Origin of the sequence: Nocardia panacis (assembly GCF_003598715.1) — a bacterium.
Taxonomy (GTDB): Bacteria; Actinomycetota; Actinomycetes; order Mycobacteriales; family Mycobacteriaceae; genus Nocardia; species Nocardia panacis.
This window is the reverse complement of record NZ_QZFU01000019.1, coordinates 113,680-169,260: the sequence shown is the minus strand read 5'-3', so window position 1 is coordinate 169,260 and position 55,581 is coordinate 113,680. Positions and strand designations below refer to the sequence as shown.

The window sequence follows — 55,581 nt, the reverse complement described above, 5'->3', positions numbered from 1 at the left end:
TGGGCCGCTGCGGCGCAGTTCGCGCAGCCATTCGGGGGGATCGGCGCGCAATTGCTCGAGTTGGGCGCGGGAAATGGGGGCGGCGCGGAACTCGGGTGGGGTGGCGGGGAGGTAGATGCCGAGCTTATTCGCCGCCGTCAGCGGCTTCATGGTCTGCGGGTTCTGCTCCTGGCTCACTGGATAAGCCTAACGGGCGCTGTCGGCGAAGCCGCCCCCAGACCCCCGCGATTGTCGGAGCGAAGGCGCAGGCACGCCCAACGTGCCCGTCGGCGAAGCTGTCCGTAGGCCCGCGCATGGCCGGAGCGAGGGGCCGGTCCGCGCCGAAGTCGGCACCCGCCGTGCCATACGCTTCGAGGAATGAATGGGTTGGACTCGATCGAAGTGGTGCGCCTGCGCTGGTTCGTAGCGGTGGCGGAGGAACTGCATTTCGCGCGGGCGGCGCGCGAGCTCGGCATCTCCCGTCAGCGGTTGAGCCGGTCGGTTCTGGATATGGAGGACGAACTCGGCGTCAAGCTGTTCGTCCCCGGCGCGCAACCGACCGAGCTGACTCAGCAGGGGCGCGAAGCCCTCTCGGCGGCAAGGGATCTCGTCGCCGCGGCGGCGACCGAACCGGAGCCGACCGAGCCGGGGGCGCTGCGGGTGGGTTACGTGCCGGGTGTGACGGTCGCCAAATGGACCCGGATCTGGTCCGAGCGCTACCCGGATTCGCCGCTGGAGTTGGTGCAGCTCGCCCAGGCGGCGCAGGAGACGGCGCTGCGCACCGGCGAGGTCGACATGTGCTTCGTCCGCCTCCCGATGGACCGCGACGGCATGAGCGCCATCCCCCTCTATCGGGAGCGTCCGGTCGCCGTGGTCCGCAAGGATCACCCGGTCTCGCTGTTCGACGAGATCACTCTCGCGGACCTGTCCGACGAATTCCGTCAGGACGCCACCGATCTGGACGCCGCCGCGGGCGCCCTCGAATTGGTGGCCGCCGCAGGTGGTTTCGCCATCGTCCCGCACTCGATCGCCCGCCTGCACCACCGCCGCGACCTGGTCTATCGCATCCTCACCGATGTCACCGACACCGAGATCGCCCTGGCTTGGCCCGCCGCCCACACCACCGGACCGGTCGAACAATTCGTCGGAGTCGTTCGAGGCCGTTCCGAGCAGAGTTCCCGCACCCCCCAGCCCGCCCGCTCGAAATCCAAGCCCACGAAGACCGCGGCGAAACCGGCCCGCTCCGGCGGCCGCGATCAGCGCAAGAAACCCCGCCGCCGCTGAGTCGATCGCCGCGGCCCTCCGCGCGTCGCACGCGGAGGGCCGTCGAACGATCAGGCCTTGCAGTTGGACTTGAACGTGCCGAATGCCTGATCCAGCGCACCCGCGTTGGGGTCGTTGACCACGCCGACGAAGGCGTCGATGGCCTCCTTCTCGGCGCCCTCGGCGTAGATGGACTGGAGTTTGGTGCTCAGCGCCTGCTGGGCCTCCCGGTCGAGTTTGTGATCCGGCGCGGCGATGAACGCCGAATTGATCACGTCACTGGCCATACCGCACGCCGGGGTCTGCGCCTGCGCGGGTGCGGCGGGCAGCAGCAACAGCGCGCCGATGGCGGCTGTCGGCAGGGCGGTGGTCAGGAGTTTGCGCATTGATATCCCTCGAATCGTGGGCCGGGTTTGTCATAGCGCACCCTACGGCACGTCACAAGACGAAAATGCCTGGGGCCGAGCCGGTTTGACAGACGCGCCGATTCAGTGCGTGCAGGCGGCGTTGAAGGCGTCGGTGGTGTCGGTCATATCGAGGCTCAGATCCTCGTCGACCAGTGCCAACGCGTAGGTCTCGATGGTCGCGCGGTCGGGTCCGACCGCGTCGATGGCGAACAATTTGGCCGAAAGCTCCGCGCCCACTTCGGGTGTGAGCCGCGCGCCCGCCGCCGCGACCGCGGCATTGATCTCCTCGATGGCCCGTCCGCACGCCGCCGACTGCGCCTGCGCCGGGGCGACCGGCAGCAGGGTGACGGTGGCGAACGCGACCGCGGTCAAGATGGCGGCGGACAGAGACTTGCGCATGATCCCCTCACAGCTGGTGCTTGTTTGCGCGAAGCACTTTACCGACCACCACCCCGACACGGAAAACGCCTCGGCCGGAACCGTTTTCACGGTTCCGGCCGAGGCGAAAAGCGAGTGGGACTAGCGCGGCTTGCGGCGCAGCAGCGAATCGCGAACCAGGATGGCGACGATGGCCGCGGCGAAGCCGATGAGGAACAGATCCTCGACCTTGCCCTTGTGGTTGCCGACGAGCATGCACAGCAGGATGACCGCGACCACCCAGCCCGCGATGCGGAAGGTCTTGCGGGATTCGCCGCTCCAACCCCATGCGGCGGAGGGGACCTCGGCGGTGTCCACGTGCGTGAGGATCGCGCGCTCTTTCTTGGCGTGTTCGATATCCGTGGCGGCCACGATCGCTCCTTCAACTGAATCGGATTCGGGCAACTGCTGTGCCGGTCATCGATCATCGTGACATACGACCGCCCGTCGTAGCCAGCAGGGGCCGACGGGCGTGCGCCGCGTCGGCGGCAGTGGGCTGTGTCCCATCGTTTGGGCGGTAGTGGATGTCGACATCGTGGGCGGTGGGGTTGCTGTCCACGTCGTGGGCGGTGGGGCAGATGTCCACGTCGTGGACAATGGGGCCGGTGTCCGACATCGTGAGAGTCCTGCTGCTGGGCAGCACCGGATCCATTGGAACCCAGGCGCTCGAGGTGATCGCCGCGAACCCGGATCGATTCCGGGTGGTCGGCCTGGCCGCCCGCGGCGGCGATACCGAGTTGCTGGCCGCTCAGATGGCCGCTACCGGGACCACCAACGTCGCCGTCGCCGACCCGGCCGCGGCGACCCGGCTTGGTCTGGCATTGAGCGGTCCCGACGCGGCGACCGAACTGGTGCGCCGCACCGAAGCCGATGTGGTGCTCAACGCGCTGGTCGGTTCGTTGGGTCTGGAGCCGACGCTGGCCACCCTCCGATCGGGCACCCGCCTCGCCTTGGCGAACAAGGAGTCTTTGGTCGCGGGCGGCTCCCTGGTCACGCGCGCCGCCGCGCCCGGACAGATCGTTCCCGTCGATTCCGAACATTCCGCCTTGGCCCAGTGCCTGCGCGGCGGTCGCGCCGAGGAGGTGGCCCGCCTGGTGCTCACCGCTTCGGGCGGCCCGTTCCGGGGCTGGACCGCCGAAATGCTGGAATCGGTGAATCCCGCCGAGGCCAAAACCCATCCGACCTGGTCCATGGGTCCGATGAATACGCTGAACTCGGCCTCGCTGGTCAACAAGGGGCTCGAACTGATCGAGACCCACCTGCTGTTCGGCATTCCCTACGACCGCATCGATGTCACGGTGCACCCGCAGTCGATCGTGCACTCGATGGTCACCTTCGTCGACGGTTCGACGCTGGCTCAGGCCAGCCCGCCGGATATGCGGCTGCCGATCGCGCTGGCCCTCGGCTGGCCGGATCGGGTGCCGGGCGCGGCGGCGGCCTGCGATTTCGGCACGGCCGCCACCTGGGAGTTCGAACCGGTGGACAATGCCGTCTTCCCGGCCATCGAGGTCGCGCGGGCCGCGGGGGAATCGGGCGGCAGCGTGACGGCGGTATACAACGCGGCGAACGAGGTTGCGGTGCAGGCATTCCTGGACGGTGCGATCCGATTCCCCGATATCGTGCGCACCGTCGCGGCGGCCGTCGAGGCGGCCGATCGTTGGTGTGTGGAACCCGAGTCGCTGGCAGAGGTCCTGGCCGCCGACGCCTGGGCGCGCGAATACGCCCGCGCCCGCGTGCGACGCTGACCGACGCGGCGACCTGCCAGACTGGAGGTACCGCGCGACCGCACCCGCTAGTGTGGTCCGAGTGCCTTCGGCCGGGCGGGTTCGGACCCGCGACGGCGCAGGTTTCGAACGAGGCACGGCTCGCGCCGTGCCGCAGGTCTGACAGCACGGCCCCGGCTCGTGCCGCAAGTGGACGCAGTACGGCCCCGTGCCGTGCCGTAAGTGGGACACAGCAGGAGGGCTGTAGAGCTAATGGTGTTCGCGTTGGGGTTCGTGTTGTTCGCCCTCGGGATCACGGCATCGATCGCGCTGCACGAATGCGGGCACATGTGGGCGGCTCAGGCCACGGGGATGAAGGTCCGTCGCTACTTCATCGGATTCGGGCCTCGACTGTGGTCGTTCCGGCGCGGTGAGACCGAGTACGGCATCAAGGCGCTCCCCTTCGGGGGATTCTGCGATATCGCCGGGATGACGGCGCTGGACGAGTTGGCCCCGGAAGAGATCGAGCGGGCCATGTATCGCCAGAAGACCTGGAAGCGCCTGGTCGTCATGGCGGGCGGTATCGCGATGAACTTCCTGCTCGGCTACCTGCTCGTGGTGCTGCTCGCGGTGGGTTGGGGTCTGCCGCCGCTCAATCAGCCGGCGGAGACCACCATCGGCGAAATGAGTTGCGCCGCATCGCAGAAGGCCGACGGCACCACCGAGCCGTGCACCGGGCCGGGACCGGCGCAGCGGGCGGGCCTGCAACGCGGTGACCTGGTCAAGGCCGTTGCCGGCGTCTCGGTGTCCACCTGGGACGAATTCACCAAGCAGACGCAGAAGCAGGACAAACCCTTCAACTACACCGTCGAGCGCGACGGGAAGACCCTCGATATCCAGGTCACCCCGGATCGGGTGGTCCGCTACACCAAGGACGGCACGCGCTACGAGGCGGGCGCGATCGGCGTGCGGCAGGAGTTCTACGACTGGAAGCCTGCCTATTCGCTGCCGAGCGCGATCCCGGCGGCGGTCGGTTTCACCGGTCAGATGGCGGTGCGGACCGTGCAGTCGCTGGCACAACTGCCGCAGAAGGTCTCGGCGCTGGTGCACGCGGTCGCGGGCGGTGAGCGCGATCCGAATACCCCGGTCAGCGTGTACGGCGCGAGCAAGATCGGCGGCGAGACCGCCGAGCACGGCCGCTGGGAGCTGTTCATCCTGGTGCTGGCCAGCCTGAATTTCTTCCTGGGCGCGTTCAATATCCTGCCGCTGCTGCCGCTGGACGGCGGTCACATCGCGGTGGTGCTCTTCGAGAAGGTGCGCGATTGGGTGCGCGGCTGGCGCGGACTGGCACCGGGCAAGCCGGTGGACTACCTGAAGTTGCTGCCGGTCACCTATGTCGCGGTGGTGATAGGCGGCGCGTACATGGTGTTGACGCTGGTGGCCGATGTGGTGAATCCGATCCAACTGTGGGGGAAGTAGCGCACCGCGCCGGTTCCCAGCGTCGGGGGTAATCTGGCGCGGGCATTTCGGGGACAGTCCGGTGCCTTGGGATGTCATGGCGGTCACAGGGTGGCCGCCGCACACCCGCGACTAAGCTCGAACGGGTATGCGGCCCCACACGAGTCCCCGCACCACGTACGAAAGTAGGCAGCCGAAAGTGACCAGCACAATCGGGTTGGGGATGCCGACCGCGCCCGCGGCCGTGCTCGCTCCCCGCCGTCGGACCCGCCAATTGCGGGTCGGCGCGGTCGGGGTCGGTAGCGAGCATCCGATCTCGGTGCAGTCCATGACCACCACCAAGACCCACGATGTCAACGCAACGCTGCAGCAGATCGCGGAACTGACGGCGTCGGGCTGCGATATCGTCCGCGTGGCCTGTCCCCGCCAGGAGGACGCCGACGCGCTGTCCACCATCGCGCGCAAATCGCAGATCCCGGTGATCGCCGATATCCACTTCCAGCCGCGCTACATCTTCGCCGCGATCGATGCGGGTTGCGCGGCGGTGCGGGTGAATCCGGGCAATATCAAGGAATTCGACGGCCGCGTGAAAGAGGTCGCGAAAGCGGCGGGCGCGGCGGGTATTCCGATCCGCATCGGGGTGAACGCGGGTTCGCTCGACAAGCGGATGCTGGAGAAGTACGGCAAGGCCACCCCCGAGGCGCTGGTGGAGTCGGCGCTGTGGGAGGCGGGCCTGTTCGAGGAGCACGGATTCGGTGATATCAAGATCTCGGTCAAGCACAACGATCCGGTGATCATGGTGGAGGCGTACCGGCAGTTGGCGGCCCGCTGCGACTATCCGCTGCATTTGGGCGTCACCGAGGCCGGACCCGCGTTCCAGGGCACCATCAAGTCGGCGGTGGCCTTCGGTGCGCTGCTGGCGGAGGGGATCGGCGACACCATCCGGGTCTCGCTGTCCGCGCCCCCCGCAGAAGAGGTGAAGGTCGGCAGCCAGATTCTGCAATCGCTGAATCTGCGCCCGCGCAAGCTGGAGATCGTGTCCTGTCCGTCCTGCGGTCGCGCCCAGGTCGATGTCTACACCCTCGCCAATGAGGTGACCGCGGGCCTCGAGGGGATGGAGGTGCCGCTGCGGGTCGCGGTGATGGGTTGCGTGGTGAATGGTCCCGGCGAGGCGCGTGAGGCCGATCTCGGTGTCGCCTCGGGCAATGGCAAGGGGCAGATCTTCGTGAAGGGGCAGGTCATCAAGACGGTGCCGGAACATCAGATCGTGCAGACCTTGATCGAGGAGGCCATGCGGATCGCCGAGGAGATCGGCGATGCCGAGGGCGCGGGTCAGCCCGTCGTCACCGTCGGCTGACCGGAAGGTAACGGTGCGCCACCCTGTCCTCGGATTTCGGCGGCGGGGTGGCATTCGTCATGCGCTTTCCACATCGGCGCTTTTCGTGGCAGGCTGTGCGTGTGCGGAGTCTGCTCGAGCCGGCGCGTCGGGGTAGGTACGCCCCCGCGCGTCAACTCGCGCATCGGGACCTGGCCAGGGTCCTGCGGGTATTGGATTCCGATCCGGTCGCTTCCTGCATGGTGGCGGCGCGGCTGCAGGAGTATGGGCTCGACGCGCGCGGCGGCAGCAGTGGTGAGCTGTGGAGCCGGGGCGATCCCGCCGATTCGCTGTGCTTCTCCGGTGCGAATCTGGTTCCGCTGCGCGGGGATCGGGCCGCGTTGCGCGCCTTCGCCGATCGGGCCGCGCGCTGGCCGCGCGTCTGCTCCTCGGTGGTGGGTCGCCGCGAATTGGCGCTGCCGCTGTGGGAGATGCTGGCCGATCGCTGGGGTCCCGAGCGCGAGGTGCGCGCGGAGCAGCCGCTGCTGGCATTGGCGGAGCCGCCGCTGGCCGCGCCGGATCCGCAGGTGCGTCGGGTGCGTTCGGAGGAGCTCGAACGCTATCTCACCGCGGCCATCGCCATGTTCATCGAGGAGGTCGGTGTCGACCCGCGCGCGGGCGACGGTGGGCGCGGCTATCGCAGGCGTATCTCGGGATTGATCGAATCCGGCCGGGCCTGGGCGCGTTTCGAGGACGGCGAGGTGGTGTACAAGGCCGAGGTGGGTTCGCTGTCGCGGCGCACCGGGCAGATCCAGGGCGTGTGGGTGCATCCGGAAGTGCGCGGACTCGGCTACGGCACCGGCGGCACCGCCGCGGTGGCCAATGCCGTTGTCGCGTCGGGACGTACGGCCAGCCTGTACGTCAACGACTACAACACCATCGCCCGACGCGCGTACGGGCGGGTGGGATTTCGGCAGATCGCGACCTTCGCCACGGTGCTGCTGGACTGAACTCCGGTGTGCCACCGGCATTTGCCGGAGGGTGACTACTACCATCGCTGAGGATGTCGACGAAATCTCCGCGCACCACCGCCGGGCGCCGGGCCGCGCCCCTGCTCGTCGCGTGCGCGGTCCTGGCCGCGATGGTCACCGCGTGTTCGAGCGCCCCGCAGGGGCCGGCGCCCGCCGCCGACGCCTTCCTCGCGGCGTTCGCGGGTCGTGCCGTCGCGGGTGCGGCGCGGCTCACCAATCAACCCGAGAAGGCAAGCGCCGCACTGCGTTCGGCGTGGGACCAGCTCCAGGCCGAGGGGTTGACGGCGCGGTCGGGCGCGGCCAGGGTCAGCGGTGACACCGCCACCGTGGACTATTCATACGACTGGAAGCTGCCCAAGGGCCGGGACTGGCGCTATTCGGGTCAGTTGCAGATGGCCCGCGCCGAAGGCCGCTGGGTGGTGCGCTGGACCTCCTCGAATATCCACCCCAAACTGGGCGACACCCAGACCATGGCATTGCGCACCGAACAGGCGCCGAGGGCGCGGGTCAACGAGCAGTCCGGCAGCGATGTGCTGGTGCCGGGCAAGGTGACCAGGGTGGCCTTCACCGCCGCAGAGGCGACCGATCCGGGGGCGGTCGCCAATTCGCTGGCGGCGCAGTTGCATCCGATCGATGCCGCCGTCACCGCGGACTCGATCCTGGCGGGCGCGCGCGACGCGGGCGCCACGTTTACCGTCGCGCTGCTCAATGAGGTCGAAGCCAACCAGGTCACCACGCGTCTCATCGGATTGCCCGGTGTTCGGCTGACCCAGCAGTGGGATCTGGTCGCCACCGATCGGGAATTCGCGCCGGATCTGCTGGCCCAGGTGCGCAAGACGGTCATCGACGAGGTGGACGGCAAAGCGGGTTGGAGCGTGGTCAGCCTGAACGCCAACGGCGTCGACACCGATGTGCTCACCGAGGTGGCCGCCCAGCCCGCGCCCTCGTTCGCGCTCAGTGTGGACCGCTACGTGCAGATGGCCGCGCAGCGGGCGGTCGACGCGCCCACCGAGCAGACCATGATGGTGGTGCTGCGCCCGTCGACGGGGGCGGTGCTCGCGGTGGCGCAGAACAAGGCGGCCGATCGGGATGGCCCCGTGGCCACCATCGGCCGCTATCCGCCCGGATCGATCTTCAAGACGGTGACGGCGGCCGCCGCTATGGCCGCGGGGCTGGCGACCCCGGACACCGTGGTGCCGTGTCCGAGCCGGATTGTCATCGGGGAGCGCACGATTCCCAACTACAACGATTTCGCCGTCGGCGATGTGCCCATGGCCACCGCCTACGAGCGGTCCTGCAATACCGCCTTCGCCAAGCTGGCCAGTGAGCTCGCACCCGACGCCCTGCCCGAGGCGGCGGCGAGACTCGGTGTGGTGCAGAACTATTCGATCGACGGCCTGCCCACCGCGAGCGGTTCGGTGCCGCAGGCCGCCGAATTGACCCAGCGCACCGAGGACGGTATCGGGCAGGGCCGGGTGCTGGTCAGTCCGTTCGGGATGGCGCTGATGGCGGCGACTGTCGCACGCGGCGCGACGCCGGTGCCGTATCTGATCGCCGGTCGGCCGACCACCGTGGACGGCGCGCGCCCCGAACTCGCGCCGCAGGTGGTCGCGGGTCTGCGCGCGATGATGCGCAAGGTGGTCACCGGTGGCACGGCCGAGCGGATCGCCGATCAGGGCGAGGTATTCGGCAAAACCGGTGAGGCCGAGGTGGACGGCGGTTCGCATTCGTGGTTCGTCGGCTATCGGGGCGATCTGGCCTTCGCCGCGCTACTGGTGAAGGGCGGCAGTTCCGATCGTGCCGTCGCGGTCACCCGTGACATGCTCGCCGCCCTGCCTTCGGGTTACTGACGCGCCTGCGGTCAGGCGCGTTTGAGACTGGCCTCGAGGTGGTGGGTGAGCGGTTGGCCCACCGCGGCCATGCGCAGCGTGTAGTCGATGGTGTCGCCCTGCTGGCGGATCGAGCGGCCCAGTGCGGTGACGAGTTTGGCGGTGCTGCTGCGGCCGATGCTGGTCGAGGAGAATTCCATCCGCAGTTCGCCTGCGGCGAATGTCAATGCGCCTTCACAGATTTCGGTGATTCCGGTGGGGTGGGCCAGGATCAGTTCCACCCGGTCGGGGCGCGGGCAGCGCAGGTATCCGGTCTCGGCGTGCAGTGGGCGGCCGTCGTCGGCGGCGCGGGTGCGCTGGCGGTAGGTGAGAAACGGGCGGCCCAGGTGCCCGAACTTGATTTCCTCGAGATAGCCGAATGACTCGATGGTCGGGTATTCGCCGTGTCCATTGCCGCGCCAACTGCCCAGCAGCGGCGCGAGTGGGGCGATATCGGGATGGGGGGCTATCGGAGGTTGGGGTTCGACCACGGCGCACAGCATAGTGGTCGGCTCGGGCGCGATCTCGCCCAATGCGCAGTTGGTGTCGAGTGTGGCGGATCCGGACATTCACTGGGCGTTCCGAAACCCGCGATCGAGAGAGGTTAAGGTTAGCGTCACCTAATTATCGTCCGCCGGGCAGGTGGCGGGTGGTCGGAAAGGAATTCCGGAATTGAACAGCAGTGGAATGCGCCGCACGGCGCTGCGATTCGCGCTGGCGGGTGCGTCGGTGCTGCTCGCGGCGGCGTGCTCGGAGAGCAAATCGGCGGGCGAGGAGGTGCGGGCACTCGATGGCAATCGGTATGTCCAGACCAACCTCGCGGCGAACAGGGACGAATACCACGCGCAATTCACCTTTCCCGAGATGGTCAATGCCTGGGGTATCGCCGACCGGCCGAAAGGGGCGGGTGGGCACTTCTGGGTCGGCGCGGGCGGCAAGTCGTTCCAGTTCGTCGGCGATGTGACGAAATCGGCGGATCCCAAGTATCAGAAGCTTTTCCAGGATCCGCTGAAGATCGTCACCATTCCCGGCGCGGACGCCGACACCTCGGACAAGAGCGCGGGCAAGACCACCGGCGTGGTCTTCAATCCGGCCCCCATCACCTCGGATCTGTTCGCGGTGCGCGATCAGCCGGTGCTGGTGGACGGTAAGGAGCAAAAGCTCGCGGGTTCGTCCCGTTTCATCTTCGCCACCGATTCGGGCAAGATCTCGGCCTGGACCGAACAGGGCGGGGACGGGTCCATCGTGCGGCACGACGGTCCGGCCAACCTGGTATTCGACGGCGCCGCACAGGGTATGAAGTTCAAGGGCATCGCGCTCACCCCGGCGGGGGACACACTGCTCGCGGCCGATTTCGGCGCGGATCCGCAGGTGCGCACCTTCGACAAGAACTGGCGGCTCGTCCCCACCGCCGGCTTCGCCAATCCCTTCGCCACCGGGGCGCCGGTCGATCCGGCCGCGCCCGAAAAGGGGAAGCGGGCCAAGGTCGGCGATCCGGCGCCGTTCAATGTGACCACCCTGGGCAATCGGATTTTCGTCGCCTACGCCGCGACCAAGCCGAGCGAGACCGATCCCCACGCGTTCGACTCCGGCGAAGAGGACAAACTCGACAAGGACAGGGAAAGCGCGGCCAAGGGTAAGCCGGACAAGGGCCGGGTGGCCGAATTCGACGCCACCGGAAAGCTGGTCCGCACCCTGGACGGCGACGGCCGGTTCAACGCGCCGTGGGCGGTGGCGCAGGCCCCCGCCGATTTCGGTGCGCTGAGCGGCAAACTGCTCGTCGGCAATTTCGGCGGCGCGGGCAAGATCCTCGCCTTCGACGACGCCACCGGGAAGTTCGTCGACTTCCTGCGCGACAAGGCGGCCAAGCCCATCGAAATCGATGGTCTGTGGGCGCTGATGTTCGGCAATGGCGAGAGTCTCGGCGATGCCGACTCGCTGTATTTCACGGCGGGTCCCGAGGATGAGAAAGAGGGTCTGTTCGGCAAGCTCCGGCTGCAGTAGGTTGAGCCCTTCGAAAGGCGGTTTCCCTTGCGGGAAGCCGCCTTTCGCGTTCGTTGCCGCCGACGGCGCGGACTCACCTGGTTGAGCTGTCCGGCCACTTGGTCGACCACTGGGTGAGGTGGTCCAGCACCCGCCCGAGATCCTTTCCGGCGGTGGTCAATTCCCAGGCCTTGTCGGGGCGCTTGGCCACGATGTCGTTGGCCTGCAACTGCTGTAGGCGCGCCGAAAGCATGCTGGAGGAGCAATTGTCCATGCGGCGGCGCAATTCCAGGAAGCCGAGCGGACCCGGCCGCAGTTCCCACAGGATGCGCAGCATCCAGCGCTGCCCGAGCAATTCCAAGGTGTCCAGTGCCGGATCGCGCCGGGCCGGTCGACTTGCGCTTCTCATTTCGAACCAGGATAGTAGTTCTGAATTAGAAGCGAACCGGAGGGTGGTATGACACAGCGGCGGCGAATCACGGTGGTGACCGGTGCGTCTCGCGGTATCGGCGCCGAAACCGCGCGGCAGCTCGCGGCGGCCGGCGACCACGTGATCGTCAACTATCGGGAGAAGCGCAGACGCGCCGAAACCGTGGTGGCCGAGATCGCGGCGGCGGGCGGCAGCGGCGAGACGCTCGGCGCGGATATCGCGGACCCGGCCGCGGTGGCGGCCATGATCGCGACCATCGGCGCCCGGCACGGCCGCTTGGATACCTTGGTGCTCAACGCTTCCGGTGGACTCGAGCGCGGTGCGGCCGTCGACTACGCGATGACGCTCAACCGCGACGCCCAGGTCCATCTGGTGCGCACGGCCCTGCCGCTGCTGGGGGACGGGACGCGCATTATCTTCATCACCAGCCATCAGGCGCATTTCCACGGTCGCAAACCGGTGCCCGCCGACTACGAACCCATTGCCCGCAGCAAGCGCGCGGGCGAGGACGCGCTGCGCGCCATGATCCCGGAACTGTCCGCGCGCGGCATCGCGCTGCGCATCGTCTCCGGCGACATGATCGACGGCACCATCATCGTGCGACTGCTCGAGCGCCGGGATCCGGACGCGGTGGCGGTGCGCCGGGGACAGGCCGCGCTGCCGACCATCGCCGAATTCGCCGCCGAGGTCGTGGCCGCCTGCCGCACCGACACCGAATCCGGCCACACCACCTATGTCGGGGGACCGGACTATCTGCGCGGCTCCGTGCCCCGCGAAGCGGACACCGGTGCGGCGAGCGTGTCCGGTTGACCCTCGGGCAAATTCGGGTGGCTCCCGTAATCGGCCACAACGGTTGTGGCAACCTCTTGGCTATTGAGGACACTGCGGCGTCCGCCGATGCGGCCGATATTCCCCTCGGCGCGTCGCCGAGTCGGTGGCATACTGCGGACAACGAGGAAAACAGGTGGTCAAGGCCAGGGCGGGGGAGTGAACTCCAATGACCTATCCCGAAACAACCCATCGCGCGAACGACCGCATCTTGCCCCGCAAGGAGTTGCTGCTCCTCGCCTGCCGCGGCCTACCGCACGACGATCACCCCATGTTGGAGGCGGCGGGCGAGCTGGCGCAGTTGCACGAGATCCGCGAGCGCACCCCGGCCGGCCAAATGGACAAACTGGAGCGGCGCCGCGGCCAGTTGATTCGCAGCATCGATCTGTGGGTCACGGTCGCGACCCCCGCGCCGGTGTACGGCGCGCGGGCGCACACCGAGACGGTCGGTCAATTGGTCGACCGGCTCGCGCGGCTCACCGCGCAAGCGTTCATCCCGCTGGCCTGTGCGCCCGACCCCGTCTTCTACGACGCCTGGGTCTGTCTGGCCGAACAGGCCGACGCGTACCAGGATCTGGTGGACGATCTGCGCTGCGGTGCGCGCAAGCTACCGGTGCGCTCGAGACACTGGTAGGTCGTCGATGGTTCAGCGTCGCCCGAAGGGCCACCACGAGCGCCGCCTACGGCGCGGCAGCGTCGCGTAGACCATGGTCATATCCGCGAAGACCTCCGCGTCGCGCTCCTGATCCGGCCGAAACTCCCGGTGGCCCAAGACATGTCGGATCGACTGCGCGGAGATGGTCGGCAGGGCCGCCGCCAGGCGGGCGGGCAGGCGCTCGACCGAGGCTGAACGGTCGAGCGCGGCCGAGCCGAGACCCTGGGCGTGGGCCTCGGCCGGGCCGTGGCCCAGCAGCAGATGCCCTATCCCGTGCAGGACGACGTGCTCGGTGGCGCGGCCGCCCGCCGAATCGTCGTAGACGATGATGTCGTCGTGGCCGCGGGCGAGCCAGAGCGCGCCGACACGGCAGGCTGTCTCATCGAGCACCGCCGCCGGGACGGGGCGCAGTGCGATCGGGCGTCCTCGGTGCGCGGCCACCGCGGCGAGGTAGGCGTTCAGGTCCCACGGATTGGGCAGGGGCACCGTTCGAGCCGCGTCACCGGAACGGGCTTCCATGCTGGTCATCGGCGCATACCTTACCCAGATCGGCGGCGGTCGTCACCCGAGCGCTCTCCGACGGTTGTAAATCTCTGCCATACAGGGTGTTTCGCGAGATTCTCCGCCTCTGCGGCACCCGATTCGGCGCGCGGGCCGGGCGCACCGGTGCGCGAGGTGCGGGGCGCGACATGCGGCGCGGAGCGGGAAGGGCCGGTCGCGGCGGGGGAGAGCGCGCACCATGGAGGGATGTCGAGCGACAAAACGGCAGCGACACGGGCGCGGAGGCTGGTCGACGCGCCCGGTCCGCGCACCGCGCCGCTCGCGCAGTGGTGGGTCTTGGCGCGCAGGCTGATTCGGCCCTCACTGCGCAATGGCGAAGTGATCATGGCGCTGCTCGCGCCGACCGTGTTCACCGTCGGCTTCTATGTACCGCTGAATCTGGTCATGACGGTCTTCGGGCACGGTCTGAGCAGCTACGCGCAATTCCTCATGCCGATGATCGTCATGCAGGCCGTGGCATTCTGCGCCATCTCCGCCTCCTTCCGCGCCGCCGTCGATGCCCGCGACGGGCTCAATCAGCGGTTCGGCTCCATGCCGATGGCCGCGGTCATCCCGCTCGGCGCGCGGATCACCGCGGCGCTCTACCGCGCCGGGATCGCGTTGGCGGCGGCGGTGGTGTGCGGGCGGGTCATTGGCTTCCGTTTCTACGGAAGTAATTGGGACACGATGGGATTCATAGGCTACGCGCTGCTGATCGGGCTGGCCCTGTGCCTGGGGGCCGATCTGCTCGGGACGGTCTCGCGCAGTCCGGAGGCCACCACACAGGCGCTGATCCTGCCGCAGCTCATCCTCGGCATGGTGTCGGCCGGATTCGCGCCCGCCGAGCAATTCCCCACCTGGATACAGGGTTTCGCGCGCAATCAACCCATCTCGCAGTTCATCTACGGGCTGCGGGCGCTGGCCGGGGATTCGACGGGCAACGCGGGCGCGGTGGATTGGCCGATCATGGGTCCCGCGTTGGCCTGGCCGCTGGGTATGGTGCTGGTCTTCGGCGCGGCCTCGGCGGTCGTCGCGGTGCGGCGGGCGCGATGACGGCCGCGCTCCCGGTGGTCGCGAGGCAGACCGAGAACATTCGTATGTTTCTGCCGCAGACCATGATTCAAACAAAGCGGCTGTTGCTGCGGTGGTGGCGCGATCCGCTGACCATGGTGCAGTCGCTGCTGTTTCCCGCGCTGCTGCTGATCATGTTGAATATCGTGCTGGGCCGCCAGATCTCGGCCTTCTCCGGGGCGAGCGCGCTCTACGGCTCGGTGCCGATGGTCTCGCTGGTGGGTGTCATGTCGGGCTCGCTGGCCGGGGCGATCACCCTCGGGCGCGAGCGGGATGCCGGTCTGCTGGCCCGCTTCTGGGTGCTGCCGGTGCACCGCGCCTCGGGGCTGGCCGCGCGCATCCTGGCCGAGGCGGTGCGCATCCTGCTGTGCACCATGGTGCTGTTCGCGGTCGGCGTGGCGCTCGGCTTCCGATTCCAGCGCGGGGTTCTGGCGGGTGTCGCGCTGTTCGGGGTGCCGCTGCTGTTCGGGCTCGGCTTCGCCACCGTCGTGACCGCGCTGGCGGTATTCAGCGCGAAAGCCGCTCTGGTCGAGGCGGTTTCGCTGGGGTCGTCGATTCTGATGTTCTTCAGCAGCGGATTCGTGCCACTGGTCGCCTATCCGGCATGGGCGCGCCCGATCGTGCGGCATCAGCCGATGAGCTACGCCATCGACGCCATGCGCGGCTTGGCGCTCGGTGGTCCGGTGCGCGGGCCGCTACTGATCACCATCGCGTATTCGGCTGGGGCGATAGTGGTTTTCGCGATTCCGGCGGCCGTGGGGTATCGGCGGGCCAGTCGTAGCTAACGCCCACCGAGAGCCAGCGCGGCTTCGGCGATCATGGCGGTGGAATCGCGCGGGCTGAGCGCCATGGCCCGCAGTTGATCGAAGATGACGCCGAAGCGGCGGATCTCGGGATGACCCTCGATGAGTTCGTCGCCCGCGATCCCCTCCACGTAGACCAGTTCCGGATCGGCGGGATCGTGGAAGTCGAGCAGGGTGAACGAGCCGGCCATCCCCGGATGCGCACCCGCTTCGAACGGCAGGATCTGCAGGATGACATTCTTGCGCTTGATGTCCTGTAGCAGCCGGTCCAGTTGGCCGCGCATCACGGCCTGCCCGCCGACCACCCGGCGGATGGCCGCCTCGTCCATTACCACCCATAGCTCCAGCGCGTCGTCTTTGGTGAGCACCGAGGCGCGATCCATTCTGGCGCGCGCCCGATGCTCGAGGACCGGACCCTCCAATTTGGGCATGGCGGTATCTATGACGGCCATGGCGTACTGCTCGGTCTGCAAAAGGCCCGGAATATACGAGGTTTGGTAGTGCCGGGCCGAGAGCGCCTCGGATTCGAAATTGATGTAGGCGGCGTAGACCTCCGACAGGCTCGCCTCGTAGGGCCGCGACATGCCGGGGCGCAGCGCGTCGGCCAGCAACTGGATCGCGTCGGCTCGCTGCTGCTCGGTGACGCCGTACAGGTCGAGCATGGCCGTGAGGGTGCGTCGCTGCGGTCTGGCCTGGGCGGTCTCGATCCGGTACAGCGTGGTGACATTGATACCCGTCCGCCCGCTGACATCCTCCTTGCTGAGCCCGGCATGCTCGCGCATCTCGAACAGTTGCGCGGCCAGCCGCCGCAGTCGGACGGTGAGGACGGTGCGCTTGCCTGCCATGACTTCCTTTCGGCCCGCGCACTGCCCCGAACGCACTGTGCGGTACTCGGATCGGCGAACGCCCGCGATCGCGGGGTCGACGAGGGGGTGGGTACCTCAGAGATTACCGCCGGGGCATCCCGAAAAACGTGCGGATTCACGGGCAACTACAAGTATCAGCGTGCGGTGACGAAGCCTCGCTCGACCATCCAGTCGCGCGCCACGTCGGCGGGTTCGCGTCCGTCCACATCCACCTGCCGATTGAGTTCGGTGACGGTGTCATTGGTGAGCAGCGCCGAGATCGGGGCCAGCAGCGCGGCCACCTGCGGGTGGGCGTCGGCGAAGGGTTTCCGAATAACCAGGGCCGCATTGTATTTGGGGAAGAAGCCGCGATCGTCGACCAGAAGTCGCAGGCCCAACGCGCGAATGCGGCCGTCGGTGGCGGCCACCGAGCCGAAGCGGCAGTCCCGCGCGTCGGCCACCGCCTGGTAGACCAGCGCGTCCTGCATGATCCGCAGCCGGTCCGCAGTTGGGTCGATCCCGTACTTGCGTGCCATGCCAGGAAAACCGTCTTGGCGCACACTGAATTCGGTCCCGACACAGGTGGTGGCCGCGCCCGGATCGGACGCGACGAGCCGGGTGTAATCGGACAGCGTCGTCACACCCGGTTGCTGCCCGGAGGTGACCAGGGCGTAGGTGTTGTTCATCGGGGCCATATCCGCCCAGACGATGCCGTTCGCGAGATCCGCCTGCCGCACGGCGGCGAACTGGTCCGCCTCCTGCGGGATCGGGACCTCGTTGCCCAGGTAGTTGATCCAGCCGGTGCCGGTGTAGTCGTAGGCGATATCGATCTGACCGTGCAGTTGCGCGTCGCGAACGCTATTGGAGCCATGGATGTTCGTCAGATCCCGCACCCGCGCGCCCGCGGCGGTGAGCGCGAATTCGATGAGGTAGCCGAGGATGTTCTGTTCGGTGAAATCCTTCGAGCCCACGGTCACCTCGACTCCCGCGAGTTCGGGATCCGGTCCGATACTGCCCGGTCCGACCCGCAGCGGCACCGCGCCACCGGAATGCAATCCGCAGCCGCCGCACAGGAGAATAGCGGCGGCGCAGGCGATTACGCGCCGGATCAACGCAGGCCCCTCGGCCCGAACCAACGTTGCGCCAGCGCGCCGAGCCAGTCGACGAGCAGTGCCAGCGCCATCACCAGCACCGCGCCCACCACGAGGGTGACATGATCGCGCAGCTTGTATCCGGTATCGATGAGTATGCCGAGCCCGCCCGCGCTCACCAGGAACGACAGCGTCGCCGACCCGACCGCCAACACCAGCGTGGTGCGCAGCCCGGCCAGAATGAACGGCACCGCGAGCGGGAATTCGATGCGGCGCAGCACCATTGCCGCTGACATGCCCTGCCCGCGCCCGGCGTCGATCAGCATCGGATCCACGGCGCGGTAGCCGAGAATGGTGTTGCCGAGCACCGGCAGCAGCGAGGCGAACGCGATGGGCGCGACACCGACCCAGAAGCCGGTGGTGCGGGTCAGCAAGTAGGTCAGCACGATGAGTCCGATGGCGGGCGCGGCGGCGCCGAGATTGGCCACCGCGACGAAAACCGGTGCCAGGCGGCGGAATCCGGGCCGGGTGAGCAGGGTGCCGAGCGGGACCGCGACGACGAGTACGAGCAGGGTGACGGTGGCGCTGATCCGTACGTGCTGCCAAGTCGCGGCCGCGACGCTCACCGCGTTCAGGCTGGTGCGCTGTGTGACGGTGAGATCGCGGGCGAAGGCCCACACCAGTACACCGGCCGTCAGTGCGAGCACGAGCACGGGCTGGGCGAACAGTCGCACGCGCTCGGCGCGCTGGGAAACGATTCGCACACTTCTCATGCGGACCCCAACCGTGCGACCAGCGCGGCCGCCGTGACGACGCCCGTGTACGCGCCGTCCGGCCCGACGACCGCTGCCGCCGCCGAGCTCTGGGACAGCAATGCGGCCAGTGCCTCTTGAAGGGTGGCCTGTACGGTGACCGTCGCGCCGAGCGGGGATCCGCGCTCGCGCAGCGAATCCGCTCCCTGCAGATGTTCGGAGCAGACCCAGCGCAGCGGCCGTCGCCGGTCGTCGAGCACCAGCCCCCACCCGCCGCTCGCGAGTGCGGCGCGCAGCGGTTCGACTGGATCATCCTGCACGGCAATCGGATACGTACCGAGTGCGAGTTCGCCGACTCGGATGAGGGTGAGCCGCCTCAGCGCCGCGTCCGCGCCGAGAAGGCCGGCCACCGCGTCGTCGGCGGGCGCGGCGAGAATGGCGGACGGGGTGTCGTACTGGAGGATGCGGGAGCGGTCGCCGAGCACGGCGATGCGGTCGCCGAGCCGGATCGCCTCACCGATATCGTGGGTGACGAAGACGATCGTCTTGCCCAATTCGCTTTGCAGTCGTAGTAATTCGCTCTGTAGCTGACCTCGGGTGATCGCGTCGACCGCGCCGAAGGGTTCGTCCATCAGCAGTACCGGTGGATCGGCCGCCAGTGCCCGTGCCACGCCGACCCGCTGCTGCTGACCGCCGGAGAGTTGCCGCGGATAGCGGTCGCCGAAGACGGCCGGATCGAGTCCGACCAGGGTGAGCATCTCCTCCACCCGCGCGGCTGTTCGCGACCGCCGCCATCCGAGCAGTTCCGGCACGGTCGCCACATTCCGCGCGACGGTCATATGCGGGAACAGCCCGCCTTGCTGAATGGAATAGCCGATACCCCTGCGCAATTCGTTCGGGTCGAGTCCGGTGACGGCGCGGCCGTCGATGGTGAGGACCCCGGAGGTGGGTTCGATCAGCCGGTTGATCATGCGCAGCGTGGTGGTCTTGCCGCAGCCGGACGGTCCGACCAGGACCACGATCTCGCCCGCCGCGATGGTGAGGGTGACGGCGTCGACGGCCGGATCGGGTTGTCCGGGATAGCGTTTGGTGACGTTGTCGAGTTGGATCGTCGCGCCGGAGGTCATCGGATTCCCTTCGCCGTGGTGGCGCGGCCGAGCAGGACCAGCAGCGCATCGAGCAGCAGCGCCAGCCCCACGATCAGCACGGTTCCGATCAGCGCCTGCGGCACCGCGTTCGGGCTGCCGAGCCGCGCCAGTCCGGACAGGATGAGATTGCCCAGGCCCGGCCCCTTGGCGTAGGCGGCGATGGCGAGTATGCCCATGAGTAGTTGGACGCTGATTCGGACGCCGGTCAGGATCGACGGCCAGGCGAGCGGGAATTCGATGCGCGCCAACACTTTCGCGCGGCCCATGCCCACGCCGCGCGCCGCGTCGAGCACCGCGGGATCCACCGCCGCCAGGCCGACCAGGGTATTGCGCAGGATCGGCAGGATCGCGTACAGCACCATCGCGGTGAGGGTCGGCGCGACCCCGAGTCCGAGCACCGGAATAAGCAGACCGAGCAGGGCGAAGGACGGGACGGTGAGTATCGCGCCCGCCGCCGCCGTGGCCAGCGCCGACCCGAGCGGACTGCGATACACCAGCACCCCGAGCGCCACCGCGATCAGCGCGGCCAGTAGCACCGACTGCACGACCGCCGAGACATGCAGGTACGCATCGGTCAGCAACTGATGGCGTCGGCTGAGGACGAAGTTCCACAGGGTTTCCAGGGCCGCACCTTCCCGCTGGCCGGTACCCGTCGCAGGCTAGCGCAGTTGGTCGGTGGCAGTGCCGGATTCGGCGTGGTGAGTCGGAAATGCCCGAGTGCGCGGAGCACCGGTCCTTCGGTCGCGCAGGGTGTCGAAGGCCCAGATGGCGGTCGCCGCGAGGCTCAGCGCGGCGCCGAGCAGGCAGACGGCCGTCCAGCCGCCCGAACTGTAGACTGCGGTCGCGGCGTAGGCCCCGCCGCCGAACCCGAGGGAGTAGTACACCATGTAGCTGCCGATCAGGACGCTGCTCGCCGCCGGGTCGATGCGGACGATCAAATCCTGGTTGATCACGTGCAGCGCCTGCCCGGCCAGGTCGAGGACGACGATGCCGATCGTCAGCAGGACCAGTATGCTCGGCAGTTGCCCGATCAGCAGCCACGACGCGGTCAGCAGCACTACCGACGCGCCGGTGATTCGACCGCCCCAGCCGCGATCGGCCAGCGCGCCCGCCCGCGCCGCGCCCAAAGCGCCTGCCGCGCCCGCGATTCCGAACAGTCCGATCTGCCCGATGCTCAGGTGCCACGGTCCGTCGGACAGCGGTAGCGCCATCGATCCCCACAGCGCGCCGAATGCCGCGAACATGAAAAGTCCGAGCAGACTGCGGGTCCGGAAGACGGGTTCGCGGACGGTGAGGGTGAACAGGGAGCCGATCAGTTGGCCGTAGGGGCGGCGTTCGGTGGGAAGCGGATCGGCGGGTAGGGCACGGCGCAGCGCGCCCGCGAGCACGAGCATGACGGCGGCCGAGGCGAAATACACCGAACGCCAACCCAGTACGTCGGCGAGTGCGCCGGATATCGTGCGCGCCAGCAGGATTCCCAACACCACACCGCTGGTGATCACGCCGACGGCGCGGCCGCGCTGTTCGGGCGCGCTGACCGTCGCGCCGTAGGCGGTGATCAACTGTGCCACGCTCGCCACCACCCCGACGATGGCGTTGGCGAGGAAGAACACCCAGGTGGCTGTCGCCATCGCGATGGCGGCCAGTCCCACCGCGGCCGCGAGCGTCTGCCACACGATGAGCGTGCGCTTGCGGTATCGGTCGCCGAGCGGGACCAGCAGTATCAGCCCGGTGAGCAGACCCGCCTGGGTCAGCGCGGTGACCAGTCCGAGGTCGGACTCGGCGACGCCCATATCCCGGCCGATCCAGGTCAGCATGGGTTGGGCGTAGTAGATATTGGCGACGAGCAGACCTGCCGCCACGGCGAGCAGGGTTGTCGATCCGGTGCGCAGACCGGGTGGGGTGCGGGTGATTTCGGGCGCGCAGGAGTGACTCACGATGCTCCAGACAGGTAACGGGTATGCGACGGACTCGGCCGCGTCCCGGAAGGTGGTAGTAGATTGAAACCAGATCGAGAATAGAGCAGATCAGTTTCGATTTGCAACCTAACTGGTTTCAACCAGCAACCGAGGAGGTTTCGTGGCCCGACTATCCGCGACGTCCACATCCTGTCCGGTGGTCCGCACCGTCGATCTGATCGGCGACCGCTGGACCCTGCTCATCCTGCGCGACGCCTTCGACGGCCTGCGCCGGTTCAACCAATTCCAGCGCAGCCTCGGCATTGCCAAGAATGTGCTCAGCGACCGGCTCTCGGCACTGGTCGCGGCGGACATCATGGTCACCGAACCCGCCGCCGACGGCACCAACTATCGCGAGTACGTCCTCACCGACAAGGGCGCCGAACTCTTCGACCTGATGGTCGGGCTGCGGCAATGGGGCGAACGCCATGCCGTCGCGCCGGGCGAGGAGTACCGTCCGCTGATCGATCGCACCACCGGCGAGCCCCTCGAACGCGTCATCTATACGCGGCCCGACGGTACCCCGGTGCGCCACGAGCAGACTCGACTCGGCGAACTGCGCGGTCGGTAGCGCGCTTCGGTCGCGGGGTCAGCGAGGCACCGATGAGCGCGCGATCTCCCGCGACCTGCCCGCGGCGCCGCGCCGATCGATCGCGGGCGGATCGCAGATGACGAGCATCGCCGCCTGATAGGGGCTGAGCAGCAGCGGCGCGTGTCCGGCGCGGACCCGGATTCGATTGCCCGGCGCGGGAGCCAGTTCCACCTGTGCGCCGGGCAGGATCCCGGCGGCCCGCAGGCCGCGCAGGAATTCGACATCGTCCTGGATGCGCTCGCTGATCCGATACAGGCGCGCCGCGGTGCGACCGGCGCGCACGGCGGCGGGCATGGCCTGGAGTCCCGGCACCGGCGGGGGCGCGGGCACGCCGGTGACGCCGAGTTCGGCGAGACCGGGAATGGGTGCGCCGTACGGGCAGTAGCGCGGGCGCTCGCAGATCTCGAAGACGCGGCGTCCGACCTTCGCCGACAGTACGTGCTCCCAGCGGCATGCCTCGGTATGCAGTTGCGCCCAATCCAATCCGATCACCCGGTGCAGGAGCACCTCGGCGAGCCGATGTTTGCACATGACCCGCACCGCCAGCCGCCGCCCCGCCGCCGACAGTTCCAGATGTCGATCGTCCCCGATCGCCAGCAGACCGTCGCGCTGCATCCGCGCCACGGTCTGGCTCACCGTCGGCGCGCGATGGCCGAGTCGCTCGGCGATGCGGGCGCGTAGCGCGACGATGCCGTCCTCTTCCAGTTCGTAGGCCGCTTTGAGATACATCTCGGTGGTGTCGACAAGGCCATGGACGGTCATGGCGCCGAGTCTGGCTGCTCAACCCGAGTCGAGGTCAAGGGTGGGTGGGGATGGTGTTGTCGTCGATGCGATATCCATTGCGTCGGGTGCGATGGCTCGGAATGTGAAGTGGCGCAGCTTCTGTCGGACCGTAGAGTCTGTTTCATGGGGGAGGATCGCCCGGATCGGGTTCGCTCGCATCGGATTCCGGGGTGGATCCGGCCGTGGCGGCACCCCTATCGGAGTCGGCGGGATGATCAAGTTACCGAGGATTCCCGCCGGTACGCGCGATGTCACGTGGCGCGGGCGCGGTGTGCTCGCATCTCGAAGATGTTGCGGCGCGGTCGCTCTCGGGTTGCGTGGCGGCGTGTCCGCCGTTAACGAATCGTTAGGAAACCGGGGCGCGGCAGTGCGGACGCAATCTTGCGTTCTTGCATCTGTAAGAGCATGATCCAGCTAACGTAGTTGAGAACGACCGATCCAATGACCGGGAAAACCGAATCGAGAGCCACTCATGTTGGTACAAAGAGCGTTGGTGTCGGGGGAATTCGGGATGTGGGGCGAATGCGAGGCGCGGCGATGAGCGCGCCGACCATGGGCGTCCTGCCCACCGCACCGCAATTGCTTTGCGCATTTCAGGGGCGACGTTTCCAGGACAGGGAATTGCTCCGCTCGGCCCACGCGCTGGCCGAATTGCACGCCCGCCGCGCGCAGATCCGCGACGCGGACCTGGTGGCCGAGATCGACTGCAGGCGCGGTGAACTCGTCGACGATATCAACGACTGGATCGCCCAGGAGGTCCCCCAGCACCGCAACGGCGCCTCGCTGCACACCGAGAGTCTCGGCGCGGTGGTCGACCGGATGGCGCGCAGTTGGGTCGACGCCAATACCGCCATCGATGCGGACGGGGTCGGCAGCGACAATACCCATAAACACTGGTATCACCTGGCGGAACTCGTCGATGGGTACACTGATCTGGTCACCGATGTGGCCGGTGGCCGACGTCGTCTACCTGAGCAGTGAATCCCCCGAGCAGTGACTCCTCCCGAGAGCTGACTCGTCGCACTGCGTCGCGGGTGGCACTACGCGCGCAGTCATCCGACCAGTGGCTTCGCGCCGGGGAATATCCGCCCGCACAGTGACGGCGGGCGCAACGGGGCGCCCCGCCCGGCGTGCCGCGTGGTCGACTGGCGCGGCACGCCCGCCCCGCTTCGCACGGGGCGAATTCTCTCGGTCGCGCGTTCCTCTTGCTTTCCGCTGTTGAACACCGAATTCCGATGTCGGGATGGGAAACGCGAATCGCCGGTATGCGCCGGTGTGGTGCAGCCCCCTTGAATTCCGAGCGTCGATCCGGTCTCGGCGAATGTGCGGGATATTTCCGACGCATTGTGTTTTCGCGATCCCGGTGTCGCCAAACCCCATATCATCCCATCAAGATTGAAATATCTTCGTTCCAAATTTGCGGCGGTAAATCGTTCCGCGGCGGATGGTCTGCGCATCAAGGCCGGTAGCGTCGGGTTCCGCCGTCTCGGGAGGCGGTGTCGCGCAGCACGATCGAAGGTTGCCATAAGGAAGCTGACTCGGCTCACCGGACCGCCGCGCGTCCGCGAATCCGGCCGAGCAGAACCAGCGCCAGCAGTGTCACGAGTACCAGCAGAGTGGTTGCGGCCGCCGCCGCGTGCACGTCGCCGCGGTCGGTCTCGCCGAAGATGGCCACCGGCAGCGTGCGCCACGTCGCCGGATACACCATGATCGTCGCGCCCAACTCGCCCATCGACAGTGCCACCGACAGGCCCGCCGCCGCGCCGAGGGCGGGCAGCAGCAGTGGCAGGGTCACCTGGCACAGCACCCGCACCGGGCCTGCACCGAGCGACTCCGCGGCCTGCCGATACGCCGGATCCAGCCGGTCGAGCGCCGCCGACACCGCGCTGAACGCGTACGCCAGCACCAATACCGAATGTGCCACGATGACAATCCATTTGGTCCCGCCGAGCAGCATCGGACGCTCATTGAACGCGATCAGCACCCCGAGCCCGATGGCCACCGACGGCACCGCGACCGGCAGGTGGAACACCGCGTCGGCCAGCCTGCGACACCAGCCGGGCGCCTCCCGCGCGGCCAGCGCCGCCCAGGCGCCCAGCACCAGCGCGAGCGTGCCCGCCAACAGCGCGGTCTGGAGACTGACCGACAGACTGGCCGCGTCCTCGCCCGACAGTGCGGTGCGAAAATTGACCAGGCCCAACCGGGATGGCAGCGGACCCGTCCAGCGTCCGGCGAAACCCGCCGCGACCACCGTGGCGATCGGCGCGCCGAACACCAGCAGCACCACCAGCCCGAACACCGTGAGCAGCACGGACTTTCCGGTACGCGTCCAGACCAGCACGCTCAGCGTCCCTTCCCGAAGCGGGCGAAGACCACCCGATAGCAGCCGTACAGGGTCAGCGACAGCGCCACCTGCACCGAGGCCAGCACCGCCGCGCCGGGCAGGTCGAAGGTGACGATGCCTCGGGTGTAGATCATGGCGGGCAATGTCAGCACGCCCTTGGCCCCGGTGAACAGGACGATGCCGAATTCGTTGAGTGTCAGCAGCAATACGAGACTGCCGCCCGCCGCCAATGCGGGCCACGCCTCGGGCAGCACCACCTGCCGCAGCACCCGCCACGGAGAGGCGCCCAAACTCGCCGCCACATCGAGTTGTTCCCGCGGCAGTTGGGCGAAGGCGGCCAGCAGTGGGCGCACCACGAACGGTGTGAAGAAGGTGGTCTCCGCCGCGATGACCCCCCACGGTGTGGTGAGGAAGTCGAGCAGCGGCGTTGTGCGGCCGGTGATCTGGGTGATGAGCACGTTGACCGCGCCCGCCGTGCCGTAGAGGAAGGTGAAGGCCAGCGTCACGAGGAAGGACGGCAGCGTGAGCACACTGTCGATGAGGCGACCGAGCACCGTCGAGCCCGGAAAGGGCACGAAAGCCAGCACCACCGCAAGGAAGCCGCCGAGGGCCAGGCAGCCCGCCGTCGACGCGACGGCGATCATGACGGTGTGCCACAGGGCATCGCGGAACGACTCGGCGGCGAGCGTGGTCGACCAGACGCCCAGACCGCGGCCGGTCGGGGTGACGGTGGATTCGGCGAGTACCCGCGCGATCGGGTAGCCGGCGATCAGCGCTACGACCAGCAGCGGCGGCATGGTCCACAGAACCGGACGCCAAGTGCGCAAGGGTTGCGTGGGAGTCGGGATCTCGGTGTGTTCCAGCAATTCGGTCATCGGCGTATCCGATCGAGCCGCGCGCTCCGGAAGCGCGGGCCCCTCATGCCCGCGTTTCCGGCGCACGGACCGCGTGGGTCGCGGTCAGGGAGGAAGATTCGGCGCCGACCGAGGGTGCGATGAGCACACCGGCCGGATCCGGGAACAGCACGCCGACGGGGGAGTGGACCGAAACCGTCGCGTGGCCGGGCACATCGATGATGAGTTCGTCCGCCAGTCCGTCCACCGCGACGGTCAGCCTGGTGGACGCGCCGCGCCATACGCTCGCGATGACGGCGCCGCGCAATGCCTCCCGTTCGCCGATCGCCCCGATTCGGATGGTGTGCGGGCGCACACACAGCAGCGCCGCACCGTTGGGCGTCCAGTCCAACTGCCCCACACCGGGTTTGGGCGCTTCGGCGCGTAGCGTGTGCGCGCCTGCGGTGACCAGCGCCGCCCCGCCCGCCACCCGATTCACCGTGCAGCTCAGCAGGTTCGCCCCGCCGAGGAAGGCGGCGGTGAATCCGGAAGGTGGCCGCTGCCACAGGTTCTCGGCGGTATCGATATCCACCAGCCTGGTCTCGCGCATCACCGCGATCCGGTCCGCAAGCGCCAGCGCCTCGGCTTGATCATGGGTGACATACAGCATCGCGGTATCCGGCAGCGCCGTGCGCAACTGCTGCAACTCGCCCAGCATGGACTGGCGCAACTGCGCGTCCAGCGCGGCCAGCGGCTCGTCGAGCAGCAGCACCTTCGGTCGGATCGCCAACGCGCGGGCGATCGCCACCCGCTGCTGCTGACCACCCGACAGCTCGCGCGGCAGGCGCTCGACGTAGTCGACCATGCCGACCATGTTCAATGCCTCCCGCACCCGCCCGGCGAGCTCGCGGCGCGGCACCCGATGTGATCTCAGGCCGAAGGCCACATTCCCGAAGACGGTCATATGCGGGAACAGCGCGTAGGACTGCACCACCACGCCGATGCCGCGCTCGGCAGGGGACAGGTGGGTGACATCGCGCCCCGCCAGTCGGACCGCGCCCGAGGTGGGCCGGACGAATCCGGCCAGCGCCTTGAGCGCGGTCGACTTGCCGGAGCCGCTCGGGCCGAGCAGCGCCACCGTCTCGCCCGCGGCCACGCGCAATGTGAAATCGGCCAGCGCCACGGTGGCGCCATAGCGGACGCCGACCCGGTCGAACACGATGGCGGGCTTGTCGGATCCGGCCGAAATTCTCTGTGCCGCAGCCGGTTCGGTGCCTGTCTCGACCCGTGCCACCTCAGCCCCCGATGGCCTTGTTGTAGGCGTCCACGTCGGCGGTGAGGTCGGCGAGCACCTTGGTCCAATCCGGGTGCACGATGTCCACACCCTTGATCGCGGCGGTGGGTCCGCTCGCCGCCGCCGAATCGCGCAGGTCGGTGCGGGCCGAGACGGCGAAGGCGTCGGGGCCGAGCGTGGCCTGCACCTGCTTGCCCAGCAGATAGGCCATCAGCTTCTTGGCGGCATCGGCATGCGGCGCGCCCTTGGCCAGACCCATCACGTAGGGAACGGCGATGGTCGAACGCTTGCCGTCCGCGCCCGCCGGGAAGAAGATAGTGAATTTCGAACCCTTGCTGATGGATTCGGAATTCATCTGGACATCGCCATTGGCGACGAGCAGTTCGCCCTTGTCCACCTTGGGCTGCAACTTGCCGGTCGAGGAGGACGGGCCGACATTGTTGGCCTGCAACTGCTTCAGATAATCGAGTGCGGCCTGCTTGCCGCGCAACTGTTGCAGCAACACCAGTACGGCGGTGCCGTCACCGGCCTGGCCGGGCGTCGAATACTGGATCTTGCCTTTGTATTCCGGCTTCAACAGGTCGTCCCAGGAGACCTTGCCCGCGTCCACCGAGGATCCCGCGATGAAGTTCAGGTAGTTGTCGGCCAGCGTGACGTAGTGGCCCTTGGCATCCTTCGCCGCGTCGGGGAAGGCGGCGGTGTCCACACCGATCGGCTGCAAAAGCCCTGCGGCGTCGGCCTTCTGGATGAACGGGGGCAGCGTCACCACCACATCCGCCTGCGGGTTGGACTGCTCCTTGTCCACCCGGTTGACGACCTCGCCCGAACCGGCGGCGACGACATTCACCGCGATACCGGTCTCGGCCTTGAACTTGTCGAACTGGGACTTGTACCAGCTGTCCAATCCATCGGCGGAGTAGACGGTGACGGTCTGCGCGCCCGAAGCGCCGCCGCTGCCGGTGCCGCCGCAGGCCGCGGTGAACGAGGCCGCGGTGGCGGCGACCGCCAGCAGCAGTGCCGATTTGACGAGGACACGGGGACGGCGCGTGAAGGAAGTACGCACGTTGCTGCAACTTTCGGTTGGTCTAGCGGATCGGTGGGCAGGCGGGTTCACGACAGTACGAGGGGGACGAAATCGACAATGGAGTCGACGAGGTGGGTCGCGCCCGCGGCGCGCAGTCGATCGGCGTCGTGCGCGCCGGTCAGCGTGCCCGCGACGATGCCCGCGCCCGCGGCCACGCCACTGGCCACATCGCTGGCGGTGTCGCCCAGGACGGCGATGCGCGACACCGCGTCGGCGCGCAGGCGCAGCAGCGCGGTGAGGATCAGGTCCGGATACGGTCGGCCGCGCCCGGCCTCGGCGGGGGACAGGGTCAGGTCGGCGATCTCGTGCCAGCCCAGGGCGCTCAGCAGGCGGTCCTGAGTGCCCCGGCTGAATCCGGTGGTCAGCGCCACCTTGACCCCGGCCGCGCGCAGCGCGCCGATGGCCTCGGCCGCGCCGGGAATCGGGGTCACCCCCACCTCCTCGACCAGATCGTCGTAGGCGTGTTCGAAGGCCCGATTCGCTTGCTGGGCAAGTTCTTCGGATTCGAACAGCGCGCGGAAGACGGTGATCTTGGACTGGCCCATGGTGTCGAGCACGTACTGCCGGGCCGAATCGCGCGCCTGCCCTTCGGAGGCCATGCCCGCGGCGGTGGCCGCGATGTCGAAGGCGCGTCGGACCAGTCCGTCGTCGGCGACGGTGGTGCCCGCCATATCGAGCACGGCGAGTTGAATGGCGTTGTCGCTCAAAGGAGATACCTCACAGGTTCAGCAGGTCGGCGGTTTGCGCGCCGAGCGCGGGACCCAGGGTCATACCCCGGCCGCCCGGCCCGGTGATCACCCAGATGTGTTCGGAGGCGGGCGCTCTGGTGACGATCGCCGCGGGATCGACGCTCTGGCTGTAGACGCCCGCCCAGCGCCGCACCACCGGCGGCAGTGCACGGCCGAGCAGTGTCTCGGTGACAGCCCTCAAGTGGTCATAGGGCGCTTCGTCCACGTCGAAGGCGAAGGGTTCGGTGTATTCGTGGGTGTCGCCGATGGTTAGGCCGCCGTGCAGGCGCTGCACGCACAGCAACTGCATGCGGTGTTCGGCGGCGGTCGCCGCCTGCGACTGCTCGCGATTGAGCGCGTCCACCTCCGCGCCCGCGAAGCCGGGGTAGTAGCGGAAGCTGTCGCCATCGGCGATGGCGGTGGTGAGCGGTTCGTCGAGCGGCGCGGTCTGCATCATCTGGAGCCGGACCCGGCGCACCGGGATCTGCCCGACGAGTTCGCGGGTCAGACCGGAGTGCGCCGCGCCGGGGCAGTGCAACACCAGGTCGGCCGCGTGGCGGCGATCCTGGTCGTCGGTGACCACCGCGCCCGATCCGGTGTCGGCGACCGAACGCGCCTCGGTGCCCGCGTGGAAGGTGTAGCGGCCGGTGGCCGCCATGTGCGCGCGCAGCGCGGGCAGCGCCCGGCGGGATTCGACGGCCGCATCGCGCGAACAGTGCAGCCCGGCAAGGAATTCGCCACGCAGTGCGGGATTGAGTGCGCGCACCGCATCCGGTTCGAGCAGTTGCAAGCCGCGGGCGGCGGCGGTGTCCGAGCGTGCGGCCGATTCGGCGACGGCGAGTTCGGCGGCGGTGCGCACCAGCGTGATCGATCCGGTCGGTCGGAAGCCGACGCCTGCGACCCGGCCGCCGATCTCCTCCCACAGTTCCCGCGAGCGCAGCGTCAAGTCGAGTTCGCCCGGCGCGCGGCCCGAGACCCACACCAGGCCGAAGTTGCGCACCGTGGCGCCGCGCGCCTCCGGCTCCCGTTCGAGTTGGACGACCTCGTGTCCCCTGTCGATGGCGGCGAGCGCGTGCGCGGTGCCGAGAATGCCTCCGCCGATGATGACCAAACGCATGTCGGCCATGGTGGTCAATGGTCTAGACCAACGGGTGTTTCGGCACTGAACGCCCGGTGAACAATTGGTATAGACCATTTGCCGGTAGGCTGACCGCATGGAGGCGACGGATCTGGCGAGTGCGGGAAGGCTGCCGAAGTCCTATGTGGTGCGCACCGAACTCGAGCGCATCCTGGCCGAGTTGGCGGAGGGCGATCCGGTGCCCTCGGAGCGCGACCTGGCCGTCCGCTTCGCGGTGGCCCGCGAGACGGTGCGTCAGGCACTGCGAGATCTGTTGGTGGAAGGGCGGATTCGCCGCCAGGGCCGGGGCACCGTGGTCTCCCGACCCAAACTCGTGCAGCCGCTGTCGCTGCGTTCCTATACCCAGAACGCGCTCAGTTACGGGCTGCTGCCCGGCCGCATACTGGTCGGCTGGGACGACGTCCCCGCCGACGCCGACACCGCCCGCGACCTCGAGGTCCCCGTCGGCACGCCCGTCATGCATCTGGAGCGCGTCCTGCTGGCCGACGGCGAGCGCATCGGCCTGGAAAGCACCTTCCTGCGCCTGGACCGCTTCGGCGTTCTTCGCGACACCTACGACCCCACCACCTCCCTCTACGCCGCCATGGCCGCCTTGGGCGCCGTCCTCGGTCACGCCACCGAACGCATCGAAACCGTCCTCGCCTCCCCCCGCGAAGCCGCCCTACTCGAGTGCACCACCGCCCTCCCACTGCTCCTACTCCACCGCCGCAGCATCGACCAACACGGCCACCCCGTCGAACGCGTCCGCTCCCTCTACCGAGGCGACCGCATCGCCTTCGAAGCAATGCTCACCAGAGACACCCTGCCCCGCTCGTAGTGTCCGCTTGTGCTGTGCCGCAGGACGAATGGTCCTACGCGACCTGCCTTGCCGGGCAATTCGGTTGTGCGCGGCGCCTTTTCCTGCCATCGCCGAGTTCCTGGTGGAGCCCTACCGGTACGGCTCGCGTAGCACCTCGGCCTGTGCCTGCAACTGCTGGACTGTGTCCCGCCACCGTCCGGTGGCCAGGTAGTGGCGCCGAACTCCGGTGCCTGCTGTCTGGATGAGTTGGAGCCGCTGGAGCAGATTCAGATCGCGCAGGGCCTGGTCGCGGGTCAGATCCTCATCGAGTGCGTAGGTGGCGCGGCGAAGGTTGCCCTCGGCGGCCGCGAACAGGGCGATGGCGGTGCGCTCGTGCAGACCGAATTCGGAGGTCAGCTCGATTGCCTTGTGCCACAGGGTGTTCGCTGTGCGAACCCGCTGGTCGACGACTTGGGCCTGTAAATGGTGTGCCCGCAGGCAGAATCGCACCCATTCATGGGTGTCGCGCTCCGGCAGATATGAACCACCCTGGACGCGCGAGAGAGCCGAGTAGTACTCGGCGGTGTTCATGGTGCTCGCGCCGAGCCATTCCTCGATCGAAGAGAACTCCGGTGCGAGCACCTGATTGCGCGCGAGCACCAGAGTGTGCAGGCAGCGGGCCATTCGACCGTTGCCGTCTCGCCACGGATGGATGCTCACCAGATTGAGATGCGCCATCGCCGCGCGAACGTAGGCCGGGCGGTCCCCATCGGCGTTCTGCAACCATGCCACCAATTCGGCCATCAGTTCCGGGACCCGCGGTGCTTCGGGACCGATGTAGGCGGGTGGGCGGTGGCGTCCGCCGGTCACCATGATCCCGCCGCCGCGGTAGCGACCCGGCCACTTGTCGAGTCGGTGCCGCAGCATCATGAAATGCAGGGCCGACAGCAACATTTGTTCGTAGGCGAAGTTCTCGGAATGCGCGCTTTGCTGCACATACGTCAGGGCTTCGTGATAGCCCGCGACGGCGGCCAATGCCGTGTCATCGGATTCGACGGATAACGACTCCGATCCGGCCACCAGCGATTCGGCATCGTTCAGGCTGATCGTGTACCCCTCGATCGTGTTGGAACCGACGATCGCTCGAGCCACGAGATTGCGCCGCAGCGGCCGATCCCAGCGTTGCGGCTCGCCGACGAGATAGGACAACCGATTCCGGAAGTCCTCGATCTCCGACAAGACCTTTTCATCCTGCGCGTCGAGATCCGGAGTGCGATACAGCATGGCTACGAGCCTACTATGCGACTAGCATCGTCGCATCGGTGGCTTTTCGGCTTGTAGTTCGTTCTTCGGAACTCCATGGTCGCCGGGCCGAGACGACTCGGACCGGCGTCGGAACGTGCGGTCGGTCCTACTACTCTGTCGATATGTCTGTGCGCACCCGCAAACCGCTTGTTCCCGGTACACAGTCGCCCATTCGTGAGGTGCCTCGGTCGATCGAGCGGCCCGAGTACGCGTGGAAGAAGACTGCGAACGAGGGGCGGGAGCCCTGGGTGCAGACGGCGGAGACCATCGAGAAGATGCGGGTGGCGAGTCGGATCGCCGCGCGGGCGCTCGAGGAGGCCGGGAAGGCTGTCGCGCCGGGGGTCACGACCGATGAACTCGATCGGGTCGCGCACGAGTACCTCTGCGATCACGGAGCGTACCCGTCGACCCTGGGCTACAAAGGATTTCCGAAATCGTGCTGCACCTCGCTCAATGAGGTGATCTGCCACGGGATTCCGGACTCGACGGTGATCGAGGACGGCGATATCGTCAATATCGATGTCACCGCCTACATCGACGGTGTGCACGGCGACACCAACAAGACCTACCTCGCGGGCGATGTCGAGGAGGAGGTGCGCCTGCTGGTCGAGCGCACCGAGGAGGCCACCCTGCGCGCCATCAAGGCGGTGCGCCCCGGCCGCGCGCTCAATGTGATCGGCCGCGTCATCGAGTCCTACGCCAACCGCTTCGGCTACGGCGTCGTGCGCGACTTCACCGGCCACGGTGTCGGTCCCACCTTCCACAGCGGCCTGGTGGTGCTGCACTACGACCAGCCCGCCGTGGAGACGGTCATCGAACCGGGAATGACCTTCACCATCGAACCGATGATCAATCTCGGCGGAATCGACTACAAGATCTGGGACGACGGCTGGACCGTGGTCACCAAGGACCGCAAGTGGACCGCGCAATTCGAGCACACCCTGGTGGTCACCGAGACCGGAGCCGAAATCCTCACCCTGCCCTGATGCGGGGCGCACTGCTCATCGCGGGCACCACCTCCGACGCCGGGAAAAGCGTTGTGGTGGCCGGACTCTGCCGCATGCTGGCGCGAAAAGGGGTGCGGGTCGCGCCGTTCAAGGCGCAGAACATGTCCAACAACTCGGTGGTGACCCTCGACGGCGGGGAGATCGGCCGCGCCCAGGCATTGCAGGCGCAGGCATGCGGCCTGGAACCGAGCGTGCGCTTCAATCCGGTGCTGCTCAAGCCGGGCAGCGACCGGCGTTCGCAACTGGTGGTGCGCGGACAGGCGGTCGGTACGGTCGGCGCGCGCGACTACTTCCGACACCGTCGTGAACTGCGCGAGGTGGTAGCGGCCGAATTGGCCGGGCTGCGTGCCGAATTCGACGTGGTGCTGTGCGAGGGTGCGGGTTCGCCCGCCGAGATCAACCTGCGGGCAACCGATCTGGCGAATCTGGGCCTGGCGGAGGCGGCGGAGCTGCCGGTGCTCGTGGTGGGCGATATCGACCGGGGCGGTGTGCTGGCCCACCTTTTCGGAACGCTGGCCGTGCTCGATCCTGCGGATCAGCGGTTTATCAGCGGGTTCATCGTCAACAAGTTCCGCGGCGATCCCGCGCTGCTGCGACCAGGGCTCGACCGGCTCACCGAACTGACCGGACGCCCCACCCTCGGCGTACTGCCCTACGTCGAGGATCTCTGGATCGATGCGGAGGACTCCCTGAGCACCCGCGCCGACGCCGCCGTCGGCCGCCCCCGCCCGCCCGTCGGATCCGAGTGGCTGACCGTCGCGGCGATACGCCTGCCGCGTATCTCCAACTCGACCGATGTGGAGGCGCTGGCCTGTGAACCGGGTGTCGCGGTGCGCTGGGTGGACGAGCCGTCCCGGCTGGCCGAGGCGGATCTGGTGGTGCTACCGGGCAGCAAGGCGACCGTCTCGGATCTGGAATGGTTGCGCCGCAATGGAATCGCCGACGCTCTCGTTGCCCGCGCCGCGGCGGGTCGCCCGATCCTCGGCATCTGCGGCGGCTACCAGATGCTCGGCGCGCGCATAGACGACCCGATCGAATCCGGTGCGGGCGCGGTCCCCGGACTCGGCCTGCTCGACCTCGATATCGCCTTCGCCGAGCCGAAACTGCTGCGGCGCAGCGCCGGTCGCGGACACGCGGGTGTGGTGGCGGGAATTCCGTTGCACGGCTATGAGATTCACCACGGTCGCGTCACCCGCAGTGGTGATCCGGCCTGGCTGAGCGTCGAGGGCGAGTCGGAGGGCAGTGCGCACCGCGCCCTCTGGGGCACCCACCTGCACGGCCTGCTCGAATCCGACGACCTGCGCCGAGCCTGGCTGACCGAAGTCGCGGGCCGCGCGGGCCGCACCGGCTTCCGCCCGGCGCCCGACACCTCGGTCGCGGACGTCCGCGCCGCCCAACTGGATCTGCTGGCCGATCTGGTCGAACAGCACCTCGACTTCGGTCGCCTTACCTCGCTGATCGCCAATGGTCCCGCCGTTGGATTGCCGACCCTGTCGACCACGTATTTGCAGGGTTGACGAGCTGTTCTGGCCGCCTTACCCTCGTGTAAGGACTTGATTGCGGAGTAAGGGATTTGTGGGTAAGGGAGTCTACCGAGGCGGGCTGTCCGTCAAGACAGGCGGATCCGGGCGTGGCGAGGTAGGCGTGAGCGAGTAGGAGCCGGTGCGGGCCGCGCACCCGGTATGCGACTTGGGCGGATGAGATGAGCGGTAGATCCGGGAAAGCAGAGTCCGGTAGCGAAGAGTCCGGGAAAAACGCGGCCCACACCGCCGCATCCGAGAAGTCGGCCGACACAGCAAGGGGGAGGGTCGTGACAGCGACCATGACGAGCAAGGGGCAAATCACCATCCCGGTCGACGTGCGCGCGGCCATGGGTCTGCGGGCGGGTGTTCGAGTCGCCTTCGTGCCGACCGGCGCGGGCACCTACGAACTCGTCCCGGAGAATCGAACGATCAAGGCGCTCAAGGGGATTGTCCGGTGGGACGGCCCGCCGATCACACTCGCGCAGATGGACGCGGCCATTGCCGAGGGCAGCTTCGAGGGGTTCGAAGGACCGCGGCCGTGATCGGACTCGACACCAACGTCCTGATTCGCTACTTCACCCAGGATCATCCGGAACAGTCCGCGCGCGCCAACCAGGTGATCGAGGGGCTCAGCGAAACCAGCCCCGGCTATGTGACCGTGCTCGCCCTCGCGGAGGTCCACTGGGTGCTGCGGCGGGGCTACCGGCAGGAGGTCGAGACGGTCGCCGAGATCCTGCTCGGCCTGCTCGACGCCACGGAGATCGTGGTCGAGCGCGCGGAGGCGGTGCGGCACGCGCTCGGGCGAGCGCTCGACCGGGGTGCGGACTTCCCGGACGCCCTCATCGAGCAGTTGGGGCGCGAGGCGGGCTGCGATGTCACGGTCACCTTCGACGACAGGGCCGCGCGGCGGTGTGGCATGCGTCTGCTGTCCTGACGTCGCCTCTGGGTGGCGTGTAGCGTTGGCGGGCATGAATTCTCGGCGGATCGCGGTCGGTGACCGCAGTTGGACCGTGCGGGTCGATGGGCCGGAGTCTCGGCACACGGTGCTGCTACTGCCCGATGCGGGTGACCCGGTCGACATCTACGACGCGGTATGTGCCCGGTTGCACAACTCGGAGTTGCGGACCGTCGCGGTGGAGTCGATCGCGGGGTTGGATGCCGCCGGGGTGGTGGCCATCCTGGACGAGTTGAACGTGCCGTGGGCCAATGTGGCGGGCCGAGGAGCGGGTGCCACGCTGGCCTGGCAGGTCGCCGCGGGCACGATGGGCCGATTCGTGAGCCTGGTGGTCGCCGATCGCGGGCATCCGGCCGTCCCGGACGCCGCGGGCACGGTGGTCGACGCGGCGTGCCGCCCGGTCGAACTGCCGACCACCGTGCTGGTCACCAAGGCGCTGCCCGTCGCGGTCGCCGAGGCGTCGGCGCGCTGTGTCTACGGCGAATTCCGCACCGTCACCGTCGACGCCTCGAATGTGGTCACCGAGGCGGGCAATGAACTGGCGACCGAGATAGTGCTACGCACCAGCCTTTGGTGAGCGGAACCCGGCCAACCAGTCCAGCCAACTGTCCAATTCACTGAAGGCTTCGGCGAGCGGACCCTCCGAGGACAGGAACACGTCGTGGCGGGCGCCGTCGATCGGCACGATATTGGTGCGATCGCCGAGGCAGCCCGCCCAACGCTGGATCTGGCGCACATCGAGCACCGAATCGGCGACGTCCACGGCCGGACCGTACTTACTGGCGAATTTGGAGATCCGGGAGCGCAGGATGAGCGCGGGCACCCCGATATCGAGGCCGCGATGCAGTTGGGTATGCCCGTCCCGGATCGCCGCCAGCCAGCCGAAGTGCACCGGGAAGCCCGCCAGCGGCTTCCAATCCAGGTTGTAGTCCCACTCGCCCGCGACACTGCGGTGCAGGCTGTCGCCGTAGGTGCTGATGTCGTCCCCCGGCAGCCGGGCCATACTGCGGAAACGCCCGAGCGCCTTGATCACCGGCGTGCCGATGGTCCGGTAGTAGGACGGACCCTGCAGGTCGAACCACGGGCTGTTGAGCACCAGCCCGGACACGGCGTCGATACCCCCGGCGGCGCGGAGCCGGTCCAGCCACAGCGGCGTCACCAGTCCGCCGGTGGAGTGCGCGACCACCAGCACCGGCCGCCCGGTCTCGGCGCGCACGATGCGCAGCGCCTCGTTCAGTTCCGCGTCGTAGAACGCCAGGTCGGTGACGTAGTGCGGTGTCTGCCCGGCGCGCAGCGAGCGTCCACATTTGCGCAGGTCCAGCGCGTAGAACCGGTGGCCGCGCGCGGCGAAATGCTCGGCCAGATGTTCCTGGAAGAAGTAGTCGGTGAACCCGTGCACGTAGAGCACGGCGTCCGCCGTGGTCTCGGTGGATTGTTCGGGCAGGTGGCGCACCAGGGTGGCCACGGCCGCGCCCTCGCCGTCCGGATCGGATCCGAGGTGCAGGGTGCGCTGCTGATAGTCGGAGCCCAGCACATCCGGCACCCACGACTCGCCGGTGATATTCGACACGCCGACGGCGGTTTCGTTCGTCACGGTAACCAATCTAGGTGACGCGGACACCGAGCGCAGCGGGCCGATGTCGCGGTATCCGGATCGGTTCCCGCCGAAGGCATCTGCGAAACAGTCGAAGGTATCTATGTCACATTCGGCTGGTTCGTTGCGGGAGTTGTCATCGGTGAGGTGCACAATTGGCCTTAGGTGAACGGCGGGTAACCCAACCGCTCGACGCCCGCCGCGCCCGGACCAGCACCGAGAGCACCCCATAACCGCATAGCGACCGTGCCAAGCAGACCCGCCCACCCGCGGGTGTGCGAAGAAGGACAAGGAAGTCGATCTCCCCGTGCCGAACGCTGCCCAGACCGAAAAGACCGATGTAGTACTCATCGGCGCAGGCATTATGAGTGCCACCCTCGGCGCACTGCTTCGTCAGTTGCAGCCGGATTGGTCGATCTCCCTGTTCGAGCGGCTCGATGCCGCAGCGGCCGAGAGCAGCGACCCCTGGAACAACGCGGGCACCGGACATTCGGCGCTGTGCGAGCTCAACTACAGCCCGCAGCAGGCGGACGGCTCGGTCGATATCACCAAGGCCGTCGATATCAATGAGCGCTTCCAGGTCTCGCGGCAGTTCTGGGCCTACGCGGTGCAAAATGGCGTGCTCGCCGATCCATCGCGGTTCATCAACCCGATTCCGCACGTCAGCTTCGTGCACGGCGCGGAGGATGTGTCCTACCTGCGCAAGCGCTACGAGGCGCTGTCGCGGCACCCACTGTTCGAAGGTATGCGCTACATCGACAGCCCGGACGAATTCGCCCGCCGTCTGCCGCTGATGGCGCGCGGTCGCGACTTCTCCGATCCGGTCGCCCTGAACTGGACCGAGTACGGCACCGATATCGACTTCGGCTCGCTCACCAAGGATCTGCTCGCCTATCTCGGCGCCTCGGGCGCGGATCTGGCCTTCGGGCACGAGGTGCGCAACCTGACCAAACAGTCCGACGGCAGCTGGCTGGTGAAGGTGCGCAATACCCGCACCCGCCGCACCCGCACCATCGCCGCCAAGTTCGTCTTCGTCGGCGCGGGTGGCGGGGCGCTGCCGCTGCTGCAGCGCTCCGGCATCAAGGAGATCGCGGGCTTCGGCGGATTCCCGGTGAGCGGCCAGTTCCTGCGCTGCACCAATCCGGATCTGATCGCCCAGCACGAGGCCAAGGTGTACGGCAAGGCCGCTGTCGGCGCGCCGCCCATGTCGGTGCCGCACCTGGATACCCGCGTCATCAATGGCACGCCGGGTCTGCTGTTCGGTCCGTACGCGGGCTGGACCCCCAAGTTCCTGAAGGACGGCAAGTACACCGATCTGTTCAAATCGGTTCGGCCGGGCAATATTTCGCCCATGCTCGGGGTAGGCGTCACCGAACTGGGCCTGGTCAAGTACCTCGTCACCGAGCTGATGAAGTCGCAGGCGGGCAAGGTGTACTCCATGGAGGAGTTCGTGCCCCGCGCCGAGGCTCGCGATTGGGAGCTGATCACGGCGGGCCAGCGGGTACAGATCATCCGGCGCAAGGGAATCGGCGGCGTCCTCGAACTCGGCACCGCCGTCATCACCGCCGAGGACGGCAGTATCGCGGGTCTGCTCGGGGCCTCGCCGGGCGCGTCCACCTGCGTCAGCGCGATGCTCGATGTGCTGAAGCGCTGCTTCCCACGCGAGTACGCGCAGTGGACTCCGCACCTGCGCGAGATGGTGCCCTCGCTCGGGGTGAAGCTGGCCGAGGATCAGCCGCTGTTCCGCGAGGTCTGGGACTGGACTACCAAGGCGCTCAACCTGAATGGTGTGAAGGACAACACGCCGAGGCCCATGGGGGTCGCGGCGAACGCCTAGGTGTGATACCAAGACGCGATGATGTCAACGGTTGCTCTCAAACGGTCGTGGGCGCAGGATCTCGATACTGCCACGCTCTACCAGCTGTTGAAGTTGCGTGTCGAGGTCTTCGTGGTCGAGCAGAAGTGCGCGTACCAGGAGTTGGACGGGCTCGATCTGCCTCCGCGCACCCGCCACTTCTGGCTCGATGACGAGGGCGAGATCGTGGCGACGGTGCGGCTGCTCGAGGAGCGCGTGGACGCGGTGAAGACCTACCGCATCGGCCGGGTGTGCACCGCAACCCCGTTTCGGGGGCACGGATACGCCAACCGGCTCATTCAGGCCGTCCTCGCCGAAGTCGGTTCGGCCACCGTCCATTTGAACGCGCAGAGTCACCTGTCGGAGATGTACGTCAAATACGGCTTCAAGATCGACGGGCCGGAATTCGACGAGGACGGCATCGCGCACGTGCCCATGCGCAAGGGCTGAGTTTCTCCGCGCTCGTTTGTAGTGCGGGGCTGTTGATTCGGAGGGCGCGGGGTCCTCGACTCGGCGGGCACGAAGTCGAGTTCGCCTCGCGCCGAGCAATTTCGGCGTTCGCCCGTTCGGGGCGCAAGCCGTGTGCCGCGCAAGTTCGGGGCGGAGTCGAGGGCCGTGGGCGGCGCGCATAGAGTGGGGTCCGTGCCCGCTTCTCTTGATGTGACGCCCTCGGCATCGGCGCAGCGCGCAGGCCGACGCGGCGAGGCCGAGCCCGGATTCCCCTTCTCCGCGGTAGTCGGCCAGCAACGGCTGCAATTGGCGCTGATCCTATGCGCGGTGCATCCCGGTATCGGCGGGGTGCTGGTGCGCGGGGAGAAGGGCACCGCCAAATCGACAGTGGTGCGGGCGCTGGCCCAGTTGCTGCCGCCGGTGGTGGACGAATCCGGGGCGCGACCGGCCCGGCTGGTCGAACTGCCGGTCGGCGCGACCGAGGACCGGGTGGTCGGCTCGCTGGATCTCGAGCGTGTGCTGCGCGATGGCGAGCAAGCGTTCCGGCCGGGTCTGCTGGCGGCGGCCCATCACGGCGTGCTGTACGTGGATGAGGTCAACCTGCTGCACGACCATCTGGTCGATGTCCTGCTCGACGCCGCCGCGATGGGCCGGGTGCATGTGGAGCGCGATGGCGTCTCGCATTCGCATCCGGCGCGTTTCGTGCTGGTCGGCACCATGAATCCGGAAGAGGGCGAATTGCGCCCGCAGTTGCTCGATCGCTTCGGGCTCACCGTGGATGTGGCCGCATCCCGCGAGGTGGATGTCCGGGTGGCCGTGGTGCGGGCCAGGCTGGACTACGAGGCCGATCCCGCGGCCTTCGCCGAACGGCACGCGGGCGCGGATCGCGAAGTGGCCGAACGCATTCTGACCGCACGGGACCGCCTCGTCTCGGTGGTGCTCGACGAGGTCGAACTGCGCCGCATCGCCGCGCTGTGCGCGTCCTTCGATGTGGACGGTATGCGCGCGGATCTGGTGGTGGCGCGCACGGCTGCCGCGCACGCCGCCTGGCGCGGCGGCGACCGGGTGACCGAGGAGGATGTGCGGGTCGCGGTGGAACTGGCGCTGCCGCATCGGCGCAGGCGCGACCCGTTCGACGCGCCGGGTATCAGCGAGGATCAACTCGACGACGCCATGCGGGACGCGGCCGAGGAGGCCGCGCGCGCGGAGCCGCCGAAGGACACTGCGGCGCAGGATGATTCGAGCGAATCGCCCGACGGGCCGAATGACGATGGCGCGCAGGACAGTTCGCAAGCCCCGGAACAGGACCCGGACGGTCCCGACGACGACCCGGACACCCCGCCTTCCGGCCCCGGCGCTCGCTCGCGCGAAGGCCACAGCGGCACACCGTCTTCGGCTCCGGTCGCCCCGCCGCGCTTCGAGGTGCCGGGCGTGGGGGAGGGCGCGCCGGGCCGCCGCTCCCGCGCGCAGACCAGGCAGGGCCGCGTGGTCCGTCCGAGCACCGAGACCACGGGCGGCCTGCACCTGCTGGGCACCGTCTTCGCCGCCGCGCCGCATCAGCATGCGCGCGGCCGCCGTCGGGGTCCGCTGGAACTGCTGGCCGAGGATCTGCGGGGCGCGTATCGCGAAGGGCGCGAAGGCAATCTGGTGCTGTTCGTGGTCGACGCCTCCGGTTCCATGGCCGCCCGCGACCGGCTCACGGCGGTGACCGGCGCGGTGGTCGCGCTGCTGCGCGACGCCTACCAGCGCCGCGACAAGGTCGCCGTGATCACCGTGCGCGGGTCGGAGGCGGAGTTGGTATTGCCGCCGACCTCCTCGGTGGATATCGCGGTTCGTCGCCTGTCCGGCCTGCGGACCGGCGGAAAGACCCCGCTGGCCGCCGGATTGCTGAAGGCGCGCGAGGTGGTGCTGCGCGAACGCGTGCGCGATCCGCGCCGCCGCCCGATGCTGGTGCTGCTCACCGATGGTCGCGCCACCGGTGGCGCGGATCCGGTGCCGCGCGCGGCGGCGGCCGCCGCAATGCTGGCCCGCGACGGGGTCGCCTCGATCGTGGTGGACTGCGAGCGCGGCATGGTGCGCCTGGGTCTGGCCGTCGAGTTGGCGCGCGCCCTGCGCGCGGACTATTTGCGGTTGACCGAGTTGACCGGGGCCTCGGTGGCCGATCTGGTCCGCGACGGCGCACCCGGTCGTCCGGCGCTGGGCCGGGTCGCGTGAGTTCGGTGGAAGGTGGTGGGCGCTGATGCCCAAAGGTGTTCCCGAGACCGTGCCCGAGGATGGGCTGACCACGCGGCAGCGCCGCAATCAGCCGGTGCTCGCGGTGCACACCGGTCCGGGCAAGGGGAAGTCGACCGCCGCGTTCGGGATGGCGCTGCGGGCCTGGAATCAGGGTTTCGATATCGCGGTTTTCCAGTTCGTCAAGAGCGCGAAGTGGAAGGTGGGGGAGGAAGCGGCTTTCCGCGCGCTCGGCGAGGTGCACGAGCGAACCGGCGCGGGCGGGTCGGTCGAATGGCACAAGATGGGTGAGGGCTGGTCCTGGTCGCGCAAGGCGGGCACCGAGGAGGATCACGCGGTCGCCGCGCTGGCGGGTTGGCGGGAGATCGCTCGCAGACTGGCCGCCGAACAGCACCGCTTCTATGTCCTCGACGAGTTCACCTACCCGCTGAAATGGGGTTGGGTCGAGGTGGAGGAGGTGGTCGAGACGCTGCGCGCCCGCCCCGGCAATCAGCACGTGGTCATCACCGGACGCGACGCACCCTCGGCACTGCTCGAGGCCGCCGACCTGGTGACCGAGATGACGAAGGTCAAACACCCGATGGATGCGGGCCGCAAGGGGCAGCGGGGGATCGAGTGGTAGTGCGGCCGTGAGCGTTTCGGCGATCGTGGTGGCCGCGCCCGCCTCGGGCAGCGGCAAGACGACGGTGGCGACCGGGCTCATCGGCGCGCTGCGTCGCGCGGGTCACCGGGTCGCGCCGTTCAAGGTCGGCCCCGACTACATCGATCCCGGCTACCACGGACTGGCCGCAGGTCGCCCCGGCCGCAATCTCGACCCGGTGCTGGTCGGCGCGGATCTGGTGGCCCCGCTGGCTCGCCACGGTGCGCGCGGATGCGATCTGGCCGTGGTCGAGGGCGTCATGGGCCTGTTCGACGGACGCATCGGCGACGAACCGGCGGCCGCGGTGGCCGAGGGGTCGACAGCGCAGGTCGCCGGATTGCTCGGTGCGCCGGTGGTATTGGTTGTCGACGCGCGCGGCCACAGTCAGAGCCTGGCCGCCCTGCTGCACGGCTTCGCCACCTTCGACACCTCGGTTCGGCTCGGCGGGGTCATCCTGAACCGAGTCGGCAGCCAACGCCATGAGCGGGTCCTGCGCTCCGCGTGCGACCGGGTGGGTCTGCCGGTGCTCGGGTCGCTGCCGCGACTGTCCGACTTGGAAGTTCCCGCCCGGCATCTCGGACTGATTCCCGCGGTCGAGCACGGCGCCGCAGCGGCCGCGGCCGTGGCGGCGATGACGGATCTCGTTGCCGCCCACCTCGATCTGGGCGCGATAGCTGCCATGGCCGCACCGATCGGCGACGGCCCCGAATGGGATCCGGCGACAGTCTTGGCCAGATCGGCGGGTCGCTCGAGCGATGCGGTGGAATTCGCTTCCAACGCAGTAGGTTCCGCTGGTCCGGTGGTTGCCGTGGCGGGCGGCGCCGCCTTTACCTTCGGATATGCCGAGCATCGCGAGCTGCTCGCCGCCGCCGGGGCCGAGGTGGTGGTATTCGATCCGCTGCACGACGAATTGCCGGACGGTACTGCGGGTCTTGTGCTGCCGGGTGGTTTCCCGGAGGAGCATGCGGCGGAGTTGGCCGCCAATTCCGGACTGTTGGATCGGGTCGCGGCGGCGGCTCGCGGCGGTCTGCCGATTCATGCCGAGTGTGCCGGATTGCTGTATCTAGCGCGCACGCTGGATGGGTATCCGATGGCCGGTGTCGTGGACGCTGCCGCCGAATTCGGGCCGAGGTTGACCCTCGGGTATCGGGATGCGGTGGCATTGGCGGATTCTGTGCTCTGGCGTGCGGGTGAGCGGGTGCGCGGCCATGAGTTCCATCGCACGACGCTGACGGCGTCGGGGTCGAATTCGCCCGCTTGGGGGTGGCGGACCGAAACCGCCGCCGTACGCGAAGGTGTGCTCGTCGGGCGGGTGCATGCCTCGTATCTGCATACCCATCCGGCTGGAAATCCTTCCGCCATAGCTCGTTTCGTCGCCGAGTCGGCCGCGTACGCCACCGACGTCAATGCCTGATCCGGCCGTGGAATCCGGACCGGGCCTGCGCCTCGGTCGCGTAGATCCGATGGTCCCCTGTCGCACGCGAACAACATCCGAACGGGGCCACTCCGATCCGGAGCCATGCCTCGGCAAGACCTTCGGCGAGCCGGTCGCGGTGGGTATCGGATTCCGGCCGGGCGCCTCGGCCGAACGAATTATCGGTGCGGTTCGAGAGGTGGTGGGCGACAGCGTGATCAACTGTCTCGCAACACTGGACCATCGGGCAACCGAACCGGGACTGCGTTGCGCCGCAGCTCAGTTGGGTGTGCCGGTGCTCACCTACTCCGCCACCGAACTGGCGCGGGTCGAGGTCGACGCGCCCTCGGCGGCGACGCTCGGTCGGGTCGGCACGCCCAGCGTCGCCGAAGCCGCCGCGCGGCTCGCAGGCGGTCGCCTGCTCACGCCGAAGCGAATTGTCGGGTATGTGACGGTGGCTGTGGCACAGGGGATTCCGAGCGCGCACTGAGTCTTCCCGCATGTGGCTAGGGCGTCGCGAGAGCTGGAGGGACGATGTTGGTATGTCGAGCATTCGGAAGTTCACCCCGACGGGTTGGGTGGCCGTCTTCAACGGGACGGATGCCCTGAACGGTCGAACATTGGAGGTGGACGGGTGGGAGGCCGGGACCGGGGCGGCGCTCGTCGTGGACACCGAGACCGGGATCCGGCGTCCGGTCACCGAATTCGCCGATTTCACACGTCTCGAGCGCACCGATCAGGTGGTGGCCGCACTGCCCGGAGCGGGGTGGCGGGTCAGGTCGACGTTCTGGGGGCGCGGCGATAGACCCGCCGTGGAGGAGGTGCTGACCTGGCTGGTCGGGGCGGATGGTCGTGTCACGCCGGTCGCCGTGGACGAGAAGGGCAGTTTCGGCGAGGCCGTTCGGGCGCAGTGGTGCTATCCACCGGGCGCCGAGGTGACCGACTAGCCCCTTTCTCGGAGAGGACTCCAGACGGGACCCTGGGTTTGCTCCGCGAAGTGACGCACCTGCGGCCGCCCCGGCGGGAAGCCGGGAAGGATTGCGGCACAGCAGGTTTGAGTGGACAGCGCGGGTGGTAGTCCGTGGCGGAGGCGGGCGCGGTCGTCGTCTGCGGGGACGACCGCGCCCGCGGCATGCGGGCCGTGCTAGACGCACACTCCGCCGAGATTGACCGCCGTGACCGAGGTGTTCCCGGCGACCTGCTGATAGTCCGAGCCGCCGTCGTAATAGACCGCGCTGATTACATGCGCGCCCGCGACACCGGGAATCCAGCCGATGCGCGCCGATCCGTCGGCCGCGACGGGGACGGTGCCCACGAAATTGCCGCTGATACCGGACAGATTGCTGAAGAAGTCGACGGTGCCGTGGGTGATCGGCGTGCCATCGGGGCGCTCGAGCGTCGCGACCACGGTCTGCGCGCAGCCGACCGACGCGGTTCCGGCCAACCCCAGCGCCGAACCGGACATCGCCAGCGCCAGATTCGGCGCGATCGCGGCCGACGCGCCGGGTGCGGTGGCTACGGGTAGTGCCAGAAGGGTTGCCGCGAGCACGACACCGACCGTGCCGCGCGATACTGCCAATCCGCTCAAAGTGCCCGCCTTTCGCTGAACTGCCGGCACCCTGCTGGCCCGGCGACCAAGGCAGGCTACCCGAGACGTTGGTCACATTCGTTGATGACACCACCGCGCGTCCGCGGACACGCCGCGCGCGAATCTCGGATCAACCGCGCCACGCGGTCAGCACCCGATCCAGTTCGGGTCGGATGGCCGCGCGCGCCTGCATGCGCGCGACGCCGTCCATCAGCATGCGGTCGTAGCCGGTGTCGAGGTGGCGCACCGAGGCGATGACCGCGAGGGTGAGTGCCTCGGTATCGAGCACCTTCGCCGCCGCGCTGCGTCCGACCCGGCCGCTGCCGCGCAGCGCGGCGTGTTCGGCGATGAGTTCGGCCCGCTCGGCCGGGCAGCCGGGAAACAGTCGGCGGATCTCCTGCGCCATGCGCGCGGTGAATTCGACATCCTGCGCCGCGCGTCGCACCCGATCGCGCTCCCGGCGGCGCAGCCTGACCTCATCATCGGCCAGGCACTGTTCCTCGGCGCGCGCCAGCGCCGCCGCCTCCACGAGGATGCCGAGCCGAAGATGTCTGCGTCTGCGGTGATCGAAGCGCACCACGATCGCGGCGAGGGTGCTCTCCTTCTTGGCCCGGCGGCTGAGGGTGGCATCGCCCGCGGGCAGGAATTCGAGGTGATCGAGGTCGGCGCATTCCAGGCAGAGCGATCCGGAGCCCGCGGCGATGAAATGCGGTCCGGTTTCGGCGCATTCCAGACAGGTCCACGGGTCTTCGGCGCTGACCACGACCAGATCGGGCACGGCATTGAGTCGCCGCACCAGTTGCGCGCGCCGTGCCGGGGTGAGATCGGCTGCCAGCCAATGGATTCGGAATTCGCTGTCCGGTCCATCGGCGCAGAACCGCAACTCCCCGCGATCCCGTCCACCCGCCAGGTAGGCGGTCTCGTTGGCGCAGAGTCCCTTCTGCTCGGCCCATTCGCGCAGGATTGCGGTGGCCTCCCGCAGTCGGGCGCCGTCGACGGGCGCCAACTCCTCCAGCGTCGCCACCCGGCCCTGTCGCCAGCGATCGATCTCACCGGCGCGCAACCACCCGACACCGCCGAAGACATCGAGGGCGCAGACGTATTTCCGCTGGGCCAGCGCCGCTTCGGCGGCCGCGATCACTCGACTCCGGAGTTTGGACATATCCAGAATTTAGAGGACCGCGCAGTGCGGTCGCGCCGGACCCTGCAGCGCAGGGTCCGGGCCTGCGGCCCCGGCGTCCTTCCGGAGGAATCAGTGCCGGGGCCGGGCGAATCACGGTGCGACAGCACCCCAGTCGGCGAAGCCGGTCGGGTCGTGGCGGCCGAGGACGGCATGTTCGAACAGACCCCACCCCTCGGCATCACCGCAGCGGGCGCGCGCGATGTAGTCGGTGACTCCGTAGGGGAGGCGTCCGGCGACGGCCGGGTCGGTCAGGTCGTAGGTGGCGGAGTCGACCCAGTCGCGGCCTTTCCACTGCCCGTGCTGCCAGTCGGGGTCGCCGCCGTAGCCACAGCCGACGTGCAGTGCGACACCGGGACCCGGAGTGATCTCGACTTCCAGCGGCTTGCCGTCCGGGGTGGTCAGTTCGAGTCGGGCGGCAATGGGTTCCCTGGTGCCGCAACGGTATCGGATGTGCACGCGCGGCCAGCCGAGCTGTTCGGTGCGGCCGTCCGGCCAGACCCTGGTCGCGTCGTTGAGAGTGCGGCGGCCGTCGGGCTGCTCCTGAACGATGACGATGACGGCGAAATCCTCGAAGCGCAGCGGCGCGTAGAGCCACCAGAAGCCGCCCGCACCCTCGCTCGCGGCGCATCCGGCGGGTTCGGCCTCGCCGACCGGCCGGATACCCCAGGATCGGTCCCGCGTTCCGGTCCAGACGGCGGGATCGATCGCGGTATCCACGCCGTCGACGGTCAAAGTCCCCGCCCAGGAACCGACTTGCGCGAAGCGGCTGGCCTCGATGATGGGCCGATCGCCTGCCAGGATGAGGTGCGGTTGTTCCTGCACCGCGGGGAAGGCTCCGGTCCAGGTCAGGTCGAAGGACAGGTCGTCGTGTTCGCACACGACCCTGATCCGCCGCAGCGGTTCGATCACCTCGACGCGGTAGCCGCCGACGCGCTGTTCGAGTCCGCGCGCCCCGAGCGCGTCGGAGAAGCGCACGCAGCGTTGGACATTGCCGCGCCGCACGGTGGCGTAGGCGTCGGTGACGCCCAGGTTCGGGTAGACGCCGAGTCCGGTGATCAGGAAGGCGCCGTCGCGATCGTGGGCGTTGAAATAGCTGCGGTCGTAGAAATTCCGGTCGCTGGTGGCGACTCTGGCCATGGTCAGCGGTGTCTGATGGATGGGGTATTCGTCCAGGGGTGCGGGCATCGGCTCAATCCCATTCGTATGTTCCGTCGAGCAGGGCCTCGAGCCCCGCCCGGTGCATGACGTAGTCGTCGCGGTCGGGCACATCGGTGTCCTCGCCGAAATGGATCATTCGGCGCTTGACCCTGGCCATGACGATGCCGTGGCGCAGTGCGGCGTAGACGAGGTAGAAGTCCATATCGCGCGGTGCGTATCCGGTCCGCGCCTCGTATTCGGCGATCACCTCGGTCCGGCGCAGGAAGTCGGGCAGTCCCGGCTGGTCGAACCGGGTGGCGATATCCTGGAAGAAACGGTGCAGGAAGACAACCCAGCCGAGGTCGAGTTCGCGCGGGCCGAGTGCGGCCATCTCCCAATCCAATACGGCGGCGGGGGTCAAGCCGTCGAACATGATGTTGCCGGGTCGGGCATCGCCCCAGTTGAGCACCTCGGGTCCGGGATCTGCAGGCCAGTGCGCCTCCAGCCAGTCGAAGGCGCGCTCCAGCAAGGGGATTCGGTAGCCATCGGCCGCCAGACCCCGGTCGTACCAGGCGCGCTGGGCGTCGACGTGGCGCCGCAGCGCGTCACCGGGGCCGGTCAGGATCGGAAATCGCCGGGCCGGATCGGCGATGGCGTGCACCCGCGCGATGATGTCGACGGTGGCGGCGGTGACGCGGGCGCGCTCCTCGGGCGTCGCGTCGAACAGCCAGCCGAAGAAGACATACGGCGGATTGTCGGCGGGCACCCGTCCCGCCCTCTGCCGCATCACCAGAAACGGTGTGCCGAGCGGGTTCTCGCCGGTCTCGAGCCAGCACAGCTCGGGCACCGGAATCGTGCTCGCAGCGGCGACTCCGGCCATCACTTCGTATTGCGCTGCCAGGTCATAGGTTTGGAACACGGGGAACGAATCCGCCTCCGGCGCCATCCGAATCACGTAGGACCCGCCCTCGGCCCGCCCGCCCGCGGTCCACTCGGCGGTGAACAGCACCGACGAACTCGACATGCCGCCCGACTGCGGTCGCGACAGCGCGGTGATGCGCGGTAGGTCCTCGGCCGCGACCCGTCCGGCCAGCCAGCGCGCCAGGTCGCCCGCTAGGGCGTCGAGGTCGCGATCACTGGTGGTGAGCTGTCGGCGCTCGGTGAGTTCCGGCTCGTCGAGCTGTACGGAATCGGTTGCCGGGTCGGGACCGTCGGCCATTGGTGCCTCCTGCGATGAATATTCGCGCGAATGTAACGCGTTCTACTTCGTTGCCGGGGAGAAACCGGGTAAACCGCACCTGCGGGGAACCGGGGCTCTCGGTACTCGCCGCCGCGTCGGAACGCATCCGCCTCGAGGATGATTCGAAATCCGGGGCGGAACCGAGGGTTCGCCTGGAGGCGCCCTCGCGCGGTGCTCGATACGGTCGATGTATCGAAAAGAGGGAGTGAGAACTGGTGAGCACCATCGTCGACGCGCCCGAGACCCGGCCCTCGGCGCAGACCCTCGCGGGATGGCATCCCTTGACGCGGATAGCCTTTCGCTTTTCCTTCGTCTACTTCGGGCTCTACTGCCTGTTGTTCGCGCAGATCCTGATCGCCTTCGTCGGACCATTGGCCGATCTGCTGCCGCGCGACGCGGTGATCTGGCAGATGCGGTTCGCGGAGCCGGTCACGGGCTGGGTTGGTCGCAACATATTCGGGGTCGACACGGTCCTGCACCTGAATGGCAGCGGCGATCAATCCGCCATCTGGGTGATGATCGGCACCGCGCTGCTCATCGCGGTCCTCGCGGCCGGAATCTGGACGGCTCTGGATCGCCGTCGCACCGAATACCGCACGCTCAACGCCTGGTTCCTAGTGGTGATCCGCTGGTGCCTCGGCGGTCAGATGCTCTGGTACGCGATGACGAAGGTCTTCCCGAACCAGATGCCGCTGCCTTCGCTGACGGCGCTGCTCACGCCCTACGGCAATATGGGTCCGCTGGAAGTGCTGTGGGGCCAGGTCGGTTCCTCGCCGGTGTATGAGATCCTGCTCGGCATCGCCGAAGCCACGGCCGGACTGCTGCTGTTCGTGCCGCGCACGGCCACCGCGGGCGCGCTGTTGAGCGCGCTCTGCCTGGCCCAGATCTGGATCCTGAACATGACCTTCGACGTTCCGGTCAAGATCCACTCGTTCACCTTGCTGCTGATGTCGCTGCTGCTGCTCGCCCCCCAGGCTCGGCGTTTGGCGAATGTGCTGGTGCTGCAACGCCCTTCGGACCCGGTGACCCAACCGCCGCTCTCGCGTTCGCCTCAGGTGAACCGCATCGTCGTCGCGGTGGGCGTGCTGGTCGGGTTGTGGGTCACGGCGGGCCGCGTCATGGTCGGCGTGGAGGACTACGGCGCATACGGCAATGGCGCGCCCACCCCGCCGCTGTACGGCATCTGGAATGTCGCCGAATTCGAGGTCGACGGCGCGGTGCACCCGCCGCTGCTCACCGACACCGAGCGGTGGCGGCGACTGGTCTTCGACCGAGCCAAGGCGAATGCCTATCAGCGCATGGACGATTCGTTCGTTCCGGTGCAGGCGCAGGTGGACACCGAGGCGCACACGCTGACCCTTTCGAAATTGCCCGAGAGCAGGGACGCCGTACCGCCCCTGCTGGCGAAGTTCACCTACGAACAGCCCGCGAAGGACAGGCTCGTCCTGCGCGGCGATATCGAAGGTCGGCCCGCGCGGCTGACACTGGACTACAAGGATCCGAACTCGTTCCCACAGCGCAGCCGCGGCTTCCACTGGACCCAGGAAGCACCCGACTCGCACTGAGCGTGCGCCACCGCGCCCCGGCGACCGCCGGGGCGCGTTCGCGTGCTTTCGTCGCCTTCGAGCATCGACTTTCGGTCCTCCGCGCTCACTCTCCGGGATGACCCGAAATGGGTGCTTTCCTGGAGGCCCCAACGCCGACCCGCTCGCTACCGTCAGTGACGAATGGGTTGTCGGGTTTGGTGAAGGTCGGCAAATACGCTGTCCCCCATGGCTTGCGGGCATTCCGTACTTCGCGCGGATGGTGCGGAATGCCCGGAGGGCATGGGGGCGAGGCGATGCCTGCCTCGAGGGATACCGGCGACCGGCGGCGTCGATAGCGGACAATCAGGTCCCGTACGCTGCTGAACTGTGCCGACAACCTCAGACACCAGTGCCGAACCCGTCGCGGGCGACCCCAATTACCTGGTCGGGCTCGATCTCGTCGGGCGCAGGGTCGTCGTGGTCGGCGGCGGCACGGTGGCCCAGCGCAGGTTGGGGCTGCTCCTCGCCTCGGGGGCCGAGGTGCACGTCATCAGTCGGGAAGTCACCCCGGCCGTGGAGGGTATGGCGACCTCGGGACAACTGACCGTGCACCTGCGCGCCTACGCGGACGGCGATCTGGACGGTGCCTGGTATGCCATCGCCTGCACGAATGAACCGGAGACCAATGCGGCGGTTGTCGCGGAGGCGACCCGCAGGCGGGTGTTCTGTGTGCGCGCCGACGTTGCCCGCCTGGGCACCGCCGTGACCCCCGCGACCGCCCGCTACGACGGCCTCACCCTCGGCGTGCTCGCGGGCGGAGCGCACCGCCGCTCGGCCTCGGTGCGCAATGCCCTGCTCGAGGCGCTGCAATCCGGTGTGGTGAGCGAGGATTCGACGCCCGCCGCCCCCGGTGTTGCCCTCGTCGGCGGCGGTCCCGGTGACCCGGACCTGATCACCGTGCGCGGCCGCAGAATGCTGGCCCGCGCCGATCTGGTGGTGGCGGATCGGCTCGCCCCGCCGGAACTGCTGGCCGAACTCGGACCCGAGGTCGAGATCGTCGACGCCGCCAAGATCCCCTACGGCCGCGCCATGGCGCAGGAGGCGATCAATACCGCGCTCATCGAGGGCGCGCGGGCCGGAAAATTCGTGGTGCGGCTCAAGGGCGGCGACCCCTACGTCTTCGGCCGGGGCCACGAGGAATTGGCGGCCTGCGTCGCGGCCGGAATCCCGGTGACGGTGGTGCCGGGCGTCACCAGTCCCATCGCGGTGCCCGCCGCCGCGGGCATTCCGGTCACCCATCGCGGCATCACGCATGAATTCGTAGTGGTCAGTGGGCATGTCGCACCGGATCATCCGGATTCGCTGGTGGACTGGCCCGCGTTGGCACGGCTGCGCGGCACCCTGGTGCTCATGATGGCCGTCGAGCGGATCGAACAGTTCGCCGCCGCCCTGCTCGCGGGCGGTCGCCCCGCCGACACCCCGGCCACCGTCATCCAGGAGGGCACGCTGCGCACCCAGCGGGTGCTGCGCGCGGATCTCGCCACGGTGGCCGAGCGGGTTCGGGCCGAGGGCATTCGCCCGCCCGCCATCATCGTCATCGGGCCGACCGCCGGATTCACCGCCGAACCACCGGCCTGAAGTCGAATTCGGCGCCGCCCGGCCGCAGCGCGCATATTCGGTCGACCCCGACGCCCCGGCAGCGGTACGGTGCGGCGGGGACCCATAGGGGTCATCAATTACAGTTTCTCCCTGTGCTCCAGAATCCCGCTGCGACGGCGCAGTATCCGGTGACGCGGCGGGCTTTCGGCCTCGCCATCCTTGTATTGAGCGGGCTGCAGCTCATGGTGGTGCTCGACGGCAGCGTCGTCATCCTGGCCCTGCCCCGCCTCCAGGCGGAGATGGGTCTGTCCAGTTCCGGCAGTGCCTGGATGGTCACCGCCTATGGTTTGACCTTCGCAGGTCTGCTGCTGCTCGGCGGTCGACTAGGCGATGCCTACGGCCGAAAACGCATGCTCATCGTGGGTGTCACCCTGTTCACCCTCGCCTCGCTGGCCTGCGGTTTCGCGCAGAACGAGGCCATGCTCATCGCCGCGCGCGCCTTCCAGGGCACCGGGGCCGCCATCGCCGCCCCCACCGCGATGGCCCTGGTGGTGAGCACCTTCCCGCCGGGGCCGGTGCGCAATCAGGCCGTCGCGATCTTCGGATCCATGGCCGGGATCGGCTCGGTCGGCGGACTCGTCATCGGCGGCGCGCTCACCCAGGTGGGCTGGCGCTGGATCTTCTGGATCAACGTGCCGATCGGCCTGCTCATCATCCTCGGCGCGATCTTCAAACTTCGCGATACCGCCCACCACCGGGTGACGCTGGATGTGATCGGCGCGGTGCTCGGCACCGCCGCCTGCGCGGCGATCGTCTTCGGGGCCACCGAGGGGCCGGAGATGGGTTGGGGCAGTCCGGTGATCATCGGGTCGCTGGTCGGCGGACTCGTACTGCTGATCGTGTTCATCTTCGCCGAACGCTATGTGGAGAGCCCGCTGCTGCCGTGGTCGCTGTTCAGCGATCGGGACCGGGTGGCCACCTTCATCGCGCTGTTCTTCGGCTCGGGCGTCCTGGGCGCCATGACCTACTTCGTGGCGCTGTTCCTGCAGAACGTCATCGGCTACAGCCCGATGATGGCCGGACTGGCCTGTCTGCCGTTCACCGTCGGCGCGGGGATCGGCACCGCCGTCGGAGCCAAGGCGGTGCTGTGGATCCAGCCGCGCTGGCTGCTGGCCACGGCGGCGGCGGTGCTCACCGGCGGCCTGCTCTACGGGTCGACACTCACCGGCGGTGTCGCCTACACGACGCTGCTGGTGCTGCTCATCGGCATCGGCTTCGGTATCGGCATGGTGATCGTCATCGGGCCGCTGTGCCTGCTGGTCGGCGTGCCCGTCTCGGAGGTGGGGCCGCTCTCGGCGGTCGGGCAGATGCTGATGAATCTCGGCACCCCGCTGGCCATCGGCGTGCTCACCCCGGTGGCCGCCTCCCGCACCCTGTCCCTCGGCGGGCACACCGACCGCAAGGTCTCGCAGATGGACGGCAGCGAATTGGCCGCTCTCGGCGACGGATACACGCTGGTGCTGCTGTTCTGCGCCATCGGCGCGATCATCATCGGCTTCGTGGTGCTGACCCTGCGCTACACCCCGGCCCAATTGGTCGAGGCGCAGCATGCCGAGAAAGAGGCCCAACAGGGTTGAGCCTCTCGGCATTCAGAACTCGCCGAGCACCTTCTGCGGGGTGATCCGGACTATGACGCGGTCGGTCTCGCCGACCGAATCCGGACGCAGCTCGGCATAGGACTGCCCGGTGTACTTGAGGCTGAGTTCCTCCGGCAGCTTTCGCTCGGGATCGGGCGACAGGGTCACGGTGCCGCGGATCTCGGCGAACAGATACGGATCCTCGGCATGGGTGATGAGCACGGTGGCCCTGGGATCGCGCGCGAGATTGCGGCCCTGCTGGCGGCTCGCGAGCGTCGAATAGATCAGGTCGTCCCCTTCGCGGACCACCCAGATGACCTTCACATGGGGCAGCCCGTCCGGGCCGATGGTCGCGATCGAGGCGAAGACCTTCTCGTCGTCGATGTACTTCTTGAGTTTGTCGGAGAGCACTGCGGTAGTCGTCACCTCACGGCGAACGTGCGCGAATCGGCCGACATTCCCGCCCGCCCGAAGCAATGCGACCGGCCCCGTGGCGAATTCGCCACGGGGCCGGTCCTTTCGGATCAGACGGTGTGCTTGTCGGCCAGTGACAGGACCTGATCCAGGATCGCCAAGCCCTCTTTGGCCTCGGATTCGCCGATCACGCACGGCGGCACCACGTGCAACCGGTTGAAATTGACGAACAGCAACAGTCCGGCCTCCTTGGCCGCGGCGACCACCTCGGTCATGGCCGGGCTGGTGCCGCCGTAGGGTGCGAGCGGTTCGCGAGTCGCCCTGTCGCGCACCAGTTCCAACGCCCAGAACACGCCCGTCCCGCGCACCTCGCCGATGCTGGGATGGCGCCGGGCCAGCTCGTGCAGGCCCGGACCGAGCACCCGCGCGCCGATCTCGGCGGCGTTCTCCACGATCCGCTCCTCGGCCATGGCGGTGATCGTGGCGACCGCCGCCGCCGTGGCCAGCGGATGACCGGAATAGGTGAGCCCACCCGGATACGGTCGATCGTCGAAAGTCGCCGCGATATCCGGGCTGATGGCCACCCCGCCCAGCGGGACGTAACCGGAGTTGACGCCCTTGGCGAAGGTGATCAGATCCGGCACCACACCCGGCGCGTGCTCGATCGCGAACCACTTGCCGGTACGCCCGAATCCGGCCATCACCTCATCGGCGATGAATACGATCCCGTGCCGGTCGCAAAGCTCGCGCACCCCGGCCAGATAACCCGGCGGCGGAACCATGATGCCCGCCGTCCCCGGAATCGATTCCAGCACAATGGCCGCGATGGTCTGCGGACCCTCGAACAGAATGGTCTGCTCGAGATGGGCCAGCGCCCGCTCGCACTCCTCGGCCTCGGTGCTCGCGTGGAACTGCGACCGATACAGGAACGGTCCGAAGAAATGCACCGTCCCGGCATTGCCGTGATCGCTGGGCCAGCGGCGCGGGTCGCCGGTCAGATTGACCGCCGTCTCGGTGCCGCCGTGGTAGGAGCGATACCGCGAGAGCACCTTGTACCGACCGGTGTGCAGCCGCGCCATCCGCACCGCGTGCTCCACCGCCTCCGCGCCGCCATTGGTGAAGAAGACGCGGTTCAACTCGCCCGGTGTGCGCTCGGCGATCAG

58 protein-coding genes (2 of these 58 cut by a window edge) are annotated in these 55,581 nt (G+C 68.3%); 29 read left to right on the top strand and 29 right to left on the bottom strand.

Annotation, left to right across the window (positions count from 1 at the left end; genetic code table 11):
* On the bottom strand, positions 1-177 hold the start of the coding sequence (locus tag D5S18_RS15440; protein ID WP_203236753.1) for a DUF5997 family protein. Its footprint begins 234 nt before the window's first position; the window shows 177 of its 411 coding nt (coding positions 1-177); it begins with the start codon at positions 175-177; the stop codon falls past the left edge of the window.
* 180 nt (positions 178-357) lie between these two features.
* On the opposite strand from D5S18_RS15440, the gene D5S18_RS15435 reads away from it, so the two are divergent.
* Positions 358-1,263: a LysR family transcriptional regulator gene (locus D5S18_RS15435; protein ID WP_120041538.1), complete on the top strand. Its 906-nt coding sequence runs from the start codon at positions 358-360 to the stop codon at positions 1,261-1,263.
* Between the two features lie 50 nt (positions 1,264-1,313).
* Here the strand turns inward: D5S18_RS15435 and D5S18_RS15430 are convergent, their stop codons facing one another.
* From D5S18_RS15430 to D5S18_RS35155, 4 genes are all read right to left on the bottom strand, one after another.
* Positions 1,314-1,628 (bottom strand): hypothetical protein, encoded by a 315-nt coding sequence (locus tag D5S18_RS15430; RefSeq protein ID WP_120041536.1) that lies wholly within the window; start codon positions 1,626-1,628, stop codon positions 1,314-1,316.
* A gap of 102 nt (positions 1,629-1,730) precedes the next feature.
* Positions 1,731-2,048, bottom strand: coding sequence for a hypothetical protein (locus tag D5S18_RS15425; RefSeq protein ID WP_120041534.1), 318 nt, complete (start codon positions 2,046-2,048; stop codon positions 1,731-1,733).
* 120 nt (positions 2,049-2,168) lie between these two features.
* Positions 2,169-2,438: a DUF2631 domain-containing protein gene (locus D5S18_RS15420; RefSeq protein WP_120042168.1), complete on the bottom strand. Its 270-nt coding sequence runs from the start codon at positions 2,436-2,438 to the stop codon at positions 2,169-2,171.
* A 52-nt stretch (positions 2,439-2,490) separates the two neighbouring features.
* Positions 2,491-2,682 (bottom strand): hypothetical protein, encoded by a 192-nt coding sequence (locus D5S18_RS35155; RefSeq protein ID WP_120041531.1) that lies wholly within the window; start codon positions 2,680-2,682, stop codon positions 2,491-2,493.
* Between D5S18_RS35155 and dxr the strand changes: the two genes are divergently transcribed.
* From dxr to D5S18_RS15390, 5 genes are all read left to right on the top strand, one after another.
* Positions 2,672-3,811, top strand: coding sequence for a 1-deoxy-D-xylulose-5-phosphate reductoisomerase (gene dxr / locus D5S18_RS15410; RefSeq protein ID WP_239003786.1), 1,140 nt, complete (start codon positions 2,672-2,674; stop codon positions 3,809-3,811). The genes D5S18_RS35155 and dxr overlap by 11 nt on opposite strands.
* Positions 3,812-4,042: 231 nt before the next feature.
* A complete protein-coding gene (locus D5S18_RS15405; protein WP_120041527.1) occupies positions 4,043-5,248 on the top strand; it encodes a M50 family metallopeptidase in 1,206 nt (401 codons plus the stop codon).
* 178 nt (positions 5,249-5,426) lie between these two features.
* The gene (gene ispG, locus D5S18_RS15400) at positions 5,427-6,584 is read left to right on the top strand and encodes a flavodoxin-dependent (E)-4-hydroxy-3-methylbut-2-enyl-diphosphate synthase (protein ID WP_120041525.1); all 1,158 of its coding nucleotides are present in this window, start codon (positions 5,427-5,429) and stop codon (positions 6,582-6,584) included.
* A gap of 101 nt (positions 6,585-6,685) precedes the next feature.
* Positions 6,686-7,552: a GNAT family N-acetyltransferase gene (locus D5S18_RS15395; RefSeq protein WP_239003785.1), complete on the top strand. Its 867-nt coding sequence runs from the start codon at positions 6,686-6,688 to the stop codon at positions 7,550-7,552.
* Positions 7,553-7,605: 53 nt separating this feature from the next.
* Positions 7,606-9,423 (top strand): penicillin-binding transpeptidase domain-containing protein, encoded by a 1,818-nt coding sequence (locus D5S18_RS15390; RefSeq protein WP_120041523.1) that lies wholly within the window; start codon positions 7,606-7,608, stop codon positions 9,421-9,423.
* A gap of 11 nt (positions 9,424-9,434) precedes the next feature.
* On the opposite strand, the gene D5S18_RS15385 is transcribed toward D5S18_RS15390, so the two are convergent.
* Positions 9,435-9,944: a peroxynitrite isomerase gene (locus D5S18_RS15385; RefSeq protein WP_120042166.1), complete on the bottom strand. Its 510-nt coding sequence runs from the start codon at positions 9,942-9,944 to the stop codon at positions 9,435-9,437.
* A gap of 184 nt (positions 9,945-10,128) precedes the next feature.
* On the opposite strand from D5S18_RS15385, the gene D5S18_RS15380 reads away from it, so the two are divergent.
* Positions 10,129-11,445, top strand: coding sequence for a TIGR03118 family protein (locus tag D5S18_RS15380; protein WP_120041521.1), 1,317 nt, complete (start codon positions 10,129-10,131; stop codon positions 11,443-11,445).
* Positions 11,446-11,518: 73 nt separating this feature from the next.
* Here D5S18_RS15380 and D5S18_RS15375 read toward each other — a convergent pair whose 3' ends face one another.
* Positions 11,519-11,833, bottom strand: coding sequence for a winged helix-turn-helix transcriptional regulator (locus D5S18_RS15375; protein ID WP_120041518.1), 315 nt, complete (start codon positions 11,831-11,833; stop codon positions 11,519-11,521).
* A gap of 48 nt (positions 11,834-11,881) precedes the next feature.
* Between D5S18_RS15375 and D5S18_RS15370 the strand changes: the two genes are divergently transcribed.
* Both D5S18_RS15370 and D5S18_RS15365 read left to right on the top strand, forming a co-directional pair.
* The gene (locus D5S18_RS15370; RefSeq protein ID WP_120041516.1) at positions 11,882-12,664 is read left to right on the top strand and encodes an SDR family oxidoreductase; all 783 of its coding nucleotides are present in this window, start codon (positions 11,882-11,884) and stop codon (positions 12,662-12,664) included.
* Between the two features lie 187 nt (positions 12,665-12,851).
* Positions 12,852-13,316 carry a DUF4254 domain-containing protein gene (locus D5S18_RS15365; protein ID WP_120041514.1) on the top strand — a complete coding sequence of 155 codons (465 nt, stop codon included), beginning with the start codon at positions 12,852-12,854 and terminating at the stop codon, positions 13,314-13,316.
* Between the two features lie 12 nt (positions 13,317-13,328).
* On the opposite strand, the gene D5S18_RS15360 is transcribed toward D5S18_RS15365, so the two are convergent.
* Positions 13,329-13,865, bottom strand: coding sequence for a hypothetical protein (locus D5S18_RS15360; RefSeq protein ID WP_120041512.1), 537 nt, complete (start codon positions 13,863-13,865; stop codon positions 13,329-13,331).
* A 219-nt stretch (positions 13,866-14,084) separates the two neighbouring features.
* Between D5S18_RS15360 and D5S18_RS15355 the strand changes: the two genes are divergently transcribed.
* Together D5S18_RS15355 and D5S18_RS15350 are read left to right on the top strand one after the other, a co-directional pair.
* Positions 14,085-14,930: an ABC transporter permease gene (locus D5S18_RS15355; RefSeq protein ID WP_239003783.1), complete on the top strand. Its 846-nt coding sequence runs from the start codon at positions 14,085-14,087 to the stop codon at positions 14,928-14,930.
* The gene (locus D5S18_RS15350) at positions 14,927-15,733 is read left to right on the top strand and encodes an ABC transporter permease (protein WP_120041510.1); all 807 of its coding nucleotides are present in this window, start codon (positions 14,927-14,929) and stop codon (positions 15,731-15,733) included. Before D5S18_RS15355 ends, D5S18_RS15350 begins: the two co-directional genes overlap by 4 nt.
* Here the strand turns inward: D5S18_RS15350 and D5S18_RS15345 are convergent.
* The 6 genes from D5S18_RS15345 to D5S18_RS15320 form a co-directional block, all read right to left on the bottom strand.
* Positions 15,730-16,596 (bottom strand): helix-turn-helix domain-containing protein, encoded by an 867-nt coding sequence (locus D5S18_RS15345; protein WP_120041508.1) that lies wholly within the window; start codon positions 16,594-16,596, stop codon positions 15,730-15,732. The two genes, D5S18_RS15350 and D5S18_RS15345, sit on opposite strands and share 4 nt — an antisense overlap.
* Before the next feature lie 155 nt (positions 16,597-16,751).
* The gene (locus D5S18_RS15340; RefSeq protein ID WP_120041506.1) at positions 16,752-17,708 is read right to left on the bottom strand and encodes a glycine betaine ABC transporter substrate-binding protein; all 957 of its coding nucleotides are present in this window, start codon (positions 17,706-17,708) and stop codon (positions 16,752-16,754) included.
* Positions 17,705-18,460 carry an ABC transporter permease gene (locus D5S18_RS15335; RefSeq protein WP_120041503.1) on the bottom strand — a complete coding sequence of 252 codons (756 nt, stop codon included), beginning with the start codon at positions 18,458-18,460 and terminating at the stop codon, positions 17,705-17,707. Before D5S18_RS15335 ends, D5S18_RS15340 begins: the two co-directional genes overlap by 4 nt.
* Positions 18,457-19,566 carry an ABC transporter ATP-binding protein gene (locus D5S18_RS15330; protein WP_120041501.1) on the bottom strand — a complete coding sequence of 370 codons (1,110 nt, stop codon included), beginning with the start codon at positions 19,564-19,566 and terminating at the stop codon, positions 18,457-18,459. Before D5S18_RS15330 ends, D5S18_RS15335 begins: the two co-directional genes overlap by 4 nt.
* Positions 19,563-20,210, bottom strand: coding sequence for an ABC transporter permease (locus D5S18_RS15325; protein WP_120041499.1), 648 nt, complete (start codon positions 20,208-20,210; stop codon positions 19,563-19,565). The genes D5S18_RS15330 and D5S18_RS15325 overlap by 4 nt, the downstream gene beginning before the upstream one ends.
* Before the next feature lie 36 nt (positions 20,211-20,246).
* Positions 20,247-21,524: an MFS transporter gene (locus tag D5S18_RS15320; RefSeq protein ID WP_120041497.1), complete on the bottom strand. Its 1,278-nt coding sequence runs from the start codon at positions 21,522-21,524 to the stop codon at positions 20,247-20,249.
* Between the two features lie 142 nt (positions 21,525-21,666).
* On the opposite strand from D5S18_RS15320, the gene D5S18_RS15315 reads away from it, so the two are divergent.
* The gene (locus tag D5S18_RS15315; protein WP_120041495.1) at positions 21,667-22,116 is read left to right on the top strand and encodes a winged helix-turn-helix transcriptional regulator; all 450 of its coding nucleotides are present in this window, start codon (positions 21,667-21,669) and stop codon (positions 22,114-22,116) included.
* An 18-nt stretch (positions 22,117-22,134) separates the two neighbouring features.
* Here the strand turns inward: D5S18_RS15315 and D5S18_RS36125 are convergent, their stop codons facing one another.
* Positions 22,135-22,899, bottom strand: a complete 765-nt coding sequence (locus tag D5S18_RS36125) for a metal-dependent transcriptional regulator (protein ID WP_120041493.1) — start codon at positions 22,897-22,899, stop codon at positions 22,135-22,137.
* Positions 22,900-23,541: 642 nt separating this feature from the next.
* Here D5S18_RS36125 and D5S18_RS15305 point away from each other — a divergent pair.
* Positions 23,542-23,901 (top strand): DUF4254 domain-containing protein, encoded by a 360-nt coding sequence (locus D5S18_RS15305; protein ID WP_120042164.1) that lies wholly within the window; start codon positions 23,542-23,544, stop codon positions 23,899-23,901.
* Between the two features lie 562 nt (positions 23,902-24,463).
* On the opposite strand, the gene D5S18_RS15300 is transcribed toward D5S18_RS15305, so the two are convergent.
* The 6 genes from D5S18_RS15300 to D5S18_RS15275 are packed head-to-tail and all read right to left on the bottom strand — an operon-like array spanning position 24,464 to position 30,320.
* Entirely contained in the window at positions 24,464-25,261 is a 798-nt protein-coding gene (locus tag D5S18_RS15300) for an ABC transporter permease (protein ID WP_120041491.1), read from the bottom strand.
* A 2-nt stretch (positions 25,262-25,263) separates the two neighbouring features.
* Positions 25,264-26,139 (bottom strand): 2-aminoethylphosphonate ABC transporter permease subunit, encoded by an 876-nt coding sequence (locus D5S18_RS15295; protein ID WP_120041488.1) that lies wholly within the window; start codon positions 26,137-26,139, stop codon positions 25,264-25,266.
* 43 nt (positions 26,140-26,182) lie between these two features.
* Positions 26,183-27,346: an ABC transporter ATP-binding protein gene (locus tag D5S18_RS15290; RefSeq protein ID WP_239003843.1), complete on the bottom strand. Its 1,164-nt coding sequence runs from the start codon at positions 27,344-27,346 to the stop codon at positions 26,183-26,185.
* 46 nt (positions 27,347-27,392) lie between these two features.
* Entirely contained in the window at positions 27,393-28,454 is a 1,062-nt protein-coding gene (locus D5S18_RS15285; RefSeq protein WP_120041484.1) for a 2-aminoethylphosphonate ABC transporter substrate-binding protein, read from the bottom strand.
* A 47-nt stretch (positions 28,455-28,501) separates the two neighbouring features.
* On the bottom strand, positions 28,502-29,182 hold the full coding sequence (locus D5S18_RS15280; protein ID WP_120041482.1) for a phosphonatase-like hydrolase: 681 nt from the start codon (positions 29,180-29,182) through the stop codon (positions 28,502-28,504).
* Positions 29,183-29,192: 10 nt separating this feature from the next.
* The gene (locus D5S18_RS15275) at positions 29,193-30,320 is read right to left on the bottom strand and encodes a TIGR03364 family FAD-dependent oxidoreductase (protein ID WP_120042163.1); all 1,128 of its coding nucleotides are present in this window, start codon (positions 30,318-30,320) and stop codon (positions 29,193-29,195) included.
* Between the two features lie 97 nt (positions 30,321-30,417).
* On the opposite strand from D5S18_RS15275, the gene D5S18_RS15270 reads away from it, so the two are divergent.
* On the top strand, positions 30,418-31,158 hold the full coding sequence (locus D5S18_RS15270; RefSeq protein ID WP_120041480.1) for a GntR family transcriptional regulator: 741 nt from the start codon (positions 30,418-30,420) through the stop codon (positions 31,156-31,158).
* A 111-nt stretch (positions 31,159-31,269) separates the two neighbouring features.
* Here the strand turns inward: D5S18_RS15270 and D5S18_RS15265 are convergent, their stop codons facing one another.
* Positions 31,270-32,403 (bottom strand): Fic family protein, encoded by a 1,134-nt coding sequence (locus D5S18_RS15265; protein ID WP_120041478.1) that lies wholly within the window; start codon positions 32,401-32,403, stop codon positions 31,270-31,272.
* 143 nt (positions 32,404-32,546) lie between these two features.
* On the opposite strand from D5S18_RS15265, the gene map reads away from it, so the two are divergent.
* The 5 genes from map to D5S18_RS15240 all read left to right on the top strand — a co-directional run bounded on the left by map (position 32,547) and on the right by D5S18_RS15240 (position 36,486).
* Positions 32,547-33,410, top strand: a complete 864-nt coding sequence (map, locus tag D5S18_RS15260; RefSeq protein ID WP_120041476.1) for a type I methionyl aminopeptidase — start codon at positions 32,547-32,549, stop codon at positions 33,408-33,410.
* Complete coding sequence (locus D5S18_RS15255) at positions 33,410-34,948, top strand: cobyric acid synthase (RefSeq protein WP_120041474.1); 1,539 nt, start codon at positions 33,410-33,412, stop codon at positions 34,946-34,948. The genes map and D5S18_RS15255 overlap by 1 nt, the downstream gene beginning before the upstream one ends.
* Positions 34,949-35,241: 293 nt before the next feature.
* On the top strand, positions 35,242-35,496 hold the full coding sequence (locus tag D5S18_RS15250; protein ID WP_239003782.1) for an AbrB/MazE/SpoVT family DNA-binding domain-containing protein: 255 nt from the start codon (positions 35,242-35,244) through the stop codon (positions 35,494-35,496).
* Entirely contained in the window at positions 35,493-35,888 is a 396-nt protein-coding gene (locus D5S18_RS15245; protein ID WP_158607879.1) for a type II toxin-antitoxin system VapC family toxin, read from the top strand. The genes D5S18_RS15250 and D5S18_RS15245 overlap by 4 nt, the downstream gene beginning before the upstream one ends.
* 34 nt (positions 35,889-35,922) lie before the next feature.
* Positions 35,923-36,486, top strand: a complete 564-nt coding sequence (locus tag D5S18_RS15240) for an alpha/beta hydrolase (RefSeq protein ID WP_120041468.1) — start codon at positions 35,923-35,925, stop codon at positions 36,484-36,486.
* Here the strand turns inward: D5S18_RS15240 and D5S18_RS15235 are convergent.
* Positions 36,466-37,503, bottom strand: a complete 1,038-nt coding sequence (locus D5S18_RS15235; RefSeq protein WP_239003781.1) for an alpha/beta hydrolase — start codon at positions 37,501-37,503, stop codon at positions 36,466-36,468. The two genes, D5S18_RS15240 and D5S18_RS15235, sit on opposite strands and share 21 nt — an antisense overlap.
* 364 nt (positions 37,504-37,867) lie before the next feature.
* Here D5S18_RS15235 and mqo point away from each other — a divergent pair, with 364 nt between their 5' ends.
* The 7 genes from mqo (at position 37,868) to D5S18_RS15200 (ending at position 45,041) form a co-directional block, all read left to right on the top strand.
* Positions 37,868-39,340: a malate dehydrogenase (quinone) gene (gene mqo / locus D5S18_RS15230; RefSeq protein WP_239003780.1), complete on the top strand. Its 1,473-nt coding sequence runs from the start codon at positions 37,868-37,870 to the stop codon at positions 39,338-39,340.
* A gap of 18 nt (positions 39,341-39,358) precedes the next feature.
* The gene (locus D5S18_RS15225; RefSeq protein ID WP_120041462.1) at positions 39,359-39,808 is read left to right on the top strand and encodes a GNAT family N-acetyltransferase; all 450 of its coding nucleotides are present in this window, start codon (positions 39,359-39,361) and stop codon (positions 39,806-39,808) included.
* A 210-nt stretch (positions 39,809-40,018) separates the two neighbouring features.
* Positions 40,019-42,022 carry a VWA domain-containing protein gene (locus D5S18_RS15220; protein ID WP_120041460.1) on the top strand — a complete coding sequence of 668 codons (2,004 nt, stop codon included), beginning with the start codon at positions 40,019-40,021 and terminating at the stop codon, positions 42,020-42,022.
* 25 nt (positions 42,023-42,047) lie between these two features.
* Entirely contained in the window at positions 42,048-42,662 is a 615-nt protein-coding gene (cobO, locus tag D5S18_RS15215; RefSeq protein ID WP_120041458.1) for a cob(I)yrinic acid a,c-diamide adenosyltransferase, read from the top strand.
* Entirely contained in the window at positions 42,625-44,094 is a 1,470-nt protein-coding gene (locus D5S18_RS15210) for a cobyrinic acid a,c-diamide synthase CobB (protein ID WP_120041456.1), read from the top strand. The genes cobO and D5S18_RS15210 overlap by 38 nt, the downstream gene beginning before the upstream one ends.
* 49 nt (positions 44,095-44,143) lie before the next feature.
* Positions 44,144-44,584, top strand: a complete 441-nt coding sequence (locus tag D5S18_RS15205; protein ID WP_120042162.1) for a cobalamin biosynthesis protein — start codon at positions 44,144-44,146, stop codon at positions 44,582-44,584.
* Positions 44,585-44,636: 52 nt separating this feature from the next.
* Positions 44,637-45,041: a hypothetical protein gene (locus tag D5S18_RS15200; protein ID WP_203236751.1), complete on the top strand. Its 405-nt coding sequence runs from the start codon at positions 44,637-44,639 to the stop codon at positions 45,039-45,041.
* A 197-nt stretch (positions 45,042-45,238) separates the two neighbouring features.
* Here the strand turns inward: D5S18_RS15200 and D5S18_RS15195 are convergent, their stop codons facing one another.
* The 4 genes from D5S18_RS15195 to D5S18_RS15180 form a co-directional block, all read right to left on the bottom strand.
* A complete protein-coding gene (locus D5S18_RS15195; protein WP_147403962.1) occupies positions 45,239-45,682 on the bottom strand; it encodes a hypothetical protein in 444 nt (147 codons plus the stop codon).
* A 130-nt stretch (positions 45,683-45,812) separates the two neighbouring features.
* Positions 45,813-46,844, bottom strand: a complete 1,032-nt coding sequence (locus D5S18_RS15190; RefSeq protein WP_120041452.1) for a DUF2293 domain-containing protein — start codon at positions 46,842-46,844, stop codon at positions 45,813-45,815.
* A gap of 111 nt (positions 46,845-46,955) precedes the next feature.
* Complete coding sequence (locus D5S18_RS15185; protein WP_120041450.1) at positions 46,956-48,050, bottom strand: Rv3169 family protein; 1,095 nt, start codon at positions 48,048-48,050, stop codon at positions 46,956-46,958.
* Between the two features lie 4 nt (positions 48,051-48,054).
* Entirely contained in the window at positions 48,055-49,221 is a 1,167-nt protein-coding gene (locus D5S18_RS15180; RefSeq protein WP_120041448.1) for a phosphotransferase family protein, read from the bottom strand.
* Between the two features lie 236 nt (positions 49,222-49,457).
* Between D5S18_RS15180 and D5S18_RS15175 the strand changes: the two genes are divergently transcribed.
* From D5S18_RS15175 to D5S18_RS15165, 3 genes are all read left to right on the top strand, one after another.
* On the top strand, positions 49,458-50,807 hold the full coding sequence (locus D5S18_RS15175; RefSeq protein WP_239003778.1) for a DoxX family protein: 1,350 nt from the start codon (positions 49,458-49,460) through the stop codon (positions 50,805-50,807).
* Positions 50,808-51,155: 348 nt separating this feature from the next.
* Positions 51,156-52,406 (top strand): uroporphyrinogen-III C-methyltransferase, encoded by a 1,251-nt coding sequence (cobA, locus tag D5S18_RS15170; RefSeq protein WP_120041446.1) that lies wholly within the window; start codon positions 51,156-51,158, stop codon positions 52,404-52,406.
* A 113-nt stretch (positions 52,407-52,519) separates the two neighbouring features.
* Positions 52,520-54,004: an MFS transporter gene (locus D5S18_RS15165; protein ID WP_239003777.1), complete on the top strand. Its 1,485-nt coding sequence runs from the start codon at positions 52,520-52,522 to the stop codon at positions 54,002-54,004.
* Positions 54,005-54,016: 12 nt separating this feature from the next.
* On the opposite strand, the gene D5S18_RS15160 is transcribed toward D5S18_RS15165, so the two are convergent.
* Positions 54,017-54,430 carry a PPOX class F420-dependent oxidoreductase gene (locus D5S18_RS15160; protein WP_120041444.1) on the bottom strand — a complete coding sequence of 138 codons (414 nt, stop codon included), beginning with the start codon at positions 54,428-54,430 and terminating at the stop codon, positions 54,017-54,019.
* A gap of 98 nt (positions 54,431-54,528) precedes the next feature.
* Positions 54,529-55,581, bottom strand: the 3' portion of a protein-coding gene (locus D5S18_RS15155; protein ID WP_120041442.1) for an aspartate aminotransferase family protein. Its footprint extends 315 nt past the window's final position; the window shows 1,053 of its 1,368 coding nt (coding positions 316-1,368); its start codon lies beyond the right edge, outside the window; its stop codon occupies positions 54,529-54,531.

What these genes read in the sequence shown, in the direction of transcription:
- D5S18_RS15240 (WP_120041468.1), top strand. Translation starts at nt 35,923, where the DNA reads ATGAATTCTCGGCGGATCGCGGTCGGTGACCGCAGTTGGACCGTGCGG.
- D5S18_RS15365 (WP_120041514.1), top strand. Translation starts at nt 12,852, where the DNA reads ATGACCTATCCCGAAACAACCCATCGCGCGAACGACCGCATCTTGCCC.
- D5S18_RS15295 (WP_120041488.1), bottom strand. Translation starts at nt 26,139, where the DNA reads ATGACCGAATTGCTGGAACACACCGAGATCCCGACTCCCACGCAACCC.
- D5S18_RS15185 (WP_120041450.1), bottom strand. Translation starts at nt 48,050, where the DNA reads ATGCCCGCACCCCTGGACGAATACCCCATCCATCAGACACCGCTGACC.
- D5S18_RS15385 (WP_120042166.1), bottom strand. Translation starts at nt 9,944, where the DNA reads ATGCTGTGCGCCGTGGTCGAACCCCAACCTCCGATAGCCCCCCATCCC.
- D5S18_RS15200 (WP_203236751.1), top strand. Translation starts at nt 44,637, where the DNA reads ATGTCGAGCATTCGGAAGTTCACCCCGACGGGTTGGGTGGCCGTCTTC.
- D5S18_RS15405 (WP_120041527.1), top strand. Translation starts at nt 4,043, where the DNA reads ATGGTGTTCGCGTTGGGGTTCGTGTTGTTCGCCCTCGGGATCACGGCA.
- D5S18_RS35155 (WP_120041531.1), bottom strand. Translation starts at nt 2,682, where the DNA reads ATGTCGGACACCGGCCCCATTGTCCACGACGTGGACATCTGCCCCACC.
- D5S18_RS15375 (WP_120041518.1), bottom strand. Translation starts at nt 11,833, where the DNA reads ATGAGAAGCGCAAGTCGACCGGCCCGGCGCGATCCGGCACTGGACACC.
- D5S18_RS15355 (WP_239003783.1), top strand. Translation starts at nt 14,085, where the DNA reads ATGTCGAGCGACAAAACGGCAGCGACACGGGCGCGGAGGCTGGTCGAC.
- D5S18_RS15370 (WP_120041516.1), top strand. Translation starts at nt 11,882, where the DNA reads ATGACACAGCGGCGGCGAATCACGGTGGTGACCGGTGCGTCTCGCGGT.
- D5S18_RS15350 (WP_120041510.1), top strand. Translation starts at nt 14,927, where the DNA reads ATGACGGCCGCGCTCCCGGTGGTCGCGAGGCAGACCGAGAACATTCGT.
- D5S18_RS15210 (WP_120041456.1), top strand. Translation starts at nt 42,625, where the DNA reads ATGCGGGCCGCAAGGGGCAGCGGGGGATCGAGTGGTAGTGCGGCCGTG.
- D5S18_RS15270 (WP_120041480.1), top strand. Translation starts at nt 30,418, where the DNA reads ATGGAGGCGACGGATCTGGCGAGTGCGGGAAGGCTGCCGAAGTCCTAT.
- D5S18_RS15425 (WP_120041534.1), bottom strand. Translation starts at nt 2,048, where the DNA reads ATGCGCAAGTCTCTGTCCGCCGCCATCTTGACCGCGGTCGCGTTCGCC.
- D5S18_RS15435 (WP_120041538.1), top strand. Translation starts at nt 358, where the DNA reads ATGAATGGGTTGGACTCGATCGAAGTGGTGCGCCTGCGCTGGTTCGTA.
- map (WP_120041476.1), top strand. Translation starts at nt 32,547, where the DNA reads ATGTCTGTGCGCACCCGCAAACCGCTTGTTCCCGGTACACAGTCGCCC.
- cobO (WP_120041458.1), top strand. Translation starts at nt 42,048, where the DNA reads ATGCCCAAAGGTGTTCCCGAGACCGTGCCCGAGGATGGGCTGACCACG.
- D5S18_RS15205 (WP_120042162.1), top strand. Translation starts at nt 44,144, where the DNA reads ATGGTCCCCTGTCGCACGCGAACAACATCCGAACGGGGCCACTCCGAT.
- mqo (WP_239003780.1), top strand. Translation starts at nt 37,868, where the DNA reads ATGAGTGCCACCCTCGGCGCACTGCTTCGTCAGTTGCAGCCGGATTGG.
- D5S18_RS15265 (WP_120041478.1), bottom strand. Translation starts at nt 32,403, where the DNA reads ATGCTGTATCGCACTCCGGATCTCGACGCGCAGGATGAAAAGGTCTTG.
- D5S18_RS15380 (WP_120041521.1), top strand. Translation starts at nt 10,129, where the DNA reads ATGCGCCGCACGGCGCTGCGATTCGCGCTGGCGGGTGCGTCGGTGCTG.
- D5S18_RS15275 (WP_120042163.1), bottom strand. Translation starts at nt 30,320, where the DNA reads ATGCGTTTGGTCATCATCGGCGGAGGCATTCTCGGCACCGCGCACGCG.
- D5S18_RS15330 (WP_120041501.1), bottom strand. Translation starts at nt 19,566, where the DNA reads ATGACCTCCGGCGCGACGATCCAACTCGACAACGTCACCAAACGCTAT.
- D5S18_RS15190 (WP_120041452.1), bottom strand. Translation starts at nt 46,844, where the DNA reads ATGTCCAAACTCCGGAGTCGAGTGATCGCGGCCGCCGAAGCGGCGCTG.
- D5S18_RS15345 (WP_120041508.1), bottom strand. Translation starts at nt 16,596, where the DNA reads ATGGCAGGCAAGCGCACCGTCCTCACCGTCCGACTGCGGCGGCTGGCC.
- D5S18_RS15225 (WP_120041462.1), top strand. Translation starts at nt 39,359, where the DNA reads ATGATGTCAACGGTTGCTCTCAAACGGTCGTGGGCGCAGGATCTCGAT.
- D5S18_RS15360 (WP_120041512.1), bottom strand. Translation starts at nt 13,865, where the DNA reads ATGACCAGCATGGAAGCCCGTTCCGGTGACGCGGCTCGAACGGTGCCC.
- D5S18_RS15390 (WP_120041523.1), top strand. Translation starts at nt 7,606, where the DNA reads ATGTCGACGAAATCTCCGCGCACCACCGCCGGGCGCCGGGCCGCGCCC.
- D5S18_RS15335 (WP_120041503.1), bottom strand. Translation starts at nt 18,460, where the DNA reads ATGAGAAGTGTGCGAATCGTTTCCCAGCGCGCCGAGCGCGTGCGACTG.
- D5S18_RS15180 (WP_120041448.1), bottom strand. Translation starts at nt 49,221, where the DNA reads ATGGCCGACGGTCCCGACCCGGCAACCGATTCCGTACAGCTCGACGAG.
- D5S18_RS15255 (WP_120041474.1), top strand. Translation starts at nt 33,410, where the DNA reads ATGCGGGGCGCACTGCTCATCGCGGGCACCACCTCCGACGCCGGGAAA.
- D5S18_RS36125 (WP_120041493.1), bottom strand. Translation starts at nt 22,899, where the DNA reads ATGACCGTCCATGGCCTTGTCGACACCACCGAGATGTATCTCAAAGCG.
- D5S18_RS15430 (WP_120041536.1), bottom strand. Translation starts at nt 1,628, where the DNA reads ATGCGCAAACTCCTGACCACCGCCCTGCCGACAGCCGCCATCGGCGCG.